The 57,671-nt window shown below is 46.0% G+C and carries 40 protein-coding genes (1 of these 40 running past the window's edge); 11 read left to right on the plus strand and 29 right to left on the minus strand.

Translation table 11 applies throughout. The features are described 5' to 3' along the window. Nucleotides 1-91 precede the first annotated feature (91 nt). From LZG74_RS11725 to LZG74_RS11800, 16 genes are all read right to left on the minus strand, one after another. Nucleotides 92-931 carry an SPFH domain-containing protein gene (locus tag LZG74_RS11725; protein WP_233796770.1) on the minus strand — a complete coding sequence of 280 codons (840 nt, stop codon included), beginning with the start codon at nt 929-931 and terminating at the stop codon, nt 92-94. After that, nucleotides 931-1,107 (minus strand): hypothetical protein, encoded by a 177-nt coding sequence (locus LZG74_RS11730; protein ID WP_169720064.1) that lies wholly within the window; start codon nt 1,105-1,107, stop codon nt 931-933. Before LZG74_RS11730 ends, LZG74_RS11725 begins: the two co-directional genes overlap by 1 nt. A gap of 163 nt (nt 1,108-1,270) precedes the next feature. Next, entirely contained in the window at nt 1,271-1,990 is a 720-nt protein-coding gene (gene pgl, locus LZG74_RS11735; protein WP_233796771.1) for a 6-phosphogluconolactonase, read from the minus strand. Nucleotides 1,991-1,993: 3 nt separating this feature from the next. Next, nucleotides 1,994-3,502, minus strand: a complete 1,509-nt coding sequence (zwf, locus tag LZG74_RS11740) for a glucose-6-phosphate dehydrogenase (RefSeq protein WP_233796772.1) — start codon at nt 3,500-3,502, stop codon at nt 1,994-1,996. A 12-nt stretch (nt 3,503-3,514) separates the two neighbouring features. Next, nucleotides 3,515-4,930: an NADP-dependent phosphogluconate dehydrogenase gene (gene gndA / locus LZG74_RS11745; protein ID WP_233796773.1), complete on the minus strand. Its 1,416-nt coding sequence runs from the start codon at nt 4,928-4,930 to the stop codon at nt 3,515-3,517. A 151-nt stretch (nt 4,931-5,081) separates the two neighbouring features. Further along, nucleotides 5,082-8,246, minus strand: a complete 3,165-nt coding sequence (locus tag LZG74_RS11750; protein WP_233796774.1) for a GH92 family glycosyl hydrolase — start codon at nt 8,244-8,246, stop codon at nt 5,082-5,084. 17 nt (nt 8,247-8,263) lie between these two features. After that, nucleotides 8,264-10,423, minus strand: coding sequence for an FN3 associated domain-containing protein (locus LZG74_RS11755; RefSeq protein WP_233796775.1), 2,160 nt, complete (start codon nt 10,421-10,423; stop codon nt 8,264-8,266). Nucleotides 10,424-10,436: 13 nt separating this feature from the next. Next, nucleotides 10,437-11,897, minus strand: coding sequence for a DUF1501 domain-containing protein (locus LZG74_RS11760; RefSeq protein WP_026632232.1), 1,461 nt, complete (start codon nt 11,895-11,897; stop codon nt 10,437-10,439). A 16-nt stretch (nt 11,898-11,913) separates the two neighbouring features. Then, a complete protein-coding gene (locus LZG74_RS11765; RefSeq protein WP_233796776.1) occupies nt 11,914-14,235 on the minus strand; it encodes a PSD1 and planctomycete cytochrome C domain-containing protein in 2,322 nt (773 codons plus the stop codon). 291 nt (nt 14,236-14,526) lie between these two features. Next, entirely contained in the window at nt 14,527-16,392 is a 1,866-nt protein-coding gene (locus LZG74_RS11770) for a RagB/SusD family nutrient uptake outer membrane protein (protein WP_233796777.1), read from the minus strand. Between the two features lie 14 nt (nt 16,393-16,406). Further along, the gene (locus LZG74_RS11775; RefSeq protein ID WP_233796778.1) at nt 16,407-19,574 is read right to left on the minus strand and encodes a TonB-dependent receptor; all 3,168 of its coding nucleotides are present in this window, start codon (nt 19,572-19,574) and stop codon (nt 16,407-16,409) included. Between the two features lie 315 nt (nt 19,575-19,889). Then, nucleotides 19,890-20,621 carry a GntR family transcriptional regulator gene (locus tag LZG74_RS11780; RefSeq protein ID WP_233796779.1) on the minus strand — a complete coding sequence of 244 codons (732 nt, stop codon included), beginning with the start codon at nt 20,619-20,621 and terminating at the stop codon, nt 19,890-19,892. Nucleotides 20,622-20,688: 67 nt separating this feature from the next. Further along, nucleotides 20,689-22,440 (minus strand): class I mannose-6-phosphate isomerase, encoded by a 1,752-nt coding sequence (locus LZG74_RS11785; protein ID WP_233796780.1) that lies wholly within the window; start codon nt 22,438-22,440, stop codon nt 20,689-20,691. Then, nucleotides 22,421-23,380, minus strand: a complete 960-nt coding sequence (locus tag LZG74_RS11790) for an ROK family protein (protein ID WP_233796781.1) — start codon at nt 23,378-23,380, stop codon at nt 22,421-22,423. Before LZG74_RS11790 ends, LZG74_RS11785 begins: the two co-directional genes overlap by 20 nt. Before the next feature lie 42 nt (nt 23,381-23,422). After that, nucleotides 23,423-24,793 (minus strand): sugar porter family MFS transporter, encoded by a 1,371-nt coding sequence (locus LZG74_RS11795; RefSeq protein ID WP_233796782.1) that lies wholly within the window; start codon nt 24,791-24,793, stop codon nt 23,423-23,425. A gap of 2 nt (nt 24,794-24,795) precedes the next feature. Further along, nucleotides 24,796-26,013: a hypothetical protein gene (locus tag LZG74_RS11800; RefSeq protein WP_233796783.1), complete on the minus strand. Its 1,218-nt coding sequence runs from the start codon at nt 26,011-26,013 to the stop codon at nt 24,796-24,798. 199 nt (nt 26,014-26,212) lie between these two features. Here LZG74_RS11800 and LZG74_RS11805 point away from each other — a divergent pair, with 199 nt between their 5' ends. Further along, nucleotides 26,213-28,579 (plus strand): GH92 family glycosyl hydrolase, encoded by a 2,367-nt coding sequence (locus LZG74_RS11805; protein WP_233796784.1) that lies wholly within the window; start codon nt 26,213-26,215, stop codon nt 28,577-28,579. Nucleotides 28,580-28,597: 18 nt separating this feature from the next. On the opposite strand, the gene LZG74_RS11810 is transcribed toward LZG74_RS11805, so the two are convergent. From LZG74_RS11810 to LZG74_RS11825, 4 genes are all read right to left on the minus strand, one after another. Then, the gene (locus LZG74_RS11810; RefSeq protein WP_233796785.1) at nt 28,598-29,626 is read right to left on the minus strand and encodes an LLM class flavin-dependent oxidoreductase; all 1,029 of its coding nucleotides are present in this window, start codon (nt 29,624-29,626) and stop codon (nt 28,598-28,600) included. A gap of 105 nt (nt 29,627-29,731) precedes the next feature. Next, on the minus strand, nt 29,732-30,190 hold the full coding sequence (locus LZG74_RS11815) for a nuclear transport factor 2 family protein (RefSeq protein WP_233796786.1): 459 nt from the start codon (nt 30,188-30,190) through the stop codon (nt 29,732-29,734). Between the two features lie 76 nt (nt 30,191-30,266). Next, nucleotides 30,267-30,956 (minus strand): hypothetical protein, encoded by a 690-nt coding sequence (locus LZG74_RS11820; protein ID WP_233796787.1) that lies wholly within the window; start codon nt 30,954-30,956, stop codon nt 30,267-30,269. Nucleotides 30,957-31,107: 151 nt separating this feature from the next. Beyond that, a complete protein-coding gene (locus LZG74_RS11825; protein WP_233796788.1) occupies nt 31,108-34,422 on the minus strand; it encodes a response regulator in 3,315 nt (1,104 codons plus the stop codon). Between the two features lie 229 nt (nt 34,423-34,651). Between LZG74_RS11825 and LZG74_RS11830 the strand changes: the two genes are divergently transcribed. Continuing rightward, nucleotides 34,652-35,107, plus strand: a complete 456-nt coding sequence (locus tag LZG74_RS11830) for a hypothetical protein (RefSeq protein WP_233796789.1) — start codon at nt 34,652-34,654, stop codon at nt 35,105-35,107. Nucleotides 35,108-35,263: 156 nt separating this feature from the next. Here the strand turns inward: LZG74_RS11830 and LZG74_RS11835 are convergent, their stop codons facing one another. The 9 genes from LZG74_RS11835 to LZG74_RS11875 form a co-directional block, all read right to left on the minus strand. Beyond that, entirely contained in the window at nt 35,264-38,683 is a 3,420-nt protein-coding gene (locus tag LZG74_RS11835) for a T9SS type A sorting domain-containing protein (protein ID WP_233796790.1), read from the minus strand. Between the two features lie 13 nt (nt 38,684-38,696). Continuing rightward, on the minus strand, nt 38,697-40,226 hold the full coding sequence (locus LZG74_RS11840) for a DUF1501 domain-containing protein (protein ID WP_233796791.1): 1,530 nt from the start codon (nt 40,224-40,226) through the stop codon (nt 38,697-38,699). A gap of 11 nt (nt 40,227-40,237) precedes the next feature. Then, entirely contained in the window at nt 40,238-41,875 is a 1,638-nt protein-coding gene (locus LZG74_RS11845) for a DUF1800 family protein (protein ID WP_233796792.1), read from the minus strand. Nucleotides 41,876-42,035: 160 nt separating this feature from the next. Next, nucleotides 42,036-42,740, minus strand: a complete 705-nt coding sequence (locus LZG74_RS11850) for a pseudouridine synthase (protein WP_233796793.1) — start codon at nt 42,738-42,740, stop codon at nt 42,036-42,038. Beyond that, nucleotides 42,741-43,472 (minus strand): class I SAM-dependent methyltransferase, encoded by a 732-nt coding sequence (locus tag LZG74_RS11855; protein WP_233796794.1) that lies wholly within the window; start codon nt 43,470-43,472, stop codon nt 42,741-42,743. Nucleotides 43,473-43,504: 32 nt separating this feature from the next. Further along, the gene (locus LZG74_RS11860; protein WP_233796795.1) at nt 43,505-44,236 is read right to left on the minus strand and encodes a DUF1361 domain-containing protein; all 732 of its coding nucleotides are present in this window, start codon (nt 44,234-44,236) and stop codon (nt 43,505-43,507) included. A gap of 161 nt (nt 44,237-44,397) precedes the next feature. Further along, on the minus strand, nt 44,398-45,672 hold the full coding sequence (locus LZG74_RS11865; RefSeq protein WP_233796796.1) for a DEAD/DEAH box helicase: 1,275 nt from the start codon (nt 45,670-45,672) through the stop codon (nt 44,398-44,400). Between the two features lie 186 nt (nt 45,673-45,858). After that, nucleotides 45,859-46,326, minus strand: a complete 468-nt coding sequence (locus LZG74_RS11870; RefSeq protein ID WP_233796797.1) for a YdeI/OmpD-associated family protein — start codon at nt 46,324-46,326, stop codon at nt 45,859-45,861. Nucleotides 46,327-46,351: 25 nt separating this feature from the next. Next, nucleotides 46,352-46,993 (minus strand): DUF1080 domain-containing protein, encoded by a 642-nt coding sequence (locus LZG74_RS11875; RefSeq protein WP_233796798.1) that lies wholly within the window; start codon nt 46,991-46,993, stop codon nt 46,352-46,354. A gap of 454 nt (nt 46,994-47,447) precedes the next feature. Here LZG74_RS11875 and LZG74_RS11880 point away from each other — a divergent pair, with 454 nt between their 5' ends. From LZG74_RS11880 to LZG74_RS11920, 9 genes are all read left to right on the plus strand, one after another. Beyond that, on the plus strand, nt 47,448-48,185 hold the full coding sequence (locus tag LZG74_RS11880) for a tyrosine-protein phosphatase (RefSeq protein WP_233796799.1): 738 nt from the start codon (nt 47,448-47,450) through the stop codon (nt 48,183-48,185). A gap of 539 nt (nt 48,186-48,724) precedes the next feature. Beyond that, nucleotides 48,725-49,666, plus strand: coding sequence for a GDP-L-fucose synthase (locus LZG74_RS11885; protein ID WP_233796800.1), 942 nt, complete (start codon nt 48,725-48,727; stop codon nt 49,664-49,666). 60 nt (nt 49,667-49,726) lie between these two features. Further along, nucleotides 49,727-50,869: a GDP-mannose 4,6-dehydratase gene (gmd, locus tag LZG74_RS11890; protein WP_233796801.1), complete on the plus strand. Its 1,143-nt coding sequence runs from the start codon at nt 49,727-49,729 to the stop codon at nt 50,867-50,869. Between the two features lie 1,186 nt (nt 50,870-52,055). After that, nucleotides 52,056-53,129 (plus strand): polysaccharide pyruvyl transferase family protein, encoded by a 1,074-nt coding sequence (locus tag LZG74_RS11895; protein ID WP_233796802.1) that lies wholly within the window; start codon nt 52,056-52,058, stop codon nt 53,127-53,129. Further along, nucleotides 53,114-54,499, plus strand: coding sequence for a hypothetical protein (locus LZG74_RS11900; RefSeq protein ID WP_233796803.1), 1,386 nt, complete (start codon nt 53,114-53,116; stop codon nt 54,497-54,499). Before LZG74_RS11895 ends, LZG74_RS11900 begins: the two co-directional genes overlap by 16 nt. Before the next feature lie 107 nt (nt 54,500-54,606). Next, nucleotides 54,607-55,704: a glycosyltransferase family 4 protein gene (locus tag LZG74_RS11905; RefSeq protein WP_233796804.1), complete on the plus strand. Its 1,098-nt coding sequence runs from the start codon at nt 54,607-54,609 to the stop codon at nt 55,702-55,704. Beyond that, complete coding sequence (locus LZG74_RS11910; RefSeq protein WP_233796805.1) at nt 55,682-56,233, plus strand: putative colanic acid biosynthesis acetyltransferase; 552 nt, start codon at nt 55,682-55,684, stop codon at nt 56,231-56,233. Before LZG74_RS11905 ends, LZG74_RS11910 begins: the two co-directional genes overlap by 23 nt. Continuing rightward, entirely contained in the window at nt 56,230-56,631 is a 402-nt protein-coding gene (locus tag LZG74_RS11915; protein WP_233796806.1) for a hypothetical protein, read from the plus strand. Before LZG74_RS11910 ends, LZG74_RS11915 begins: the two co-directional genes overlap by 4 nt. 5 nt (nt 56,632-56,636) lie before the next feature. After that, nucleotides 56,637-57,671 carry the 5' portion of a WcaI family glycosyltransferase gene (locus LZG74_RS11920; RefSeq protein WP_233796807.1) on the plus strand. Its footprint extends 228 nt past the window's final position, so 1,035 of the gene's 1,263 nt are visible here — the first part of the coding sequence; it begins with the start codon at nt 56,637-56,639; the stop codon falls past the right edge of the window.

Here is a 57,671-nt window from a genome sequence, read left to right on the forward strand (position 1 = left end):
GTTGGGTCGTGCCTGACGGCACTTGCAAGCGCGAGTGCCGTCAGGCACGACCCATTAACTGGCCCCAGATTTCAATCTGGGAAAAGAAGGATTATTTTATTCCAAGCATTAAACTGGTGCTGCCGCCGGCGTTGGTGGTGGGCAGAACGCCGTTCCATTTGGAAACCCATTCCTGCTGGATCAGTAGTGGCGTCAACGTTTTCTGGCGCAATTGGTTGGCTTCCGCTTCGGCGCGGGCTTTTATCAATGTTGCCTTCGCCTGTCCTTCCGCGCGGGCAATGATTACTTTTGCTTCCGCTTCGGCCTGTTTTGCCATATTTTCAGCTTTCAGACGAGCCTGGATCGATGTGTTTTTTTCATCGATCATTTGTCGCAGTGAGGGCGGCGGCGTGATGGCCGAAGTCAGCTGGTCATAAATAAAGCCATCTTTACCCAGTGTCTTGGTAAGCACATTCTGAACGCGGTCCTCGAATGCTTCCCGGTTTGACATAACGCTATCCGAACTGAATGAATTGGCAACGATCCGGTATGCATCGTAGATTGTATTTTTCATAAAACCCTGCTGAATTTCACCTAACGGTCGTCTGTATTGGCGGTAAATCTGAGGCACTTTTTCAGGGTTAATGTGGTAGTTCAATTTTGGATCTACCTTGAATTCAGCCGCATCTTTCGTTGTTATTACAAAAGAATCATAATCCACACTTTGAGTGAAAGTCGGGAACTCTATGATCTTGGTAGTCCAGCTGTTATACCAAACACGGCCTGTAACCAATGTGATGTTATCAACGCCTTTGTCGGTTCCATAAAGGTTTATGCGGATTCCGACATTTCCCGCGTCAATGTTTTCAAAAGTAAAAGGCTGGACAAAAAGCGCGATCACAGCCACAAAGAAACTTACCGAACCTATTATAATTTTTCTAGCCAGCGTCATTATATTTCAGAATTAAGTGAGCTTAAAAAACGATCAAGATCCCGGGCAAGCAAATAGACCGAGCTGCCAATAATGGCTAAACCGCTTAGTACAAGCACATCGGATTGTGAATTGACAAGCCGGAGTGAATAAGTGATGACGATAATGACCGCCAGGATTTTAAGTAAGTATTTCATGTGAGCGAGGTTTGTTTTAAATAAATGTAGCATGAACAAATCCGGGCACATAATATTTTTATCCAGTGGTGACTTTGGAATGTTAAACGTATCAAAAAGCCACACAAACAAAAGAGACGCACCGATCAGATGCGCCTCTCTTTGTATTGAATAAAGTTAACTCTCAGAGCATAGCAGCTGCCGCCTGATCAACAAACCAGTGCAATTGTCCCTTGGAAGGATTTATAATCTGGGATGGATAAAGATCAATATTAGGCTCACCTTTCAAAACATGCTTTAATGTTTCGGCCTTACCGGCTCCGGCTGCCAGAAATGCAACACAGGCCGCATTGTTAACGATTGGCGCTGTTAACGTAATTCTGAACATCTGTTGAGCGGGCAGATAAAATGCTTTAACCCAAGTATCTTCTTCATGAATCACCTCGGTGCCGGGAAACAGCGATAAGGTATGTCCATCATCGCCCATGCCTAAAAGAACAAAGTCGAAAGTCGTTTCGGAGTCTTTAAAATACTGTTTCAGAACCTTTTCATATTCAAGGGCAGCTTCTTGCGGTTCGATATCCGTGCGCATGATGTGAATGTGATCGGCATGAACCGGCACTTTATTGAGCAGTTCATCATAACACATTTTGGCATTATTGCGCGAATCTTCAAAAGGAACAGCGCGTTCATCTCCCCAGAAAAAATGTACTTTTTGCCAGTCAATCGCCTCTTTATAAGGTGATTCGGCAAGCAATGCATAGAGTTGCTTGGGCGTGCTGCCTCCGGATAACACGAAAGTAAAGCGGTCTTGTTTAGACAACACTTCCTTGATGTAATCACTGAGCCAGGCGGCCAGATCATGACTAAGCCGCCCCGTATCGTTTGCAATGTGAATTTCCATATGTTAAGGAGCCGGTGGAAGGTTAATCCAGGTATGACCGTCGCGTGCAAGCAGTGCGTCGGCGCCATCTGGCCCCCACGAATCGGGAGCGTAATTAGGGAAATCCTGCGGTGTTCTGCTCTCCCAGGTTTCCAGAATCGGCATGATAACTTTCCAGGCAGCATCCACCTGATCATTACGCATAAACAATGTTGCATCGCCCTCCATTACATCCAGAAGCAATGTTTCATATGCTTCCGGTGCATGCTCACCCGCCACTGCGTCGTAATCAAATGTCATATCCACAGGATCCAGCGTCATGGTCTGACCAGGACGTTTCGCCTGAAAACGAATGCTAATGTCCATATTAGGCTGAATACTGATAGTCAACCGGTTAGAACGCCATGTTTCGGCAGCCTCCGAAGGGAAGGCGTAATGTGGAGCAGGTTTGAACTGCAATGTAATGTGCGTGGCTTTTTGATTTAAAAACTTACCCGTACGCACATAAAAAGGAACGCCCTGCCAGCGCCAGTTATCAATATAGAATTTGGCAGCAGCGAAGGTATCAATGTTGGACTGAGGATTAACTCCTTCTTCCTGACGATATCCAACCACTTTTTCACCCTTTTTCCATCCGCCGGAATACTGGCCGCGGACAGCAAAATCGTGAACCTGTTCCTTGGTAATGCGACGGATCGCATTCAAAACGTCTACTTTTTTATTACGGATCTCATTGGCATCAAAGGAAACAGGCGGCTCCATGGCAATCATGCAAAGGATTTGCAGAATATGGTTTTGCACCATATCGCGCAATGCCCCAGCATGTTCAAAATAGCCTCCTCTGCCCTCCAATCCAACGCTTTCAGCAGCTGTGATCTGAATGTGATCAATGTAGTGGCGGTTCCAGAGCGGCTCAAAAAGCGCATTGGCAAAGCGCAATGCCAGAATGTTCTGAACCGTTTCTTTTCCTAAATAATGGTCGATACGGAAAATTTGCTCCTCAGCAAACATGCTCGAAAGCAGCTCATTAAGCTCATGGGCACTTTCCAGATCATGTCCGAAAGGTTTTTCAACAACAATCCTTGTCGTGCCTTTTTCCGAGCATATCTTCAACGCGCCTAATTTCTGTGCGATGGAAGGAACAAGCTGAGGGGCAACGGCCAGGTAAAATATAACATTGGGATGCACGCCCCACTCCTCTTCTTTTTGTTTGACCAGATCCGTGATCAAATGGTAGGCAGCCGCATCGTCGCCATCCATTTGCAGATAGGACACGTGCTCGGTAAACTCTGTCCAATGACCGTTTTGCTTTCCCTTACGGCGCGAAAACTTGGTAACACCGTCTAATAAATGCTCGTGGTATTTTTCATTGGAATAAGCACTGCGGCCAATGCCCGCTATGGCAAACTTCTCGGGCATCCAGTTATCTAAGAATAGATTATAGAGCGCGGGAGTAAGTTTTCTGTAATTAAGGTCCCCGCTTCCTCCGAAAATAAAGACTACTGAGGCAGGTGGACGTTTAGTGGTTTGCATAAAATTTCAAATTTATTGTTGACCCCACTCTGTATGAAAAGTACCGGGGATATCGATACGTTGATAAGTATGCGCCCCAAAATAATCACGCTGGGCCTGGATCAGGTTGGTCGGCATTTTCTTGGATTTATATGCGTCAAAATAAGCCAGTGACGACATTAACCCTCCAACCGGAATCTCCGCTTTGGCCGCAAACGCAATAAGCGAACGCGTATTATCTTCTATCGATTTAACGACTTCGGCTACCTCTTGGTTCAAGAGAATGTTGGATAATTCCGGGCTTTGCGTATATGCCTTGGTGAAGACTTCCAATAACGAGGAACGGATAATGCAGCCGCCTCTCCATACGCTCACAACTTTGGGAAGCGGAATGTCCATAGCCAGGTCTTTCGAAGCCTGAAACAACATCGCTAATCCTTGCGCGTAGGCCAGTATTGTTCCGAAATACAATGCATCATGCACCTGCTGGATCAATTCATCCGAGGGAGCCGATGAGCCGTAACCATCTTTTGCATAAATTTCAGCAGCCTGGATACGCTCGTCTTTGTATCCGGACAGTGTCCGCATAGCCACCGCCGTATCTATAACGGGCACAGCCACAGGCAGTTCCATAGAATCCTGTGAAGTCCATTTGCCGGTTCCTTTTGAACCCGCTTTATCAGAGATCACATCCACAAGATGTGCATCACTCTTATCATCTTTTTGCAGGAAAATATCCGCTGTGATCTCAACCAAAAACGATTGCAGATCGCCCTCATTCCAGGTTTCGAACACCTCATGAAGCTGCTCATTGGTAAGTCCGGCGTGTTTTAAAATGGCGTAAGACTCACTGATCAACTGCATAATGGCATATTCAATGCCATTGTGCACCATTTTAACGTAATGGCCAGCCCCTTCTTTTCCCAGGTAAGCAACGCAGGGAGTTCCGTCCACTTTGGCAGCAATCGCTTCAAGCATTGGCCTAACATGCTCATAGGCAGCCTGATCGCCTCCCGGCATGATGCTCGGGCCCGTACGCGCGCCCTGCTCTCCACCGGAAACACCAATGCCCATAAAATGTATTTCTTTCTCGCGCAGATATTTCACGCGCCTTAAAGTATCGGTATAATGCGAGTTTCCACCATCAATGATCACATCGCCCTTTTCCAGTAAAGGAAGCAAAGAAGCGATCACGTCGTCAACAGGCTGACCTGCCGGAACAAGCATCATCACCTTTCGCGGGCGCTGCAAAAGCTGGATCATTTCTGCAAGCTCGGCCACCCCTTTTACAGTGGTTCCAGGCGTTGCAGCAGATTCCAATGCTGCGTTTTTGGCTCCGTCCTTATCGAAACCGATAACAGAGAAGCCGTGATCGGCCATGTTCAGCAACAGGTTCCTACCCATTACTCCAAGCCCGATCATTCCAAAATCGAATACGTTATTTGACATAAATTAAGCGTCTTGAATAAAGAAGATGCAATAATAAAGGAATTTACGCTATGGGATTCGCTTTGTAGCTAATTTTATCTAGTTAGCATTGCTGCATAGTTAGTATTGACCATACAGACCTTTGAACCAGTTTAATTACCAGAAATCATAGTCAATCCGCGGTGGGAAGCGTTGCTGTCCCCCAATTTGTGTTTGGTGTAGGGCCCATTTCCAGTATCAACGAGCCGCCTTTCAATAAGTCCGAGGCTTTGAACCAGAAGTTGGTCAGTGGCTTGCCATTCAGCTGCGCACTTTGCACGTAGACGTTTTTTCGGGAAGTATTTTTAGCTTCAATGGTAAAATTTTTGCCCCTGCCGAACTGCCCGCCCAGGTCAATGACCGCTTTCTCAAACATTGGACTTCCGATTTCGTAGATCGGATCTACGCGCGTTCCGCCGTCCGTTTGAAAAAGACCGAGCGTGCTCATCACAAACCACGCGCTCATCTGGCCCTGGTCTTCATCGCCCAGGTAAGCATTGGAAACTTCGTGTCCGTAATAACGGTCCACAACCGAGCGGCTCCATTTCTGGGTCAGCCAGGGCTTTTTCACCCAGTTGAAAAGAAATGCAAAATGCATGGACTGCTGATTTCCCTGAACCACAGGATAATCCCAATATTGATCATTCGGACCGTTGTAGCGCCATTTGACGCTTTCATTAAAACCCCAGTCCAATCTTTTTACAAACTCGTTTTCCCCAATCGTTCTGGCCAGGCCGGCTACATCCTGGGGCACAAAAAAAGTGAGCTGCCAGGCATTCCCTTCCACATAATGATGGTTTGCCCCTGACTTGAAAGGATCAAAATCTGCCAGCCAGTTGCCTTTCGCATCTTTCATGCGCGCAAAGCCGGTTTGGGGGTCAATTACATTCTTCCACCAAGTTCCTCTTTGGGAAAACTGCTGATAATCCTGCTTTTTATTTAATGCCTTTGCAAACTGGGAGACGCTGTAATCATCGAAACTATATTCCAAGGAGTTGGAAAACCGGCCTTCGTCATAAGGCACATAATGATGTTTGAGGTAGGTCGTTAAATCCTCATTGCCGGCGCGCCCGCCTCCTACTGCCTCAGCGGTGGTTGTCTGCATTTTACGGACGGCTTCGTATGCTTTGTTGACATCGTAACCGCGGATCCCCATCTGGTATGCGCCCACAATCAGCGGAACTTCGTGCTCGGCCACCATAACCGGAATGAACTCCATGCCTGCTGGCCCTTTTGCCAGCCAACCGCTGCGATCGTACATGGCCAGCTGAGACTTCACCCATCTGTTGGACCATTCCGGTGTAACCAGATTCCAGAACTGGTTCAAATTCCAGAAAGTATTCCAAAACGCGTCGCAGCCCAATGCCACATCGTCTTTGTTTTCAAATTTGTTAACGACCTCATCCGCATCGCGCCAGCTGCCGTCCACGTCACTGAAAGCGTTCCTGCTGGCCAGTGAGCGGTACATATTGGTATAGAACCGTTCTTTTTCGCGCTTATCATTACTGGTAATGGCTACACGTCCCAGCAGCTCATTCCAGACCGCTTCCTGATTGCTTCTTACCTTATTAAAATCCCAGCCGAAGGGCTCTGAAATTTCCGTTTTCAGATTGAGCGCCGCGTTTTCGACGCTTACATACGAAATTCCGGTTCTTAGCTGAACAATGTGATTTGTTTTGGTATCAAATTCCAAAAACAGTCCCGCGTTTTTGGCGCTGTCTGCCAAAAGGTTGGCTTGCTGCTTTATCTGCTCATTAAGCCAGATGCCATAATTTTTAATAGGCTGGTCAAACTCTATAACGAAATGGACTTTATACTGCTGGTCAATGCCCCCAGACCAGACATCGGTTGATAGCTGATCACTAAATCCTTCAATGCGGTTTGCGCTGACTTTATCGACCTTGATATTTTTAAGTTTGTAACCATATTCGGTCGGAATCTGCAAGTCGACCATAATGCGGCCGGTATCACTGTTGTGATAAGTGTATTTCTGAAAGGATGCGCGTGTTGTAGCCGTCAGTTCTGCTGTGATGTTGTTGTCTGTCAGATTTACCTTGTAGTAACCCAAAGGCGCCTCTTCCGAGCGCTTATCCATGCGCGAACGGTAACCTTCGTCGGGCTTATTTTGATCGCCCATCTTGATTTGTAATGGTCCTGCGGTGGGGAAAATGCCCAGGCCCGTCATTGTCCATTCATGAATGTGGCTGAATGTGCCTATGGATTCAAATGTAGGATCGTATCCTGCCTGCCAGCCATTATTTTGGTTATCAGGACTCAGCTTCACCATGCTAAACGGCATCCACGGACCGGGCGCAATCATCCACCGCGAATGTCCGGCGCCCAGCATCGTGTTGACATAACCGGCAGGTGTTTTGAGCTTTTGCTTATCGCGCTGGACTTTGCCCGAACTAATCAGCTGCTTATCAGCATAGACCTCGAATGTGGCCGATGCAGATCGGGTGACGGCAGGCATAGGCGCTTCCAACATATAGCGATCCTTTTCGATTTTCTGATTCAAAATCGACTTTCCGTCGAGCTTGACCTCGATCACCGGCTCGCCGCTAAGCTGAGTAATGTCAACTAGCAGAGGCTGAACCTGTTTTCCGTCAACGTTTAGCTCATAACCGGCCGCGCTGACGTTTCTGAGCAGGGCTTTACCCGAAGCTGCAAGCATGGCCTGGGCGGGGCCCTCCAGCCTGAGCTGATCAAATGCAAGCCAGCCGCCTTGCAGGGTTGTCATGACAATTTCGTTGACTCCGGCTTTGATCAGCTCGGAAGGGATCTCGATTCTGGCCAGCTGCTCTTTTGAATGTGTGGTTATTCTATCTGGATCCTTCGAGCCGGATCCCTTCGCCAGCTGAAAACCCCAGGATCGGCCATTGACCATAACCTTAAAAAAAGGTGCGACCAGCGAATCCGTTTCCAGAACATCTATCAGCAGATCCCATTTACCAGAAGCAGCTTTATTTTTAATGTCAAATAATACGGTCAGAAAGTGCGAGCGGATCCCGGAAGTTCCTCCTGTTCCACCCCAACCATTAACAGGCCCGGGCAAAACGTAAGGCCAGTCTTTCTGAGCGTCGGAGTGTCCTACCAGGAAAAAATTATCTTCATAACCAAAATCCTTTTCCAGAAAACGCTTAAACTGGTCGGGCGCCAGGGCCAGGCCGCCAGGCGAATTATCAGCCTCCCCTATTTTCCAGATCGTTTTTTGCTGGCCGTAAGTCTGGTGAAGACCAAAAAGCATCAGCAACGACAATAGCTTTATAAAAGAACGGATTCCGGTCAGTTTGAACATCGCGATTTTTGATTTTACTAATTGACAAACACCTCATCGACAAACACCCACGCCTTGTTGCCTTTACCGGAATGCCATGCCGGAAGTTTAGGCAAATGCTTAGCTATCACCTTAATGCAGCTGAGTTGCTGCTGCTCAAATGGCGCTTCATAAAGAATCGTTTCCACGCCAGGAATATCTTTGACCGGCATTTGCGGCGTGATGACTTTGAGTAATTTAAGCGAGTTCTCATCGGCGCCTCCCCACACCTCTATACGTGTAGGCGGAAAAATAGAGCCGTTCAGATTTCGGAGCATGCTAAGCGTAACGCGGCTGGCCTGGACAGGCTTTTTGAAATACAGATAACCCTGAAAATCCTCATTGTAGCCCAGCCACTTTCCACTGTTCTGCTCATCTTCACTTTTCACACCGTCTATGAGTGTCGCCCCAGCTTTCCCAGCATAGCGCTGATCGGCTGGCTTGACCAATCTTACGCTGTCTATTTTCATACTGGCTTTGAAGAAACGTCTGCTGACAGGCTTGCTGCCATACCAGCCGTCTTTATAGGCTCTGGCTTTTAAAAGCTTGTTTTCAAATAGCTGAATAGGTTTTTTATAGACCAGTGACTGGGTGCTGTCGGGCTCAGAGCCGTCTAATGTATAGCGAATGGTGGTCTGGGGAATCTGGTGTTTGAGAGAGACCAATCCATCGGCTGCAAGGATCTGGCTTTCGTTGACAATGGTAGGCGGCGAGAGCGGAAGAATAACGGTATCGCTTCTAAAACCTGTTTCAAACGCTATTTTCTGGCCTTTTCTTAATGCTGCAAGCTCATTGGTAGTCAGGCCGGTGCTCCATATAAAGACCTTTTTCAAAGAAGGAAATGTTTCCAGTGACTTTACGTGCTCCATTTTCACGGCTGTTCCGCTCAGTGAAAGCTCTCTTAGCTTTTCGAGTTTTTTTAGCTCACCCAGCGTAGCGCCGGTAATGTCTGTGAAGTTCAGGATCAGCTTGCGCAGCTCGGTAAACTGTGTAAGAGATTTAAGATCAGCATCTTTCAATGGCATTTTACTTAAATCCATAGAAACAATCTGGTTCTTTAAGGGCATCAGGCCGGCTATCTCTTCACTTGTAAAATTAGCGCTGTTGTAAAAGTTCACATACAATGCAGGAGATTCGGCAGAAAGCGACTTGATGAGCCGGTAAGTGGAATTCAGTTTTTTTACCTCGTCTGCATCTGCTGCACTGAAATCGTACTGCTCCTCGGTGCGGTCGCCCCCTAATGTATTCTGGGCATAAGCATAGATGGGATCCTGGCCTGATAGTGTGCTGACCTTCTGATCAAAACGAGAACCGGCCTTCACCCAGGCTGCCAGTAAAACCACCTCTTCTTCGGTAAGCTGAACTTTCCCGCGTGGCGGCATGTGTTTTTTGTCGTCCAATGGCAAATGCAGCCTGCTGATCAGCAAACCCAGGTCTGCTTTGGTCGTATCCCATAGCGCGCCACTTTTCCCTCCTTTTACAAGCAGCGCCTGCGTTTGCATTTGCAGATTGCCTTTTGATTTTTCTTGATTGTGACAGGAAATGCATTTCTGCTCCAAAACGGGCTTTACCAGGTGCTCATACACCTCTGCCTGCTCCAATGCAACTTTGGGACGCTCCTCAGCCGAAGGGCCAAGCGGCGATATAAGAAAATCCTCCCCGTGCGTCAAGTTACCCCCCAAGTGTCCTCCTACAAATAGTACCAGCAAAAAGATGCCCGCAACTAGCTTTGATAGCAGCTTCCAGGGCATCAGATACTGCCTTAGTCCGTACCAGCCAATGCTCATCAGCGAAATGGCAACACCCAGCCATTTGTGCCACTGCAATGTATCCGACTCGTATCCATCCTCGCGCGAGAGCACAAAGCCCGAAAATGCTGCAACCGCCGCTGTAAATGCGCCAATGGCCAGCAGGGTATCGGCAATCTCGGCATTCCAGCGCGTAGAGTCCGGCCTTTCGATGGCTACGACCCAAATGCTGTACAAAATCAGCACCACCAGCGGAAAGTGCAGCACCAATGGGTGCATCCTTCCCACCGCTTGCATCCAAAACGGAACCGCAAAGCGGCTTTCGAAGATTAAAAGAAAAACGAGTAACCCATTCAGAAAAAGGGCGGTGTTGAAAATCAACCCTTTCCAATCTGATACAAATCGGCGCATTGTAAGCTTTTATTTACGCAATAATACCTTTTACCAGTTTGCCTGCCACATCCGTCAGGCGGTAACGGCGTCCCTGGTGTTTATAAACCAGTTTTTCATGATCCAGTCCCAGCTGGTTGAGTATCGTAGCGTGAAAATCGTGCACGTGCACCGGGTCTTTGGCAATGTTGTAGCCAAATTCATCCGTTTCGCCGTAAACGATGCCGGGTTTTACGCCGCCGCCTGCCATCCACACGGTGAATGCCCTCGGGTGATGGTCGCGCCCGTAATTGTCTTTGGTCAATGTTCCCTGGCAATAGTTTGTTCGGCCAAATTCCCCTCCCCAAATTACCAGCGTTTCATCCAGCAGCCCGCGTTGTTTTAAGTCTGTCACCAGCGCTGCCGAGGCCTGGTCCACATCCATGCACTGGCCTTTGATTTCATTCGGCAGTCCGCCATGGCTATCCCAGCCCTGATGATAGAGCTGCACAAAGCGTACGCCCTGCTCGGAGAGTTTTCTGGCCAGAAGACAATTGGCCGCATAAGTGCCCGGCACGAGACATTCGGGGCCGTACATTTTGACAATGGACTCGGGCTCCTTGCTCATATCAGTGATTTGCGGAACGGCTGTCTGCATCCGGAAAGCCATTTCATACTGCTGGACTTTGGCCGTAATTTCAGGATCACCGAACTCATTATACGTTCCCTGGTTGAGCTCAGAGAGCTTATCGAGCATCTTACGGCGCTGGGTCCTGTCCATGCCCTCCGGATCATTTAAATACAAAACCGGATTTTCACCACTGCTGAACTGCACGCCCTGGTGCACTGAATCCAGAAAGCCATTCGTCCACAACTTGGAATAAACGCCCTGGCCATTTCCTTTACCACGGGAAAGCAGCACGCAAAAACCCGGAAGATTCTGATTTTCACTGCCCAGCCCGTAACTCAGCCAGGAGCCGAAGCTGGGCCGGTTACCTACCTGGGCGCCCGTCTGAAAAAACGTCAGGGCCGGATCGTGGTTAATGGCCTCGGTATTTAATGTTTTAATGATGCAAAGATCGTCGACTATGCCAGACATATGTGGCAGCAGCTCGCTCATCCATGCACCCGATTTTCCGTATTGTTTAAAATTGAAAACGGAGCCTGCCAGCGGAAATTTGGCCTGATTGGCCGTCATCCCCGTTAAGCGCTGCGTCCCCCGTATGGATTCGGGCAGGTCCTGCCCGTGCATTTTATTAAGCATGGGTTTGTAATCAAACAAGTCCAGCTGCGAAGGCGCCCCGTTCTGAAAGAGGTAAATCACGCGTTTGGCTTTGGGCGCAAAATGCGGCAGACCTGCCATGATCGCATCCGAATTAACTTCCCCGCCGCTTCCCTTAAAGAGGTCAGGAATCAGCAGCGAGCCCAGAGCAGCGCCTCCAAGGCCTAAGCTCATTTTGGACAAAAAGTGTCTTCGTGTGGTATTCAGTCCGTAATCAAAAACTTGTTTCTCCATGATTTGAAGCTGTTAATCAGCCTTTTGTAATGGTTTCTTCCATGTTGTACAGGGTATTGATCACCCGCATCAGGGCGGCCGCCTGTACTTCATTTACCTTTTCATTCCTTGGGTATTCACCCACATTCAATACTTTGAAAGCATGCTTTTTATCCTTTGCAAACATGGAAGCTTCACTGTTATAATACTCGGTAAGCAGCTTGACTTCCTTATCCGTAGGCTGGCGGCAGACGATTCTCTGAAAAGATTCCTTAATGTTGGTTTCGATATTGGTTGATTTGGCTGTAAGCTTTTCTGCCAAAACCCGGGATGCTTCCAGGACCGTAGGATCATTGAGCATAACCAGGGCCTGCAAGGGTGTATTTGTCTTGGAGCGCTTGATCTCACAATGATCGCGGTTGCTGGCATCAAAAATAATCATGGATGGCGGCGGAACCGTCAGCTTGATGAATGTATACATTCCCCTACGGTATAATGCTTGCTCTTTATCCTGCTGGTAGGTTTTCAATGTGCCCCTGCCCGAGGTAGCCGCTTCCCATAATCCCTTTGGCTGGTAAGGCTTTACGCTGGGCCCTCCTATTTTGGACACCAATAACCCGCTCGTAGAAAGCACCATATCCCTGACCAGTTCGGCAGGAAGCCGGTAACGCGGCCCGCGCGACAGAAAAATGTTGTCAGGATCCGCTTTGAGCTTCTGCTCGGTAATCTTGGCCGATTGGCGGTAGGTAGCCGATGTTACGATCTGTTTAACAAGCCTTTTTATATCCCAGCCATGGTTCATAAAGTCAACTGCGAGCCAATCCAGCAGCGCAGGATTGGTAGGCAAATCACCCTGCATTCCAAAATCGCCCGTGCTTTTTACAATGCCTCGTCCGATAAATTCCTGCCATATCTGGTTTACAAAAACGCGGGCAGTAAGCGGGTTGCTCTTGCTGGTCGTCCATTTGGCCAGACCCAATCTGTTTTGAGGAAGTCCGTTGGTATCAAATTTCATGACCGCAGGCAGCGCCGAGGCCGTAACCACGCGGCCAGGCGCATCATACACACCGCGGTTTAGAATATGGGTAGGCCGGAGCGTATCGCGATCTCCCATCACTGAGACCATTAGCAGGCTCGTATCAGGCTTGTTGATAAATGTTAAAAGGGATTTGGCCTCTTCGTCGGAAATATGCAGAATAGGATTTTTGGCAGGCTTTGTGCGCGAGATATCCCCTTCAAAGCCAAGCTCTTTGGAATTATTGAAAAATGCGAAAAGACGATAATAATCTTCCTGTGAGATGGGGTCATACTTATGATCGTGGCATTGGGCGCACTCGACAGTAAGCCCCAGCACACCCGTACTGTATGTTTTGGTTTTATCAATGTTGTATTCGATCCTGTACTCCTCGGGGATTACGCCACCCTCCTCGGTGTATTTATGGTTTCGGAAAAATGCGGTTGCCAAAATCTGCTCTTTACTTGCATTAGGTAGCATATCACCGGCAATCTGCCAGGTCAGAAACTGATCATAGCGCATGTTTTTATTAAATGCATTAATCAGCCAGTCGCGCCACGGCCACTGCGTGCGCACTTCATCATCCTGATAGCCGTAAGAATCGGCATAGCGCGCCACATCCAGCCAGTAAATTGCCATTTTCTCTCCATAGGCTTTCTGGCTGAGCAGCTCATCAACGACCTTTTCATATGCATTGCCGCTTTCATCAGCTGCGAACCGATTCTGTAAATCCAGTGTCGGCGGCAGGCCCGTCAGATCCAGCGAAACCCTTTTGAGCAGGTGGCTTTTGTCAGCCTGCTCGTTGGGAGCAAGCCCGGCTCCTTCCATCTTTTGCAAAACAAAATGGTCGATCTCATTCTTGGGCCACTCTTTATCTGAAATTTCGGGCATAGCCGGCAAAACCGGCGCTGTAAATGCCCAGTGCTTTTCATACTTGGCCCCTTGCTCGATCCATTTACGAACCAGACCAATTTCAGTTTCACTCAGTAAGCCCAGGTGTGATTCCGGAGTGGGCATCTGATAGGCCGGATCCACCGAAGTGATCCTTTTGTAAACCTCTGATTGCTCGGGCTTACCCGGAAAAATCGCAACTCCTTTTCCATCTTTCAGCTTCGCATAAGCATTTTCGGCTAAATCGAGCCTGAGGCCCGCCTCGCGTTTGTTGGCATCCGGTCCGTGGCAGGCGTAGCATTTGTCGGAGAGGATCGGACGAATGTCAAAATTGTAGCTCACAAGCCCTTCACTGCCGCCTTTTTGTAAAGTATTATTTTTTTGAAAGCAGGAGACGACCACAAAAAAGGCTACGCTACTCAATGCCAGGAAAAGGAAAAGCTTTTTTTTCATATCTAAAACAGGCTCACAAAGCCTGCCGTTACATACTATGTTTGTACAAACTACTTAGCTAACGCAACTTTATCAGCACAATATTGCTTTAAGCCAAATATTTAAATACAAAGTTAAATTATTTAATGGCAATTCAATGCTAAACCATGTACTTTGTACATACAAAGTATCGCTACTTATCCGGGGATGCTTTAAAACGGAAGACCATTAAAAAAAACAATGGCAGAGCAATGCCCGGCCATTGATAAAGTACGTGAAAGGATTTATCTAACCTAACTAAAAGCTAGATGATCAGTAACCAGGGTTTTGTTTGAGCGCCCCGTTGCTTTTTCTGATCTCGGTGTTGGGGATCGGAAACAGATAGTAGTGATCCCCTTTCCATGGTTTTCTCACCTCAGCTTCGGGGATGACGCCATACGTGTAGGTAAGCTTTCCGAGCGCATCACCGGGCTTGGCCCCGGTCCAGTCCATGGTTACTTTGGTCAGTCCGCGTACGGCAATGTCCACATGTCCGGGCGCCGCCTTCCAGCGCATCAGATCAAAAAAGCGCGAATCTTCCAGATGCAGCTCGATAGCCCTTTCGTTGCGGTAATCCCTGACAAGTGCTGCTCCCGTGCTTTTGATATCGGGCATGTTCACAGAGGATCTTTTGCGGACCTTGTTGATGTACGCTCTGGCCATGGCCTCATTTCCCAAAGCCATTTGTATTTCGGCATAGTTCAGATAAAACTCGGTTAAGCGCATAAATACGATGACCTGGTTGTAATCATTATCGTAGCTTGCGCGCGGCCCTGCAAAGTCATCCGTTTTTTTGAATGTATAACCTGTCTGCACGCGCCAGTGGAACGGGGTAAGCCCTTTCACCCAATAGGTTTTCGAATCCCTGCCAAAGTCAAAAAGGTTCTGGCCATTTTTGGGATCCACCTTATTGGGGTTAATGTAGGGAGCTGCATTGTCGGGGTTGGGATTGGCATCTTCCCAATATTCATAAGTGCGCACCGTGCTTTTTGATCCGTCGATAATGTTAAGCGGACCTGCTCCCGGATAGATGACGGCGTCATAGAAACGTGGGTCGCGGTTCTTTTCGGGCTTTTGAGGATCATACCCCGAGGCTGGATTCACGGTCACGCCGTCTGCCAGATAAGGATATTCACCATTTTTGAGCTGGAACATATTGACAAAATTCTGGGTCGGAACCAGCCGCTGCTGGGCGTCAAAGCCGCTGGGCCAGTAATCATAATTGTAACCCCAGCCTGGTATCCTGGTTGCGGGCGTAAATGATTTGCCAAAGATCGTCTCGTCGGTTTTCAATGGTTTTTTAAATAGCTCGGCATACTGCGGGTGCAAGGTAAAACCCAGATCGAGGACGGCTTTGGTGGCAGCCTCGGCGGCCTTCCATTTGGCCAGGTCTTTGGTTGGGTTATTCAGCGGACTGGCCAGATATAGCAGCACCCGGGCCTTGAAGGCCAGTGCTGCGGCCTTGCTGATTTTCCCTGTATTTACCGGCAGGCCATCCAGAAAACCAATGGCGAGGTCCGTTTCACTGAGTATAAACTGGGCGCATTCCTCAAAGCTGTTTCTGGGCACATCAAAGGTTTCCGAATTTAGCTGAAAGCTGTTTGTAACAATGGGCACACCGCCAAATGTCCGCATGAGCTCAAAATACATCCAGGCACGCAGAAAATGCACTTCTCCTCTCATGGGACCCAGCTTGTCTTCGGCGATGGCAGAGCTTTCTATATTTTCAAAAAACACATTCGCCTTCCGGATGAAGCCATACTCGTAGTCCCAGAGCGGGATAGGCACGGGCTGTTCCTTGGCAACTGAAAGCAGATCATTGACATTGTCAGCCGTCAGGTTGCCTTCCAGATAATTGCGGATACCGGCTGAGCGCTCGTGGGTTTCGGGCTGATTGACAGCAATGTCGGTCAGGGCGTCGAAGCCTCCGGTACCCGGCGCCCAGGGCGGCTTGATGCCATTATAAATGTTGTAAACATAGTTTTGCAAAAACACGGCATCATTGAAAACCGCTTCGTCGGATATGGCATCAAGCGGCTTTTTGTCCAGAACATTACAGGAGGTTGCCGTGGCAATGATGCCGATAAATGAGATACTCAGCGCCCTTTTTACCAATCTATTTTTGATGAAATATTTCATAGGTCGTTCTCAGATTAAAAGGTAAGATTAACTCCGAAGCTCAGCGTTTTCATGTTGGGATAAGCGCTGCCGTTCCCGCTCAGGAATTCGGGATCACCATTACCGTATTTTTTAAGGGAATTAAATACCATAAAGATGTTGTCGCCCGAAACGTACACCCTGAATGCTGCGATCCGGACTTTTGAAAGCAGGCTTTTGGGAAGCGTGTAGCCCAGCTGAACGTTCTTCATACGCATCCACGTGGCAGTGCGGTAATAAAAGTCGCTGTCTGAACCTGCAAAACCTGTCGGAGAGATCATCGGAAGCTCCGCGTTTACATTGGATAGTGTATAGCTGTTGAGGGCCACGTACTCCAAACCATTACCACCCGCGCCCGAGTTGAATCCATTGCTCAGGCGGAACTTTGCACCGCTTTGTCCTTGCAAAAGCATGGCCAGATCAAAATTCTTGTAGTTCATCCCAATGCTCAGTCCATACTGCGTACTTGGAAAAACAGTGGTGACATCCGCGCCAGTAACCGGATCCCTTGCAGTGTTGTTGGTTGTATTGAACATATACTGGTCATTGCTGTCTATGATCTTGTCCCCATTCAGATCGGCGAAAATCAAACCGCCCAATGATGCTCCTGGATAATTAACATTGTTATCCAGGTCCTGCTGGGTGCGGTATATGCCGATGGATTTGTATACCAGCCGGGACCCGAAAGGCTCACCTTCCAGCTTTTGATACTCTTCTGCCTGGGGCGTTTCGTCGAAGTAAATGATCTTGTTTTTGTTATAAGAAAAGTTTCCATTAACCCGCACGGTCAGATCTGAGAAATTGTGCCGGTAACCTGCCTGAAGCTCGATGCCCTGACTGTTCATTTTACCGATGTTTTCATCGGGCAAAAGCAGTCCGGTATAACTCGGTATCGAGGCCTGTCTTTTTCCCAGAATGTTTGAAGTTTTGTTCTGGAAAAGGTCTAGCTCGAACGTCAGGCGGTTATTGAGGAAAGCTGCTTCCAGACCAATGTCCGTTTTCTCGCTCACTTCCCAGGTAATGTTGGGATTAGGCGTGGATTGCACGGCGATACCGCGCGCGTCTACGCCGTTGACAACCCATCCGTCGGTATATCCGTAAGCGGCAATGTATTGGAACGGATCCACCCGGTCGTTACCCAGTTTTCCCCAGGAAGCCCTTAATTTCAAAGTGCTAAGCACATTCTTTGGTATAAATGCCTCGTTACTGATCACCCAGCCTGCTGAAACCTGCGGGAAAAACCCAAAACGTTTGTCCTTTGGAAAGATAGGCGAACCGTCGTAGCGGGCGCTGAAGCCGAACAGATATTTTTGCTTAAAATCATAGCTTAACCGTCCGAAAAAATTCTGGCGGGCCGACTCTGTGGCAGATCCATCATTGTTCCAGTTCAGGCGGTTGGTAGTGCCGGCAAAAAGCTGATCGATCAGCGGGGAATCGTAACCCAGACGCTGGGCAAAGAAGGTGTTATCATCATAAGTCATCTGCTCATAAGCCACGAAAGCTGAGAGTTTGTGATCCTGAGCAAACGTCCTGTTATAATTGAGCTTCACATTTCCGGTGGTGCGCAGGCTCTGTCTGAAATCTTCGCGCAAGCCGATGTCCTCTACGGATCTGGACTGCTTTTCTACAATGTTGCCATCCGGATCCTTTTCAAAATAAGGCCAGATGTAATTAAACTGCTTATCGTATCCCACGGTTTTAACAACAGACAAATAACCATCGATGCTGAATCCTTCCAGAAAAGACATGTTGTACTTGAAGCGGACTGTTCCGCTGGCCACATCGGTTTTGTATTTGCGGTAACCCGGGCTCAGCAGGCGGGCGGCGGGGTTCAGATGCGACCATCCTTCGCCCGGATAACGGTAATCGCCTCCTATATAGGCTTCCTGCAAAGGGCTGGTGGTGGCCAGAGAACCTACTTCCCCGCCCGGGCCGCCCTGAGGTGTTTGCGTGGCTTTTTCACGGATCGACAGGTCCACGCCTACTTCCAGGTCTTTGGTTACGGTCACATCCACATTGCTTCTTACATTATATTGCCTGAGCTTGGATTTGTTGTCACCCCGAAGAATTCCCCCCTGGCTGGCCGTACCCAGAGACACAAAATAGCGCACCTTATCCGTTCCTCCGCGCATAGTCAGCGAATATCTGGTCTGCCTGACGGGCGGACCGATCAATGCCTTCCACCAGTCCTCAGGCCTTCTTGTTCCGTTCCGGAATGATTCTACCAACGCGTCGGGAAAGTCGGCCGGTGTTCCTTCCAGGGCCCTGCGGTCATTGAGGGCCTGCATATATTGGAATGCATCAGCTGATTTAACCTTCATAGTCGGCGACTGCCAGGACTGCGTTGTGGAAAAATCAAACGCGGGTTTGCCTGTCACGCCTCTCTTGGTGGTAACCAGGATCACGCCGCCCGCCGACTGCGCCCCATATATTGCCGCCGAAGCATCTTTGAGCACCGAAATAGACTCTATATCATTGGGATCAAGCCTGTTCAAACCATCGGGATCTGCATTGGCAACGCCGTCGATTACAATCAGGGCGGAGGTGTTGCGGTAAGTACTGGCGCCCCTGACCAGTATCTGGGCGTCATCAAAACCCGGGGCAGCGCTCCTTTGGGTCACATACACGCCTGCCATCCTTCCGGCCAGCGAGTTGGATAGGGATGCTGCGCTGGATTTTTTGATCTCCGCACCCGTTGTTTGCACGACTGCATTGGTGAGCTCGGATCTTTTCTGGGTTCCGTAACCCACCACCACTACATCGCTCAGCTCCTGGGAGGAAACCTCCATTTGAATGTCCAAAGCGGCCTGCGATCCTGCGGTTAACTCTTTGGTAATGTAGCCAATGTAGGAAAATACCAGCACGCTGCCAGCGCCTTTCACCTGTATCGAATACTTTCCATTGGCATCCGAAACCACCCCATTGGTAGTTCCTTTTTCCAGCACGTTTACGCCTGGTATGCCCGCATTGTTTTCGTCCGTAACCATTCCGGTAATGGTCTGTTCTGCCGCGGTGCGGGCCCCTTTGACATCTTTAATGGAGCCAGAGGCCTTGTGCAGGGGGATAGCGGCCTGCACGGCAGAGGCCAGAAAGATTCCCAGTGCCAAGCCCAGACAGGTGCTCAACGATCTCCGCCCGTTTTTTGCAAGTAGTTTTGGTTTCATAAAAGCAGTTAGTGGTTAAATGGCTTTTTTCCCACGAAGTGAGGATTTAGGATTTAATCAGTACGCAAAGCACTCTATCTCAATACATTTTACATATGTACAAACATATAAACATATTTTTGAAAAACAAGGACTCCTAATATATTTTAAAGAAATAATGACATTTTATATAGAAATGGGAAAGAGAGGTTGATAGGAAGATGATCGCGCAAGCTGCCACTACACTTAGGCCAGATACCTATATAGGCGCATCCATCGCAGACCGTAGCCTAACGCTTAACTGTAAACGCAATATGATTATATTTGAATGCTATATTATTCCCGTACGCTTTCGACGGTGTAGACAAAACTGTCGGCGCGGTAATAGCCCAGGTTGTATTCAATGGGCCTGTCGCCCTGATCAAAGACAAAACGTTTCCTAAACAAAATTGGGCTTCCTACCTCCACTTCCAGCTTTGCGGCAATAAATTTATCGGCAGCAATGGCGCCAACTTCTTCCTTGGAAAGCGTGGCGACAACCAAATGGTCTTTTTCTAGAATGTCGTAAAGCGGCCGCTTGAAATCTTCTTCACCGGTCAGGCCCACCCGGGGATGGAAATAGGAAATGAAGTAAACAAAAGGCCCTTCCACTTTACCCCTGAGCCGTTCGAGTTTCAGGATCTTTTTGGAGGGATCTATGTCAAAAAAGTTGGCTGTTTTCTCATCAGGCGTAACCCAGGTAACATGCAGCTCAAAATTTTTGACATTGATCCCCCTGGCATTCATTTCCTGGGTAAAGCTCAGCCAGTTCTTTGATTTTGAACTTATTACGGGCTCTGCTACTTTGGTGCCAATTCCTTTTTTTCTGATCAGTAATCCCTCGTAGACCAATTTGTTGAGCGCCTGACGGAGCGTAGACCTGGATATAGCCAACTGCTTGGCCAGCTCCACCTCGTTGGGAAGGAATTTACCATTTAAATGCTCGGGATCATTGATCATCGTCCGCAGCAGGTTTTCTGCCTGAATATGTAATGGAACCGGGCTTTTATGATCTATGCTAAATTTCATGGTCGACAAATTGAGTAGAGAATCACAAAAATAGCGAATTCAGATGCCTTTCAAGCAACCAGACCCGCTAAGTTCTCACGTATGCTTTCAGCGTGGCGCATTTTGTCCCCGCCGCATTGCCCGCTGGCGTAATGGTGTAAACAGCCACACTAGCTGGCACTATAAATGTTTCAGCATAATGGATCACGTAAGGCTCAAACAGATTATCCGGACTTTCCACAAGCACCTGGCTGCCTTCCACCAGATTGACCACATTCAGTGTCCCGTGGGTATAGTGCGTTACTTTTGAATCAAACCAATGCCTGCGGGTCTCAATAAACTGCGTTTCATGCAGACCGGTCGATTCCTCTGCAAGGTGCCCGTTAACCGAAATGCTGGTAACGTTATTCACCAAATGCTGCTTTACCCAATCCTCATCCCTGCTGTAATCGATCACATTTTTGCCGTGCTCAATGTTGATGGGCCGCGGCTTGCCATCCATGCCCAACCGGCCCCAATCCCACAATTTGAAAGTAAAAATGTAGGGTGTGGCCGAAATTTCCAGCACCACAGCATTTTTGCCAGAGCAGTGGATCGTTCCCGCAGGGATCAGAATGTGGTCGTGCTTTTTTACAGGCAGTTTGTTGACATATTTCTCCGCATCAAAATCAGTTAATTCCTTCTGGGCTTTTTCCAGGTCTGCAATCATGGCCGCCGCATCTACATTATTACGTGTTCCCAGATATACGCAGGCATCCTGGTCTGCTTCCAGGAAATAATAACTCTCATCCTGGGTATAGCTCATGCCGAAATGCTCCTGGATATAGGCCCGCGTGGGATGCACCTGCAAGCTCAGATTACCGCCCTGCATGGTGTCCAGAAAATCAAAGCGGATCGGAAATTCGGCCCCAAACTCGTTGTAGACTGCCTGCCCGAGCAGCTGCTGCGGCCGGGTGAGAACCAGGTTGATCGAGGGGAGCTCGAAGATATGCTCGCCAATCTTAAAAAGCAGACTGTTCTCTTCGGGAACGCAGTCAAAACCCCAGGCATAGTTAATTTCATCACGGTCCAGATCGGCGACTTCTTTCAGCCATTGTCCTCCCCACGGGCCTGGATCAAAGAAAGGCACGACCCGGAAGGGACGCCCGACGGTCTGATCCAAACCGCTGCGGTATATCTCAGCGCCCAGCATTTTGGGCTGGCCGGCAATGTTGGCATCCATGAAAAAGTCTATCTGATCGAAAAAAGCGAGCTTATGCTTGTCAAAAACCCGCCAGTCCAGAAAATATCCCTGTTTGTATTTTGCTGCAAAGCTCTCATCAAGATTATTGACGCCAAAATTGCCTACCTGTCCGCGCTTCATTCTCTTCTGGATTTCCCAGCGCGCCAAATCTGCATAAATTAAAATGTCCGCATCGGCAAACAGCGCCGCTCCTTCTCCGAAAACCACCACTGTGCCTGAGGCTACCTCTCGAATCTGGTCTTTTTGTTTTTCCAGCTTGGGTCCATCAAAAAAGTCGTGAATTTGAAGATTATTGATTCTGCCAAAAATAGCATCGTCGGTTACATACGGAAACACCATTTGCTGGATCTGAGCTGCATCTTTCAGGCACGCATTTGTTTGGATAATTGTATCTGCTGGCAGATGCGTCTTTATGGCATCCAGCATTTCTGCTGCGTCCACGCCATGATACAAGTCCATGCAGATCACGGTTTTGCTTTGGCCTTTCAGCTCAGCGAGCCGCATTATTTCATCGAAAATGTGCTGCCAGCCAGCAAAACACAGCTCCGAGGATTCACTAATTTCTACGTATGGATACTTATCGTAATTCGATTGCATTATCAGTAATTTTTTGTTTCAATAATTCATATACACCCAATATCCCCGCATGCTCAGGCTGGGCAGCCACAACCAGATCCACATCGCCAGAGCCAATCCAGCTGTGCTTATCGAGCATTTCTTTGATATAGGGCAAAATAATGTGACTGCTTTTGATGATCCCCCCGCCAAAAATAACTTTCTGGGGATCATAGGCATGGATCAGGTTAATCACGCATAACGACCAGACTTTCAGGCAGCGCTCCTGCAATGTTATGGCCAGCGCGTCGCCCTGAGCTGCCAGCTCAAACAAGTTTTTAAAATCAATGATCTGTAACTCTGCCAATCTGCTCGACGCAAATTCGGCAGACGCTTTTGCAATCTGGGTCAGCGCCCAGGTGGAGCTTTCACTTTCCACGCAGCCCACATTGCCGCAGTTGCAGATGCTGCCCTCGAAGTTGATGGTGGAATGCCCTCCTAGGTTGCCGCCTATAAAGTTCTTTCCCCGCAGCGGCGCGCCATTGACCAGGGCGCCTGTGCCTACGCCGGTTCCCAATGTTACCAGCACCAGATCGGTGCTCATCATGCCTGCGCCATGTTTCCATTCCCCTATGAGGGCGGCGCGGGCATCATTTTCAACGGCTATGGGAACGTCGAAATTCACTTTCGCCCACGCTTGCAGATCTACATTTTCAGCGCCCGGATATTTTACATATTTGGATAAAATCCTGCCTGTATAAAAATTGACAATGCCGGGAAAGGCAAAACCGATCCCTATCAGCCTGTACGCGCCTTGCGATAGCAAATGCTTCATCTCCAAAGCAATATCAGCGAGCCTTTGCTCAAAGCTCAGCTCGGAGGCCGCTTCAATGTTGGCATCGGCAATGATCTGCCCCTGAAAAACAATCCCTAATTTGATGCGGGTGCCGCCAAAATCAACTCCTATAAAAATGTCTTTCATTTCAGATTCTGCAATAGCCTTTCCCAGTTTATTCTTTGATCCCTACCAGCTTCTTTCAATTTCTTCCAGGGTCCTGTTTTTGGTTTCCGGGATTTTTTTAATTGTAAAAATCCATATAATGACTGCATTCACCATGAAAATCCAGAATGTAACCGCCCCGCCGAATGTTCCCAAAAAATAGGGCGTAAGCTGCGTGATGGCCACAACACCAATCCATAATATCAATGTAGCCACTGACATAGCAATCCCCCTGATCTTGGTGGGGAATATCTCAGACATCAGCACCCAGGGAATGGGCCCCAGCGATACGGCAAAACTGGCAATGTAGCCCAGGATAAAGATCAGCACCCAAGGGCCTTTGTCGAAATGAAAATAAAAGCAGATTCCTGTGGCAAAAAGGCAGATGATCATGCCGGCCACACCCCAGATCAGAAGACTTCGCCTGCCGGCCCGATCGATAAGCCAGATGGCCACCAATGTAAAGAGCATGTTGACTACGCCGATAATGATGGTCTGTGTAAAAGCCGATTCGGCGCCAAAACCAATGCTTTTGAATATTTCGGGTGCATAATAAATGACTGCATTGATGCCGGTAATCTGTGAAAAAAGTGCCAGCACAATACCGATCAAAAGTGGCTTACGAAGCTTTGGGTCCAATAAATCGCTTAGCCTGCCTTTTTCGTCGCGCAGACTTTCTGAGATCTCTGTAAATATTTGCTGGGCAACGGCTTTACCGTTGATCTTTTCGAGGATCTTTTTAGCGGCTTCATCTTTGGCCTGCGCTGCCAGCCACCGCGGACTTTCGGGCACAAAGAACAATAATATAAAGAACACTACGGCCGGAATCACCTCCGAGCCCAGCATATACCGCCAGCCGTATTCAATGTTCCAGGCCTGGTCACCCGCCTGGCTTATTTTCAGATTAATGACGTATATAATGTTAATTCCCAGCACGATGGCAAGCTGATAGAGCGTCACCAGGCGGCCCCGCAGGCGCGAAGGGGCAATCTCTGAAATGTACATCGGGCACAGCATGGAAGCTGCCCCTACCCCAATGCCCCCAAGCAGCCGCATGATTATGAAGCTCGTCAGATCATTGACAACCGCTGAGCCGTAGGCGGGCAGCGCAAAAAGAACCGCTGTGGCAATCAGAACGGCCTTGCGGCCATAGCGGTCGCTGAGATAACCTGCCGACATGGCTCCCAGGACACAACCCCATATGGCACTGCTGGCAGCCCAGCCCACCATCAGCGGAGACAAATTAAATTTGACTTGCAGATAACCAATCGCCCCGGCGATCACGGCCGTATCATAGCCAAAAAGAAAGCCTCCGAATGCAGCAACGCTGGTAATGAGCATGATGTAGGGCAGCCGGTTTTTAGCTGGTAATGTATCGGTCTCTTCGCTTATCATACTCAGTGGTTTGTTTGGGAAGATTGTTGGCTGAACTTAACCTTTACAAACCGCGGGCGATACAGGTTAGGTTTTTTTGTGATAATCTCAAAAAATTTAAAACTATTCACATTATAGGAAATCAGCAGCTCGCCCGGCGCTGACAATGCCGGGTGCGCTTTGGCATTATAAGTAAACAAATCCGGGTCCTGGATATCATTTGTGGTTTTATAAAGCACAATCCTGGGGCCGAACGGGCCTACGGGCGTGGGGCCGAGCTGCATGCAAATCTGAGGAAAAATACTGCCCAGCTGATAAACCAATGCGTATTTGCCTTTTGCCAGCCGGCTTACGCTCATTTCATTGGAGACTGAATCGCTCAATGCTTTCACGGACTTGACATCCTTAGACCAGCCCCGGCCATTCCAAAACTCCCATTCGCCGAAGGAATCAATCCGTCCGGGCTTAACGCGGGCCGAGACGAGCTGCTTGCTTTTGCCTTTTATCCCATAAACATAAGCAAAACCATCCGGCTCGGCCTCTCCCGCAGACGCACTGTTGTTAAAAATGCCTGCTCCAAAAGATATGGTCTCCCCTTCACCTTTGTAATCATTGAATGGAAGGGGTTTTTGCTGCTGGTCGACATAAGGAAAAGGACTTCCGGCTGGCACGCGGATCAATACATTACCCGTTTCTTTGAATGGAAAAGGCGATTTATCGTGCGTATTGGTGATTTGATAAGCAAAAATAAAAAGGTCTTTACCTGCATCGGGATTAACAAACCCGTCGCCCAGCCAAAAGTAGGTGTCTTTGTCCGGCTTGTTTGATTTAGGGCTGAAAATGGCTTTATAGGTCCCGTTTTGGCTGGCTATTTTGAATGCCATCTTGGAGGAATCAGCCGTTTTATCTTTTAGTAGCGACACGGAGTTATTGACCATAACAAAGCCCGGCTGCAGGGAATCTCCCTGAATTTCTCCCACCATTGTATCACTGAACAAAAACAGCAGACTGTCATTTTTCTCATTATCGCGGCCCGAAAACGGAATAGCAAAGATCCCGTCACCGCCAAACCATCCTGATTTTCTAAGGAACATGTTGGTCCACTCCGAATCAGCTTCTGCCGTAAATTCCTTTTCATTGATATGGACCTCATCTGCCTCTTGCTTCTTTTGCCCGCCACAGGAGGATAGTGCCGTCAGCAGAGTCAGCATGCTATAAATAAAGAAGGGTTGCAGTTTCATTCGTTTGCGATAAATGTCAGCGCTAAACAATATGTTCGTATGTATGAACATTTAAATGTATAGAAATTATGGTGAAACAAAAATAGTTTAGGTAAATTTTGCCTGAATCTGTGATCGGCATGTTGACACATTGAAAAATACAAACAAAAGATCATAAGTTTATAAACAAGATCCAAAAGCGATTACTAAATCTACCTTTATGAAAGCCAAATTCCGTGTTGTTATTGCCTGGCTGTTGTTTCTATTAGCATATCATCATGCTAAGGCGCAAAGTTTTCTTAAATATGTCGATCCAAACATTGGTACTGCACATAGCCGCTGGTTTTTTTATACACCTGCTGCGGTTCCTTACGGCATGGCTAAGCTTGCTCCCTCTACAAACGGGCATTATGGCAATCCGTCGGGATGGGAAGCCGTTGGCTATGATACGCGCCAAAATTCGATAGAAGGTTTTGTTCATTTTCATGAGTGGCAGGTAGGTGGTGTAAGCTATATGCCGGCGACCGGACCGCTTAAAACCAAGCCGGGTGATCTGGATTCTGCCCATGCAGGTTATCGTTCCGGCTTTGACCGAAAAAGCCAGGTGGCGCAGCCCGGTTACTACAAGGTTTTACTGGAAGATTATAACATTACCGCTGAGCTTACGGCCACCAAAAGGGTTGGTTTCCAGCGCTATACTTTCCCAGAGCACAAGCAATCTAACATTATCCTTGATATTGGAAACAAGCAGGGCGAAAGCGACATTGTAACTGATGCCCGCATTAAAATGATTGATGATACGCACTTTGAAGGCTACGTGATCACCTATCCCAAATATGTGAATATATATGATCCCAAGGGAAAAATTGCCATGTTCTTCTATGGTGAGCTCAGCAAAAAGCCAGCCTCCGTTACAGCTTTCACTGCTGATAAGGTAACAGCAAACCAGCGTAGCTCGGCAGGCAAGGGTGCGGGCCTGGCGCTTCATTACCAGACAAAAAATAAGGAAATCATTGAAGTTAAAACCGGCCTGTCTTACACCTCCGTTCAGAATGCAAAACAAAATTTTCTTGCTGAGGCAAAGGGCTTGTCCTTTGAGAAGGCCAAAGCGCAGGCCCAGGCCATCTGGCAGCAGCAGTTGGGGAAAATTGCAGTTGAAGACGGCGATGAGCAAAACAAAATCAAATTCTACACCGGTCTGTATCACGCCTTACTGGGAAGGGGCATTGCCAGCGATGTCAACGGCGCCTACCCCATGCACGGCGGAAAGACGGGGCAACTTCCGGTACAAAACAGTAAGAACCTGCCCTACGAATTCATCAACACAGATGCTATATGGGGCGCCTTTTGGAACATTACCCAGCTGTGGGCCCTGTCCTACCCCGAGTGGTATGGCAGTTTTGTTAATACACATTTGCAGATTTTCAAGGATAAGGGCTGGTTTGGTGATGGCATTGCCAACAGTGAATTTGTATCAGGCGTAGGGACCAACTTTGTGGGGCTGGCCATCGCTGGCGCCTATAATGCAGGTATCCGCAATTACGATGTGGAATTTGCCTATAATGCGATCAAGGCAAACGAGCTAAGTTATAAAAATCGACCCATCGGCGCTGGCAAGCTGGACACCAAAGCCTTTGCAGCGCATGGCTACGTGCCTTTTTTAGAGCGGACAGGACAGGATTTTATCACCGATTCCAACGGGTCTAATTTTTCAGGATCACATACTCTGGAATACAGTTTCAGCGCATTTGCCGCCGCGCAGATGGCCAAAGCATTGGGTAAAACCCAGGATTATAGTCAGCTCATTAAACTATCAAACGGCTGGCGGCATATTTTCAATCCGCAAAACAAGCTGATGCAGCCCAAGAAGATAGATGGCACTTTTATAGGTAAGTTTGATCCTTATCAGCCATGGCGTGGCTTTCAGGAAGGAAACTCGGTACAATATACATTCTACGTCCCGCATAACCCGGCCGGCCTCATCGATGCCATTGGTAAAGACAACTTCAATAGCAGGCTAGACAGCATCTTCACCGTTTCTGAAAAACTAGGTTTTGGCGGCGGTAAAACCATTGATGCATTTGCCGGTGTTAATTCCATTTATAACCACGGAAACCAGCCAAATCTGCATACCAGCTGGTTATTTAATTTTTCAGGAAAGCCGTGGTTGACCCAGAAATGGACCCGGGCCATCGGGCGCGAATTTTACGGAACCGAGCCCATACATGGCTATGGTTACGGACAGGATGAGGACCAGGGACAGCTCGGATCCTGGTATGTAATGAATGCACTGGGACTCTTTGATGTAAAAGGCTTTACTGATCAAAGGCCGGTGATAGAACTGGGCAGCCCCTTATTTGATAAGGTTACCATCACTTTGGGCAATGGTAAAACGCTTGTGATACAAACAAAAAATAACGGCATGGATCATGTATATGTCCAATCGGCAACATTCAACGGAGCTGCTCTGGATAACTGCTGGCTGTATCGTGATGAGCTAATGAAAGGCGGCACCCTCAGCTTTGTCATGGGCGATAAGCCCAACGAGCAATGGGGAACAAAGACGCCGCCTCCATCAGAACAGTAGATTACCCGGCAGTTATCATCATGCTGAATGCGCTGCTAATACCTGATTCTGCACGCCTTTCAGGATCTCATAGCTGTGGATACGCGCATCAGGATCATAGATGTGGCTGGTAACCATTAGCTCGTCAAGCTGCGTATGCCGCTGGAAATAAGCCAGATCGGCGCCGATCTTCTTCTGATCACCGATAAAAGTGTATTTCATCATTTGTCTGACGGCCGCTTCTTCGTAATCGCCCCAAAGTCCGTCCATGCTTTCCACGGGTGGCTGCAAAGGCCGGCGTTTGCCTGTAATAATGCCGGTAGCCAGCTGAAAGAAAGAGGTAGCAATCCGCTCTGCTTCCTGATTGGTGTCTGCTGCAATCACATTTACGCATGCCATTACATATGGCTGGGCAAGATACTGAGAGGGCCTGAAATTGCGGCGGTAAAGCTCAATAGCAGTCAGGAAATGAGTCGGTGCAAAATGGCTCGCGAATGCATAGGGTAATCCCAGGTGGGCGGCCAGCTGCGCACTGTCGGTACTCGAGCCCAGTATCCAGATGGGTATGTCTGCTCCTTCACCGGGAATAGCGCGCACTTTGGCGTTTTTATTGTCCGGCGAAAAATAGTTTTGCAATGCAATCACATCATCGGGAAAATCCTGAGCAGATTCCATGTAATTGCGCCTGAGCGCGCGGGCAGTAACCTGGTCGGTTCCGGGCGCGCGTCCGAGTCCCAGATCTATACGCCCCGGGTAAAGCGAGGCAAGCGTGCCAAACTGCTCGGCCACAACCAGCGGGGCGTGATTGGGCAACATAATGCCTCCGCTGCCCACACGGATTTTCTTTGTGCCACCGGCAATGTAGCCGATCAAAACCGAGGTTGCCGAGCTGGCAACACTTTCCATATTATGATGCTCGGCAAGCCAGTACCGGTTATAGCCCAGCTCTTCGACACGCTGTGCGAGCCGGAGGCTGTTTTTAAATGTTATGGATGCATTATTCCCTTCGGTGATCGGTGCAAGATCAAGAATGGAAAAAGGTATATCTTCAATAAGTTTGTCTGCCATATCTGTTTTTACTAACAATAAGAATACTGTTAGTAAAAAACATTTAGCTGGCCCCAGAGTTCCCTCTTAGCGATCATTGCGCAAATAAACAGGCGGGCTTCTGAGCTACTCGGTAAAATTGTCGTAGTAGGTAAAATCCTGTGTAATCTTGCCGTCTACTATTGTAAAAATGGTGCAGATGGGCATGGTAAATTTTGACTTGTCAGGTGCGGTGCCCGTCGAGATGAACTCGACGATCATGTGCTTATCGCCGGAAGGATACATGTTGACAAGACTGTCGCGAACATCCGGGATCATTTGCTGCAACTCGCCATACTTCTTGATGATCTGCTCGTGGGACTGTTTGACAATACCCTGCCCCAGCGATGGATCTTTAAATTCTGCCGTATCTGCATACATGGCTGCCATCTCCTTCCAATTGTGCTGATTAAACTTCTCAAAGTAATCTTTGAGAAGTTTTTCATTGTCAGAACTGGCGATTACCGGGCTATCCTGATCCGTTTTCTTGGACTGGCAGGACGCAAATATTAACAGGCTTGCAACTAAAATGGGGAGGGTTTTCATTCGTTTCCAAAGCGTATCGATCAGTTAAAAATCAAATTTAGGTTTTTTTTGAAACGCACTAAGTATTTTAAGCGCCCTACCGACCTTCATCATCATCAACATCGTCCGCATGCGTTTCGGCCTCATAGCTATCAGCATATTTGATTTCGTCGAGCCAGTATGATGAACTGACGATTTCATAGGTAACCGATGTCTCACTTTGGGAAACCTGCTTTAATTGCCAGATGATATCCTTGGCTTCTTCAAATTGGCTACTTTCAATCTGGTCAGAGAACAGACGATGGATCAGGCTCCTGTCGGACATGCCGGCAGCAAGTATACGGACGATCGGTGCCTCGGGATTTTCATTGAAAATACTGATGTCTCCGCTTATTTGAATCGTAAACTGGACTGCTTCTACGCGTGGGAACTTGCCGTTAAAAGCCTCGTATAGCAGCTGCGTAGAGCGGTAAAGATCCGGATGCAAGGCTAGCTCCGGGTATTCTTCCCAAAGTTTTTCAGTTAAGATCTCATGGGATAGATTTTGGATCTGGCCCTCGGTCAGGCGTCCGGCGATGGTGTAATCCAAAACAATTTTTGCCGCCTCTTCCGGCTCAAAATCAGTCAGCGACATCATGCACATTTCCTTCAACTCAGCTTCTTTGATCTCGTTGGGATTTTGGTAATCCATTGCCTCCAAGAGGTTCACCAAATCATTTTTTTCCCAGGATCCAGGCAATTCCTGAATGTGCTCAAAAGACAAAACTTCTATTTTAAATTTACTCATCCTGATATTTAGATTAATACGAAAGCACTACTGTTACGCTATATTCGATATTAGCGATATAGACGCCACTATCATATATACTAAACTCGGGCCAATGCCATGAGATTCCTTAAATATTGGTCAGTGAAGCAGTATTGAGAATGCATTCATTCTATTTGGAATGATCGTTCAAATCTAAAAACCGCTCAAATACTTGCCAGATTGCATTTTGCACAAATGGTTTGGCCACGAAATCGTCCATACCGGCTTCAAGACATCTTTCTTTTTCTCCCATCACATTTCCGGCAGTCAAGGCGACAATGGGCACTTTATCGGCACCCGGCAGCTTCCTGATCTGCGAAGTTGCCTCATGACCATTCATCAGCGGCATTTGAATGTCCATAAAAATCAAGTCCGGTAACTGCTTCTGACACAGCGCCAGTGCTTCCAGGCCGTTGGCCGCTTCCCATATCGTTGCATTCACTGCAAGCTTTTTGATAACGGTTTTGGCAAGGATCATATTAATAAGATGATCCTCGGCAACAAGAATAGTAAGCGCTTTGGAAGTAAAACCCTGTTCCTCACCCGCGGCGGGAGTTTGCTGCTGGGGTTCATCAGGCGACAAATTGGCAAGTGAAAGCGCTATATCCCCCAGTTTGATGGGTTTCATCAACCGCGACTTGATATGCAGCTCCTGGGATGCGCGAAGAACGAATGCGTCATCTGCCGAGCTGTTAAGTAAAATGATTGGAAGCTGAGCGGCCGAAAATGTCTGCCGGATCTGGCGAACTGTTTCCAGGCCATCCATATGAAGCATGTGGTAATCTATTAACGCAACATTATAAGCTGTGTCAGCAGAAAGTATATCCAAGGCCTGCGCCCCATTCTCAGCCTGATCTGATTTGATTCCCAGCTGGTCCAGCATTCGTTCTATCAGCTGGCGGCTTTTCGTATTATCGTCAACGATCAGCACCCGGTCAATGTTGGTGATGGCCTGGTTTGGAATGGAATCTCCGCGCTCTGACTTCATGGTTAGATCAAAGTATAGCGTGCTGCCAACCCCAACGGCACTATCCAGATGAAGGCTGCTGCCCATAAGAGCCAGAAGCTGATTAGAGATCGTTAGCCCTAACCCGGTTCCTCCATACCGCTTCGTTGTGGAACCGTCTTCCTGTAAAAAGGCTTCAAATATTTTGGCTTTCTTTTCTTTACGGATGCCGATGCCTGTATCACGCACAATAAAGCGGCACGTAATCTTATCGTCATTTTCCGGGCGGTAGTCCAGAATCTCAATTTTAAGCTCAATTTCTCCGCACTCGGTAAATTTGGCTGCATTACTTAATAAGTTTATTAACACCTGTTTCAGTCTGATATCATCCACCCACACATACTGCGGCAGACAAGCCGGAATATCCAGTAGCATTTCAAGTCCTTTATTTTGTACCTGAAACGAAATAATGTCTGCCGTTTGCGCTGCTATTTCATAGATATCATATTTGTCAATATCCAGTTCGAGCTTACCCGCTTCAATTTTAGAAAAATCCAGAATATCATTGATAATGCTCAGCAATGTGTTGGCAGACTGGTGAACAAAGCTCAGATATTGCTTCTGCGTATCGCTCATATGCGTTTTAAGAACCAGGTCCGTAAAGCCGATTACGCCATTCAGAGGCGTGCGTATCTCATGGCTCATGTTGGCCAAAAACTCTGACTTGGCCATATTGGCCTGTTCAGCGAGATGGCGGGCCGTTTTCAGTTCCTGCCGGTGCAGCTCCATTTCCGTTACATCCTGAATTAGGGTTATAATGCCCCCAATGGCGCCATCAAACTGAAACCAGGGCCAGACTTCCCAGGTCAGATACCGGTCATGGCTCCATCCATCCGGTCGGGATACTTGTTCTCCACGCAGCATGCGTTTGCCTGCAAGGGCCTGTCGGTGTATATCTTTCCACTCCTGCTTCGTATCGGTAAAGACATCGTAATGGCTTATGCCGATAATATCTTGGCTACGCAATCCATATTCCTGTTCCCACTTACGACTTACGGCCAGATACCGGATATCATTGTCGAGCATGGCCACAACGGCAGGAATGTGCTCAACAAATGCCAGCAGGCGCGCCTGCTGCATGCTAAGCTGCTCTTTGGTATGCTCAACCTGTAATGCTGTTTTTTTCTTCTCATCAATGTCCTGAACCGTCCCGTAAAGCTTTTTACATTTCCCTTGTCGGAACTCGGCATTGACAACGAGCCTCACCCATCGCTCTTCGTGTTTACCGGTTACAATCTGAACTTCTATGTCCTGAGCCGTGCCATGATTGGTGGCATCAGCTATGGCCTTTATCACCTTTTCCCTGCTCTCCCCTGCTTTATAAAGGTTCAATACATTATCAATATTGAGCTTCAAATCAGGATCCTGCTGGTAGATCTTGCTAGCCAGATCAGACCAGTAAAGTTCTTTTTCATTCAAATTGTATTCCCATCCTCCTATCCCTGCTATCAGGCTGGTCTGCATCAGCATTTGCTGTGTTCGGAGCAGTTCCTTGGCCTGATTATGCATTTGGGTGATGTCTATGCAGTTGCCCACAACATAACCATGTCCATTTCCGTCCATAACCAGTGCATTTCGATAACTCCAAATGACCTGACGCCCGTCCTTATGCACGGTTGTCATCAAACCGCTGGATTTGCCTGAATTCGTGATCTGCTGGAAGTAATCTCGTAAGCCTTGCCGGTGTTTTTGAGGGGTCACATCCAGTAAATTCATTTTCAAAAATTCCTCTACGGTATACCCCAAAAGATCCGCCCCAACAGAGTTAACGGCAGTAAAGTTGCCATCCAGATCATGGGTGCACATAAGCCCCTGTGAGCTCTCAAAAAATGATTTAAGTTTTTCTTCGCTGCTCGTTTTTTCTTTAATGAAGGCGTTATCATTGCCCTGCCGCTGTATGCCAGCCTGCATGCGCTCTTTGTGATATGTGACCAGGGCCATCACCTGGGAAGCAATCAGTTGCAGCGACTTGCTTTGAACCTCGGTAAGTTTTCGGACTTTATTATCCAGCACACAGATCGCGCCCAGCGGGTAGCCCGCGGGATCCGTAAGTGGGTAGCCTGCGTAAAAACGAAGGTCCGGTTGTTCATTCAGTAAATCATTGCCCCGGAAGCGATCATCCAGGCTGACATCCTCGATTTCAAAAACCGACCCTTGCAGGATCGTATACTGACAAAAAGAGGTTCTGCGATCGATTTCGCTTAGCTGGGTTCCGCGGCTGGACTTAATCCAAAGCCTTTTTTGATCAATAAATGTGATGATGCACACTGGCGCGTCGCACGCCAGGCAAGCCAGATCTGCAAGACCATCAAACTCTTGCTGCCCTGCCGTATCCAGAATTGAATAGCCTAGCAGTGTCTTCAATCTTCTCTGTTCCCAAACAGAAAGCGGAACGGCGTCGCTTTTTTCGACGTCAACATCATGTACCTCTTCATTCATCTATAAAAATACAATTAGTTTCAGTTTGAATACAATTATTTTGATTCAACTATTGATAACTGATCGTAGAAATGTTGCAAGCAAGTTGTATGCTTACAGCACCAAGCATACTGATGGGGTGCTTCCCGGGATATTAACTGCAAAAAATTAGTGTAATGCTGTGATTTATTTACTGGTGTTGCGAATAATTGTCTGAACCGACCTGATATGGATCGCTTTCCTAAGCTCTGTGCTGTATCAAACCTACGCCTACGCCAGCCCGTTTTTCTGGTTTTCGATCGCTACGCATGTGGTGCTTTTGACAATTGTGATCGCAATCTATATTTACCAGCTTACATTGATCTATCAAACAGACCTGGGCGAACCACTACTAACAACACAGTTCCGATTGGCGAAGTTAAAAAGCTCTACGCTATGGATATACAAGCTGATGTTTCTGCATGCACCTGTCTGGACGACTTTCAGCATCCAGCAAAAAATGTTTAATAATCAAGCCTGGTTAACCGCCCAGGTGATTGTAACATTAATCTTTTTGGTGGCGGCCCTATGGCTTTTCTTCAACATTAAGTATGAAAACCGGGATAAGAAGTGGTTTAAACTGCTTTTCAGGGGTAAGGATTGGGATCCTATAATTAGGTCTTTAAAAATGCTTAGAGAGATTCAGGATTTCAATGTTGCCAAGTAAAGCCCGTAGGCACCTCTGTAAATGCAGGCCCGAAGAAGACTATACTTGCTTACAATTGGCTTAAAGCATTTCCTTTACGGAAAACCGGATGACTGGTTTGGACGCTAAACACGTGTTCTCTGAGCTATCGGGAGCTAATTTATCTGGCTACCAGCTTTACTTAGTTAACACGATTCTTTCTATTTCCAAAATATCATCACCTTCTAATCTAACGATATAAACGCCATCTGAATTTGAGCTAATATCAATGAATTCGTCAAAATATTCCCCTTTGTTAACCGACTGAACCCACACAATACGACCAGAAATATCAATGATGGAAATTTTGATTGGACGCAGGCTGGCCGCAGCAGAAGTGACACGGATTTTGCCGCTCGTCGGATTTGGAAAGACGCTTAGGTTAGACTTGAACATATCAGGCTGAATACTTTCGCCTTCACGGTTTATGCTCAGACCTTCGCTAGCGGCCATTCGGGCTGTTGATGCACAGGTTACGGTCTTAGGGGAATTGTTCAGCAATACGGTGCTGCCTTGCACTCGGATGCTGAGCTGATGGGCTTTCCCGTCTTTCAGGGCAGCAGGTAACGGAATGCTGAAACCATATTTGCCCGTGCCGTGACCAGCAGTTTTAATGTATTCTTTGTATATGTTTGCCGTGGCTGTCGCATAAACCGTCCCGTTTTCCAGCAGCTCAACAACAACTGCTGCATTGATATCATTTTTATCCCAAGCCCAGCCGGCCACGGTATTGCAATCCGCAGCTTCAAAATACCCAGCATAGTCCTTGGCAGAACAACTTATCGTTTTCGGTGAGCCGGATAAAAGTGTCGTACTGCCCTTTAACCGGATTCCAAGCTGATGGGCCTGCCCATCCTTCAAGGATGCTGGCAATGCTATCTTAAATCCATAATTACCCGTGCCGTAGCCAAGCGTCTTTAAATATTCTTTATATATGCTCGCTGTTCCGGTCGCAAGTACAGTATTGCCTTCCACAAGCTCAACAGTCTGTACTACACTCGGATTGTTTTTGTCCCACGCCCAGCCCTCAACGGTGTTGCAATTGGCCGCCTCAAAAGTTCCTTGATAAAGGGAGGTTGCACAGGTTACGGTCTTAGGGGAATTGTTCAGCAATACGGTGCTGCCTTGCACTCGGATGCTGAGCTGATGGGCTTTCCCGTCTTTCAGGGCAGCAGGTAACGGAATGCTGAAACCATATTTGCCCGTGCCGTGACCAGCAGTTTTAATGTATTCTTTGTATATGTTTGCCGTGGCTGTCGCATAAACCGTCCCGTTTTCCAGCAGCTCAACAACAACTGCTGCATTGATATCATTTTTATCCCAAGCCCAGCCGGCCACGGTATTGCAATCCGCAGCTTCAAAATACCCAGCATAGTCCTTGGCAGAACAACTTATCGTTTTCGGTGAGCCGGATAAAAGTGTCGTACTGCCCTTTAACCGGATTCCAAGCTGATGGGCCTGCCCATCCTTCAAGGATGCTGGCAATGCTATCTTAAATCCATAATTACCCGTGCCGTAGCCAAGCGTCTTTAAATATTCTTTATATATGCTCGCTGTTCCGGTCGCAAGTACAGTATTGCCTTCCACAAGCTCAACAGTCTGTACTACACTCGGATTGTTTTTGTCCCACGCCCAGCCCTCAACGGTGTTGCAATTGGCCGCCTCAAAAGTTCCTTGATAAAGGGAGGTTGCACAGGTTACGGTCTTAGGGGAATTGTTCAGCAATACGGTGCTGCCTTGCACTCGGATGCTGAGCTGATGGGCTTTCCCGTCTTTCAGGGCAGCAGGTAACGGAATGCTGAAACCATATTTGCCCGTGCCGTGACCAGCAGTTTTAATGTATTCTTTGTATATGTTTGCCGTGGCTGTCGCATAAACCGTCCCGTTTTCCAGCAGCTCAACAACAACTGCTGCATTGATATCATTTTTATCCCAAGCCCAGCCGGCCACGGTATTGCAATCCGCAGCTTCAAAATACCCAGCATAGTCCTTGGCAGAACAACTTATCGTTTTCGGTGAGCCGGATAAAAGTGTCGTACTGCCCTTTAACCGGATTCCAAGCTGATGGGCCTGCCCATCCTTCAAGGATGCTGGCAATGCTATCTTAAATCCATAATTACCCGTGCCGTAGCCAAGCGTCTTTAAATATTCTTTATATATGCTCGCTGTTCCGGTCGCAAGTACAGTATTGCCTTCCACAAGCTCAACAGTCTGTATAGTATTTGGATAGTTTTTATCCCAAATCCATCCCTCAACTGTATTGCAATTAGCCGCTTCGAAACTGCCTTGATAAAAGGAAAGTGCGCAGGTTACTGATCTTGGAGAGTTAGACAGTTGATAAGTGGTATTTTTTATGCGAATGCTCACCTGATGAGCTTTGCCATCGCGAAGAATGTTTGGCATATTAAGGGTAAATCCATAAAAGCCTGTTCCTACGCCGCTAACTTTTAATTCATCTCTGTAAACATTGGCAACCGCCGATGCAATTAGCGTGTTACCCTCTAAAATTTCAACCGTAACTGCTGTGTCAGGTCTATTCATATCCCAGGCCCAACCTTTTATTGTATAACAGTCTGTTGCTTCAAAATTCCCGGAATATGCACAGCTCAATGATTTGGGTGATCCGCCGAGTACGAAACTGGTGCCTCGTAACCTAACACTAAACTGATGTGTTTTTCCGTCATCCATCAGGCTCGCAGGGGGCGCTATTGTAAAGCCGTAGTTGCCGGTTCCTGTGCCGTTGTTTTTTAAATCCTCTCTATAGATATTAGCTTTTGTCGTTGCGTAAACAACACTTCCCTCGTAAAGCTCAATGGTGAGGTCCGCATCAGGATAGTTCTGATCCCAAACCCATCCTCTAATCTCGGAGCAACTCACTACCTCAACGGTGCCTTTATAATTTGACGGAAGGGAGGCCGATGCAAGAGACGCTAATGTATAAATGCTGTAAGTGTCAGGAGTTATCGCCTGAACCGTTGTTACCGACCCTGTAGTTAGGGTGCTGCCCCCCCCTGTAATTGACGCTTCATCAACTGATGATGCAATCTTTTCCCATTTACCTGTTGCTGTATTCCAACCCGCAACAGTTACTAGCGAAAGTACATTCTCAGTCAAGCCAGGCATATCGCTGGCAGCATCCCAGCTTAATGTGATTCTGGTCGGATTAACACCATTAATGTCCCAGAATTCTTTGCTGCTTACATTTTTGAGCAGAGGATCTTTGTTGGCTACATTAAATGGTGCTCCAGCAGGGAGTGACGCTGAGCTTGGATTTTCAAGAAAATATGCGCCCAGCGTTCCAGCAGATTCGGCTGCGAAAGGGCGATAAAAACCTTTATGACCTACCGGGAAAGAAAATATGGTGCTTCCGTATTTCTTCACATATCCGTCAACATGTTTTTCATTACTAAATCCGCTTGCACTTTGTGTGCTGGCAAAGCTTACGACACCGAACGGAGCATTTCTTGAAGACTTTACAACGCCTCCCTGACCGTAAGCGACAAGAGACACGATGCAAACCAGTGTCGCTGAAAGGATGTATTTGTACAATTTTCCCATGCGATAATGTCGCTTAGCCAGTTATATTTACATTATAATTCCCTAAGAACTTCAATTCACCTCCCGCTTCCACAGTCAGGTTTTTCACAAAGATGTTTTGAGCGACATCTACGGTGTGGCCAGCGTTAACCTTGACAATGTCACGAGTCATCGGCCCTCGACCATTAGACCATATTTCAGGATTTGGCCAGGCCCCTGATGCAATAGTTTGTACTGTATCAGAAAAAAGTGATGTTGTTTTGAAATTTTTAAATAACAATTGATCCGTTTTTGAACTAGCCGTTCCAAACCAATCAGTAAGCACATCGGAATAAACCCTCCGAAAATCGATCTGCATTTTAATGTCACGATTGCTGACGCCCGCTGCAGGAGCAATTGGTAAAAGTCCGTTGACGAGATCGGGATTAGTCCCGACGACCTGCCGCTTAATACCGGTTCCAAATACAAACATAGGTGCGCCTATTCCGTGATCGGTGCCTTTGGAAGCATTCGAAGTTGCCCTTCTTCCGAAGTCCGAGAAAGTCATCCCAAGGACCTTATTTTCAGTTCCCTGCAACCTCAGATCATTTTGAAACGCAGCTATTCCGTCCGATAATTTCTTTAACAATTGTGCATGAACTCCTTCCGTGACGCTGGTTCCAACCTGATCTGCGTGCGTATCAAATCCACCCAATTCCACATAGTAAATTTTGGACTTGAGCCCGCCATGAATAAGCCTTGCTACAATTTTTAACTGCTCCGCGAGCTCGTTCTTCTGGGATAAATCCGGATACACAGATAGATTTCTTCCAGCGTCAGCCGCCGCCTTAATTTCAGAAGCGTAACCTACTGCCAGGGCCTGCTTCTGCCTGATGTAAGCAATGAGGTCACCTGCATCACAGCATGGCAAACTAAATTGCGAAGCAATATCCGGCTCGCCGATCAGCTGGTAAAAAGTGTTCGGATCTTGTAAAGTCACACTCATGGATTGCTGGGGACCAAGCAGCGTGGTTGTACTAATCTGCCCAATTTGGACAGCTAGCGGATCCTCCATGTCACTATTCGGGTATCCGTTGGGATAGCCCGGAAAGTTATCATTCAAATATCTGCCTGCCCAACCCGAAGTCGCAGATTGATTGGAATCTACCCCAGTCATCCAAATATCCGTCGAGCGGAAATGGGATAAGTCTGGATTAGGATATGACACGGAGTTCACAATGGCTAACTTTCCATCATCATACAATTGTCTCATTCCGGTCATGGCCGGATGAAACCCTGTTTCAGCATTACCAGAAAGTCGTAAAACACTGCTTTCGGGAATGGCAATATTTGTTCGCAGGCTGTTATATGCGGAATAATATTCAAGCGGAATTACTGTATTCAATCCATCATTTCCACCAGCGAGGTAAATAATAACCAGGATGCGGTCATTATTCATTGCTGCCGTTTGTTTAAGCGACTGAACAAGTGCTGAACTCTTCGCAAAAGATTTGATCCCAAATCCATCCAACATGACTGGCAACATTAGAGACGACGCTGCAGCCATAAATTCTCTTCTCTTCATCGCGCCATTGATTAAAACACTTGATATTCAGCCATTCTTAACATATATTTCAGAAGTGCACGGCACCGCCATAAAATCACATTTTGTTTAGACACGTCATTAGGAGCTGCCCTATATGCGTCCCATTCACGAATCCATGTCGTTCTGGGACTGCTCTTCATCATCATAATGGAGTCTATTAAAAAATCTTTTTGAGGCTGCGAGATTTCAGTGGCGAACAGATTTTTGGAAAACCGCTCCAATACTCTTTCACATGTTATTGCAGCCGCTCCACTAACGTCCGCAAAGTTTGGCTGAATGTCCCTAAGTATTTTCAGGACATCAATACCCAGTTTTTGAGTGGTTGTCAGTTCGACCCAAGGATACGCAAATGCATCTGTTCCAGAGCCTCTTAAACCTAGTGTAGTTTCATTGATCCAGTTTCGGGAATATCCCATTTGATAATATGGCAGGGAGCCAAATACAGAAGGCTGATTCAGAAAATTCAATTGCTGACGAATCATACCATTACTCAGAAAAGTCATAAGCTTCCGAAACGGTGCATATTCTGACGTTATGTCCGGGACTTTTTGATCAAAGATTCGCAATGTTCCCAGCATTAATTCAGCAGGGGATTTGACAATAGCACCTACATTTCTGACATCGAAAAACACTTCGCTAGTCAGTAATTTTTTTAAGAGTGGTGCAATTTCATAGTTGTTCGAGCTACTTGCGAAGAAACTGCCAAGCGGAACTATCACTTGGTTTTCAATCTCCTGGCTCACGTTCGGATTCACATACCACCTGTAAAGTTTCCGGCAAATGAATTTAGAAGTTTCAGGATGGCTGAGCAGCATGTTAACTAAGTCACTAATCTCTGAATCACCGGCACCCGTGCCACTTCTCCCCGTGACCATGGTTCCGTTATATTTTGAAGAAAACTCTTTATTACTGGTGTCGTGCCGATCAGGGTTGAACGATGATCCAAACGTCGTGGATCCCTGTTTTGCTCTATTGCTAACCTGCCATCCCGTAAGCACGCGGGCAGCAGCTTTTACGTCCTGCTCCGTATAATTGGGATTTCCTGCAAAGTCCTTCGATCCGACCGTAAACAGTTCCTGAAGTTCACGCGCATAATTCTCGTTCGGCTGTTCTTTTGTATTTTCATTACCGTTCTGGTAAATCAACATGGCCGGATCTTTTGTAATACTTATTGTAAGATTTGCGAAATTAGTAAGTGCTTTTGATCGCAAGAGTCGTAAATACTGATTCGTCAACCGAAAATCCTCAACCGGCGTGGACGCGACCACAAAGTGATTTTGCCAAAATGCCGTAAGTTTTTCTAGGACTGATGGTCGGCCGAGCTGCTCGCCCATAAGTCCAATCCACCAATATTGAACATATGAGGTGTACGCGTAATTTCGGTTATTATCATATGCCTTGTTCAAGAAAGGCTGCCCGGCATCGGCCCTGGTCTCATCCATCTCCACCGGAGGCGGCGGCGTTGCGCGATACGAAGCGTTGCTGATGAGGATATCGACGGCTTCTGGGGCAGACTTACCAACAAAATCGGCGATTTCCTGGTGCGTTGGACCAAATGTAGCTCTTCTTAAAAGGTGTGCGGCGGTTGACGCAGTTAATGGTGTTGCGTACGTGTCTAAAAGGGCCATTTACAAAATTACACTTTAAGCAATGTATTGTAATTACTTCTACAAATATGTTACAAAAATAGTTTATTAATAGATAAATATTTCTACAAATTTGATTGTAGCGTGGAGAAGTGGCCTTGCGGGTTTAGAAACTTGGAGTTGTAACACCCTTTATTAGAAGTTACGGCTTAAAGCCCAGCAAATCCAATGTTCTCTTGAAACTTAAAAGGTAGGGAGCTGAGATGGAAAGTTTGCGATCCGGGATAGGGTTAGAGAACTGAATGTTAACCGCATGCAGCATCATCTCCTCCACCTCAAGCACCTCCTTAAAATACCGGTTCTGCTTGTTACATCCATGCGGCCTGTCGCCGATAATGGGGTGGAAAATGTGGGCCATGTGTTTGCGCAGCTGGTGCATGCGGCCGGTGGTGGGTTTCAGCTCGACCAGTGAGTAGCGGGAAGTCGGGTACTTTCCGATGGCGAAGTTCACTTCTGTTCTTTCCAGGGTGCGTAATGAGGTGAAGGCTTCCTGGATGGTGCCATCTTCTTTTTTTAATGGGTAATCAATGTCAAGCTGATCGGGCGTGTAGCCTCTGACAATGGCGTGATAGGTTTTTTCGACTTTGCCTTCCTGAAACTGTTGCTGCATCAGGCTGTTCATTTCTTCGTTCAATGCAAAGAGCAGTACGCCGGAAGTTTTTCGGTCGAGACGGTGAACGGGATATACTTTTTGGCCGAGCTGGTCCCTGAGTATCTGGACAGCGAAAACGTCTGCATCTGCTGCAATGGGTGAGCGGTGGACGAGCAGTCCGTTTGGTTTATTGATTGCTACGAGATCCGCGTCCTGATAAAGGATCTGAAGGGATGAATGTGTCGGCTCTGTCACTTAGAATATGGAGAGATCCTTCTCTGTTTTCTCTGTCAGCACCGCATAAGCATTTGGCTTGATGCCCATCAGATATGGAAAGAGCCGCAAAACGAAATGCTTGATTTTTGTTAGATAAAAACCTGAGGGATTGTTTTTAAAAAGCGGCTTGATCACTTCGTCATCATAAAGATGGCAAATGTCCTTTTTGATCTGAAAGTTCTCAGACATCAGCAGGAACCGGAGTAATGCAGGCGTGTAAATGTTAATGTGCCCGTAGGAGAGGAAATGCTTGACTTTTTTATCTACATAAAAAGAAAAATCAATGGGCACTTCGAAAATCTGATATTTAGAAACGCGTTTAATTTCTCTCAAAAGGACGCGCTCATGTTCAACGTGCTCCAAGACGTGCGAACAAATGACCAGATCGAAATGATTGTCAGGATAGGGAATTTCGTATCCGTCAAAAAGCAGGACGTCCTTCAGGTGCTTGATTTGCTTTGACTTGATTAAGCCGATACCGCTTTCGGAAATTTCAACGCAGTTCAGATCCTGACAAAAATCCCACTGGGAAAGCCAGTTCAGGATGCTCCCCTCCCCTGCGCCTACTTCGAGCACATTTTTGAAATTGATGTGTCTGGAAAGTGCTACAATGTTACGCGCCTTGTATTTGGCCCCGGTGTTGCGCCAGAAAACGGAGTCATCATTATATTGTGACGAATAAGAGTCCTTAACGTTATCGGATATTTGCATATCAAAGTGACATTGATTTCATGACTAAATCCCTACTCCGCTGCCTGATTTTTCTTGCTATACCTGATCCTGAAACGAACGATAACCCACAGCACCAGATATAAAATCCCCAGCAACATGCCAATTTCCATACTGAAAACCCAAGCGGTGCGGTCCATTGCGCTTTCTATCAGGTTGTTCAGAATTGCCCTTGGATCATGGATAATATCCCAGCTGTTCATGCGCCTCACCCTTCCCAGGTAAACGCCGAAACCAGCCAGCGGAAGGCTTAGTAAAAGGAATGTAATGCTGACACGCCTGGAAAAAACGCGGCGCCACGAACGGTGAATCCAGTATAGCGACAACAAACCATTGAAAAGGCTGACTTCTGCGTAAAAGAAGAGCATTATCACATCATGCCAGGTCAGATCTCGATGGTAATCAACGGTTAGGTGAGCCAGATCCGTGATCATATAAGGCGCATTCGGAAAAAATGCGAGCCAGAGCGTGGTTAAAATGATCAGCGTTAATGGAATGCTGCCGAAACGTTTTGTGAAATTATCGGCCAGGAAAGCAGTAATCAGCGGAATCCAGCTTAAAAATAAATTCCAGTCCATTGAAAAGTCAACGGGGGAATTAAAGAAAATACGAATAAGGTGAAAAAATACAGCAACCAGGCTCAACAGCAAAAGCAACAGCAGTGAGAACAAACCTTCCATTGATACAATGGGCGGATCTGTGACGCTGAACCTATGGTTCCTTATCCAATCTATCAAACGGTCCAATAGTACGGTATTTTAGTTTAATCATGACGACTTAAAAATTAAGCAAATGAAAAGCAAAAAAGGCATAACACATTTATATCATTCTTATCCTTAAAATAAAAATTGATATAGTTATATCCTTTGTCGCTTTTGCTGCGTCATTTTCGACAAACGCTGACAGGCTACGCCTGAGTAGGATTTTTGGTTTCTTTATTAGGTTTACGTCTTTTAGGTCTTCCCGAAGGTTTATGAGCGGGCTTGCTGCCTGGTCCCGGCTTGCGACCACCCGAGGGCCTTGCCCGCCGTGGCTCAAATACAGGCGCATCTCCAAGGCCCAAATCCTGGGTTATGGATTGCTTTTCAAGTTCCTTTTCGAAAAGCCTTTCAATCTTCAATACGTATTTTTGATCTTGCTCATTGATAAACGTGATCGCCGTGCCCTTCGTTTCTGCACGGGCTGTCCGGCCAATTCGGTGAACGTAATCTTCCGGATCGCGGGGCACATCGTAATTAACAACATGGCTCAGGTTATCGATATCAATCCCGCGTGAAAGCACGTCCGTTGCTACAAGCACCGGAAATTGTCTGTTCTTGAAATCTCTTAATACGATTTCACGGTCTGCCTGCTCGGAATCAGATGAGATCCCTCTTGCTGCCAGCCCGAGCTTTCGCAACGCCCGTACGATCGGCTCAACCGTAGATTTGCGCGAAGTAAACAGCACCATACTCGTATTTTCAACCTGACTAAGCAAGTGCAATAATAACGGCAGTTTCTGTTCGTCCTTTGCCATATAGAATTGCTGATCGATCCGGTCAACGGGACGAGAAACGGCAAGCCTTATTTCCTCAGGGTTTTGCAAGATCCGCTTTGCCAGGTCACCGATTTTTGGCGGCATCGTTGCTGAGAACATGAGCGTTTGTCTTTTGGCTGGCAAAAAGCTCATAATCTTCAAGATATCACTCAGAAAACCCATGTCCAACATCCTGTCTGCTTCGTCCAGCACCAGGTGTTTTACATTTCCAAAGGTCACATATCCTAACTGCAAATGTGCGATAAGCCTTCCCGGAGTTGCAATAATGATATCTGCTCCCTGCGTTAATGCTTTTTTCTGCTGGTCCCATTCCGGCCCCTTGTTACCGCCATAAACCGCAATACTGGTTGCGCCAACGAAATAACCCAGTCCCTGGATCTGCTGATCGATCTGCACAGCGAGCTCGCGCGTCGGCACGAGGATCAATGCGCCGGTGTTCCCGTTATTTTCGTGGGCAACCTTATCAAGGATCGGGATCAGATATGCGGCCGTTTTACCTGTACCCGTCTGGGCGCAGGCGAGCAGGTCTTTGCCGCCAAGAATGTAAGGGATCGCTTGTTCCTGAATAGGTGTTGCCTGCTGGTAGTTCATGGAATCCACGGCGTTGAGCACGTCTTCGTGGAGTTCAAATTCATTGAAATTCAAAATTCAGCTTGTAAAGTCCATAGGTTTAAGTGGCTACGGACGCGTTAAAAAAAGAGCTGACTTCAATATTTCCCAGTCAGCAAACCGCTTGATTTGAACAAATATAAAAAATATCCGGCTGAAAATGAAAACATGGTGTGAGATAGGGGTTGCTATCGCAACATCAGTTGCAAACAAATGAAGAAGCTACTTAACTTTTAACCGGTTGATCATCATTATCGCCCGGTCGATACGCACCTGAACCGATTTCGCGCCTGCAACATAATAAATGATGGCGCGCTGATGGCTGGGCAGGGACTCGTCAAAGAGCCGTTTCCCCTCCTCGTCCATTTCCAGCAGCTCCTGCAATTCTTCCGGAACATCCCGGCCAAATTCACTGTCATCCGGCCTGACTTCCGCATGCAACTTCTGTCCCAACACCAATTTCCCTTGTTGCCTGAGCGGCGTTCCTATATTAATGTAGAAACCTCCCCCACCCTTCGGCCGGATCGCACATTGAAAATCGACATGACCATTCAATAAGCACCTGACCCGGGCAGGCTTGCGCCCCTGTACAAACAGCACAGCCACTTCATCAGGTACGACCATATAAAATTCGCCTCCCTTTCGAGGGAGGCGATCCAATATTGATTCAAAACGGACAACATTTTCCATGTTGCAATGTGGAATTTTACAGGATTTATTCTGTCAATGGACGCACCATTATGTCCTTATAAAGCACAACACTTTTAGGATCATGCGCCTGCAAAGCAAATGTTCCGGCTTTAAGGAATTTGTTTTTCATATCCCCCTCTCTCTTATCGACATCAGTTTCCTCGTAATCCACAACCACCTTATCATTGATCTTAATGGTAATATGCTTGCCCTCCACCTTGATGTACTCCGTATACCATTCACCATCCTTCACATATGTTTCCTTCACATCGACCACATTATACAAACTGCCTGTACGCTTATAATCTGTATGCGACTGGTTCACCTGCACTTCATAACCCTGAGCAGGCCAGCCATCTTCCTGGTAAGCAGTATGAATAAAAATCCCAGAATTCGCACCCGGTTTAGTCATCACCGTGGCTTTGAATTCAAAATTCTTGAACATGTGATTTTTTACGGGTCCATCGTAGAACAGGTGAGCTCTCGGGCCGGCTACTTGGATGTTTCCATCTACGATGGTAAAGGAGGAAGCGTTAGCGCCGATTTTCCAGCCGTCGAAGTTTTTGCCGTTGAAAAGGGAGATCCAGCCGTCCTGGGCGGAGGCGGATAGTTGGAGGCCGAGGCATAGGGCTAGAGTTAGGAGTAATGGGCTTAGTGTTTTTTTCATAGAAGGCGAGACGCGTTTTTTGGGTTTCAATGATAGGAACTCTTTAATTAAATCAAAATAAAGCGAAAACTACTCTTTGCGCGAACTAACAATACGTGTGTAGACACATTGCTGTGCCCGAACGTTGCTGATTTACGGGCTCTGATAAATACAATAAAAGATCTCAACATTTGTCCCTGCAATCACCTATCATGGAGTGCGGCAATACACGGAATGCATGAACTAAAAGACCAAAGTGCATACAGCACCTTTGAACTCTGCGCATATATAAGGGAATGGTTCAAAAGAATAGTACAATTTTACATTTTCGCAGGCGATCAAAAATTTCACCTTATTATTCTCCATAGTCTCATATTTTTTATCTTAAATTTGTCCTACTTTTAATAAACCCAAATTCCGATCGACAGACTTGGTTGATCTTTAAAAGTTTCAGCAGTTTAAGGTCGAAGTGCATATGCTCAGCTGGTTATTTGATAAGAAAAAAAATAAAGAAGTTAGTCTGAACCATATAGGGATTGACATACATTCTCATATTATTCCTGGGATAGATGATGGAGTTGAGACGGTTGAGGAGGCTGTCGCAATGGCAACCAAAATGCAATCACTCGGTTATTCCAGAATAGTAACAAGTCCGCACGTCATGTGGGACTGCTATCGCAATACGCCTGAAATTATTCTATCAGGCCTTGAAGATGTTCGGGCGGCCGCCAAACAGGCAGGGCTGACCATTCAAATCGATGCTGCCGCGGAATATTTTATTGATGAACACTTCAATGAAATGGTTTCATCCGGGGAGCAACTTCTGACCCTACCTGGTAACCGTCTGCTGGTGGAACTGCCCTACTCCACTCCACTCATGAATACTTCAGAAAACCTTTTTTCACTTATCTCCAAAGGATACCAACCCGTCCTAGCCCATCCTGAACGATATACCTACTTTTTTTCAGACCCTTCGGTTTATAAAAAACTGGCTGATGGCGGATGTGAGTTACAGGTAAACATATTATCGCTAACTGGTTACTACGGCGAGAATATTAGCAAGATGGCTGAATGGCTTCTCAAAAATAATCTGATCGCCTTTTTGGGTACTGATGCCCACAAAATCCAGCATTTGGAGATGATTAGTAGGAGTAATAAGCACAATTGGATTACGAAGTACCCCTTTCAGAATGAAAAACTTATAAATATTTGATGACGATAATTGAATTTATTCTATATTTGTAATATTTATTATAACTGGCACGTATTGAACATTTCCAACCAGTGGTTACAAGTTTAGTGCGGATATTTTAGATAGGCTTATATGATTTTTCACCTTATTAAGCATTAGTTGTAATTAATCAACTATTTGAAAGCTTTGTTGCCAGTTTGAGATTAATTGCATTATTTTTAGACATCCTGATTCGAAGTGTCTAGTCAGGAATATTACAACTCAACGTGATCTTATATGAAAAAGAATTGCTTAACTTCTCAAAAGCACGGTAAGCTTTTGAAGCACACCAGGTCTCTCCGCCGACAGATCTTTACCGATTTCCCTTTCCCGTGCAACTGGAATCTGGTTCCAGCCAACAATTCTTACAATTCCCTTTAATTATCGACAATTCAACCTTTCCAGAGCTCCAAGTGCTATTTTAAACACAATTGCACAAACACTATCCAGCGTGTTTGAATAGCAAGGAAGTTATTGTGCACGGTTAATGGTAAACTTAAAGACATACATCTGATTACAGAATGGAAAACAACGCAAAAATTTATATTGCAGGCCATCGCGGTATGGTTGGATCCGCAATTCACAGGGCGCTTACGAAAAAGGGCTATACAAATATCGTTACCCGCACATCTTCCGAGCTGGACCTGAGAAATCAGCAAGCTGTTGCTGACTTTTTTGAAGAAGAAAAACCGGATTACGTATTTCTGGCCGCTGCCAAAGTAGGCGGAATCGTTGCAAATAACACTTATAGGGCTGATTTTATCTACGAAAACCTGATGATCGAGTCAAATGTGATCCATCAGGCACATGTTCAGAGTGTGAAGAAACTGATGTTCCTAGGTTCGTCCTGCATTTACCCAAAATTAGCCCCGCAGCCTCTTCGTGAGGATTATCTGCTTACAGGTTTGCTGGAAGAAACCAATGAGCCTTATGCAATTGCTAAGATCGCGGGTATCAAGCTTTGCGAAGCGTATCGGGATCAGTATGGAAGCAATTTTATCAGCGCCATGCCAACTAATCTTTACGGATACGGCGATAATTACGATTTGAAAAATTCCCACGTTTTACCCGCATTGATCCGCAAATTCCATGAGGCCATGCAGCAAAACAGACCTTCGGTTGAAGCATGGGGAACGGGTTCGCCAAAGCGTGAATTCCTTTTTGCCGACGACCTGGCTGAAGCCTGCCTTTATCTGATGGAGAATTACAATGGCCGCGAGCTTGTCAACATCGGAACTGGAAAAGACCTCTCTATTAAAGAATTGACCGAACTTGTTGCAAAAACGGTTGGTTTCGAGGGCGAGATCAAATGGGATACTACCAAACCGGACGGAACGCCGAGAAAATTGATGGACGTTTCCAAACTTCACGCAGAAGGCTGGAAACACACGATTGAACTTCCGGAAGGAGTTGCGCTGGCTTACCAGGACTTTTTACAAAATCAGGAAATCTACGCTGTATAATTTATAACGAAAGCCAATAGCCTTAAAGTGAGGCAATAAACAATCAAACTCAACACAATCATGTCAAAAGTAGCATTAATTACGGGGGTGACTGGACAGGACGGAGCATACCTGACAGAACTGCTCTTAGAAAAGGGATACACGGTTCACGGTGTAAAACGCAGAAGCTCGCTGTTTAATACGGATCGGATCGATCACCTTTATCAAGATCCGCACGTAGCCAACCCAAAATTTGTGCTCCATTACGGAGATTTGACGGATTCAATGAATCTTACCCGCTTGATTCAAGACGTGCAACCGGATGAAATTTATAACCTGGCTGCGATGAGCCACGTTCAGGTGAGTTTTGAAATGCCAGAATATACAGCCAATGCGGATGGAATCGGCACATTGCGTATCCTGGAAGCGGTTAGATTGCTGGGTTTAACAAAAAAGACCAAGATTTATCAGGCATCTACGTCGGAACTTTACGGGCTTGTTCAAGCCGTTCCACAATCTGAAACGACGCCTTTCTACCCACGTTCTCCTTACGCAGTTGCAAAACTTTATGCTTACTGGATTACAGTAAATTATCGTGAGGCTTACGGCATGTTTGCTTCGAACGGCATTCTTTTCAATCACGAATCGCCGCTACGCGGAGAGACATTCGTAACCAGGAAAATCACACGTGCTGCTGCCAAAATTGTTTTGGGCCTGCAAGATTGCCTGTATATGGGTAACATTGATGCGCAACGCGACTGGGGACACGCTAAGGATTACGTGGAAGCCATGTATCTGATCCTTCAACAGGAAGTTTCGGAAGACTTCGTTATCGCAACAGGTGTTACAACCCGCGTTCGTGAATTCATTCGCAGAACATTCGCATTCCTTGGTGTTGAAGTGGCATTTGAAGGGACAGAGGAGAACGAAGTAGGAACGATCGCATCAATCAACTCTTCGCGCCTTGCTGAACTGGGAATAGCGGAAGGCGACCACTTGAAAATTGGAACACCAGTCCTCAAAATTGACCCAAGATATTACCGCCCAACAGAAGTCGAATTGCTTATCGGCGACCCGACCAAGTCCAACGAAAAACTAGGCTGGAAACCAAAGCATACACTCGACACATTGATCGAAGACATGGCCACATCAGACCTGCGTCTGTTCCAGAAAGATCAGTTGTTGTTGAAAGAGGGATTTGGGGTTTTGAATTATTTTGAATAAGGTTAATTATAAAAATTGGTTGAGCTTACGGCTCAACACTATTAGCCTGTCTGTTTACTATTGACTCCCGAAAATCGTTGGTTCAACATTAGTTGATACTTCCAACACTGTTCGGTAAATTAAGCATTACTTTTAATAGTTGATATTAACTTATGAATGCATTTGCAAATCTAGAGCTTAGTAAATATTCAAAGTTTCGTGAAATATCTAGTCTTATAACAAATACACTCAAAGTTGCCTGGTATCCCGTAGCAAACTTTATAAGTGTATTAATCCTGACAGATAATAATGCCTTCGAGTCCAATATGACTGCAAATATTGTTTTCCTGTTTGTTCAAGGTTTGCTTAACTTGGTAATAATCCAACCTACAATCACTCAGCAGCCAGACATTGACATAAATTGGAAAAGCCTTTCTATTGTTCGATACATTTTGGGTATTCTGATTATTGTCTTCAATTCATATTACGCCCTTTTCGTATGTTCCGTTATTCTTATAGATACGTATTCGAAGATTAGTTTGAAATACAAAATTTGGATATATGTGCCCGGCGTGGTCCTTCTTACGGGTCTTTTTTTTATAAATGACTTGTCCAAATTTGAATACTGGTATCTCGCATCTGCTATCTTTTTTGTTGGTAAAGCATCGACTAATTACATGCTTACATACATAAGGAAATACTATAAAAACTCACTTTCAGTGTTCTTCCAATGGTTTTATACTGTTGGATATTTGATTGCCCTGTCGCAAATTTCAAATGACTCAAACCTAAGTGAGGTCAGGGCCATCCAGGTTTTCTTTGGCCTTTCCACTATGGTCGTTGCGCTTCTAGAATTTAATGCATTAAAAAACAAGCTACCTAAAACTACAGCACTAAGATTTTTAGTCCCGATAGGGATTGCACTTTTCTCATTATGGCTGAAAAATGACATTATCATCGTCTTATCATTCTGTATTTCTTCGATCATTTACATGCTCAGCATGGATATAGCGATCAGGGTAAAATCACTTGGAAACTTTTGGGCCATCAACCTATCACATAGGTACGCCTTCATTTTCCAATTGTTGATGCTTAGCTCTGTTTTCGCCCTACAATACTATTTCAAGTTCGACTCCTATCTGACTACTTTCATTATTATCATGATAGTCGGACCAAACATTATCTTTTATCAAAAAGCAAAGTCTATATGCAAATCTTATTAATCAACGGTTATTCTACAAAAAACAGAGGTGACTTTGGAATCGTACTCACAACTATTGAAAGGCTAAAGAGCAAATACGCAAATTGTCAAGTTTTCGTAGAAAAGAACTATGAGGATATGATAGAATATGAGCAATATGGCGTGACAGTCGTAGAGCCACTCGTTAAAAATGATAAGACTGGATGGAGAAAATACGTTTCAATATTATCTGCATTTTCAAAGACGCCGAAAAAATATGATTTAGTTATTTCAGTTGGTGGTGGTTATCTTTATTCATCTAAATGGGGTATTGGCGGATTCGGATTAATGAGGGTTGCTGCGAGTATTTATTTGCACTCGGAAGTGAGCAAGACAGTAATGTATCCTCAAAGCGCGGGACCACTTCGCAAAATTGATTCAATGATAGTGTCACGGCTTTTATCTAAGCTCGATACTTTCTATGCTAGGGACAGAAAATCATATGACTGGTGTGTGAAGAACGGGATATCATCAATACTTACAAATGACACGGTTTTTTTGAATGCAAGAAAACGTGAAATGGATTGCAAAGTATCCCTAAAAACCGCTGGCATAACGCTGATCGATCATTCGTTTACTAATAGTTCAGCCATTATTGAAAAAGAAAAGATTAATTATCTGAGCGTTCTTGCGAATTACATTAATATAAACTTTGAAGAATGTAATATCTACATACAGGTGGACCATTCTGAGGTCGACACCGACAAGTACATTTCTGAAGAATTCCAAAAAATGATTTCGGTTAAAACCAAGTTAACAAATGTAAGCACGATGAATACGGAAGATATCATCTCTCTGTATCAGCAGAATGATATTTTCATCGCATCTAGAATGCATTCTGCAATTTTCGCATTGTGCTCCGGAGTCGAGACGATAGGTATTGCATACCAGCCGAAGACCATAGGAATGTACAAACTTCTTGGAATTCCGGAATATAGCATCTCTTTAGCAGACCTAAACGAAAACTTCTTAACTAAAATACATCGTGATAATCGGGGGAAAAAACTTAATCTAGATATAAATATATGGGAAGTTTTATAATCTTATACAACTTTATTGTCCTATCGATTCTTCTTTACATTGCGATAGAAAAGTCAATTATATCGGTTTTTAGTCCCGCAGCTATTTCTGCGTTTGGTCTAATCGTAATGTATGTTTTACGCCCGATTTATATACTGCAAACGGGCTTGTGGGGAGGTGCTCCTATGCTGTTAAAGAGCTTATCAGGGCAAATTGGGCTTTTCAATGAAGCGATGTTAGTTTCTGCATTTTTTGTTAGTGCCTTTTCATTTCCTTTGATAATATTTTTATTAAATCATAAAGGTGTAAAACAAAACATTTCAGCGAGTAAAAAATTTATAAGAGCTACTGAAAAGATTAATAAGAGCCTATTTTTTATATCTTTTTTGATTTTAGCAATTCCATTTTTGCGAGGTTATACTATAGATGGATATCTGGCTTTACTCTCTACCAGAAGTATAATGTTTAAAACCTTTTTTGGAGGTTTTGGATCATTTGTAGAAGTCTTTTTTTTCCTATATACGTCCACGGCGGTAATCAAGATTATTAATGATATGGTTGAAAATAAGTCAATCATTGTATCGACTGTTCTTGTAGTCCTGGTTCTAATGCTGCTTGGAGGAAGATCCAATATTCTATTTTTTCTTATTAGTATTGGAGGAGCCAAAGTGTATCTATCTAAAAAATTTAATAAAAGCTACTTAATTTATTTCGGATTCGCAGTTTTTTTGTTCGGTATCTCCTACCGAGTACTCACCCGAGATTTGTACTTTCAAAATAACAAAGGCAAGGACGCTAGTGAAGTATTGCTAGAAACGCTTTCCAGGCCACACGAATTCTTAGTAGGAGGTTTTGATTTTGTCCAGATAGATGCGTTAATGACTGTTGTTTCTGATTCCAGATTGCAAAAGAACTATTTATTTGGATCAACAATTTTAGCTTGTATAACCTCTCCAATCCCAAGGGTAGTCTGGCCTGAGAAACCCAAGGGCGCGATGACATATTTTACCAAGTTATATTACCCTGGTCATTTTGAACACACAGAAGGCGGAGAACTTGTTGCTTCATGGCTTGTCGAAGCAATTCTCAACTTTGGATCGTTTGGGATTCTATTCGGGGGGTTAACAATGTTTTACTTCGTATACTTAATTGAAAAAGGTTTAGGGAAATGTGGTAGCACATTAGACTTAGCGATCCTATGTATTGTCACACCAAGACCATTTAACATATTGAAATCGGATCTATTTAACAACTTCATGGCCATTGTAAAGGTATTGTTCATTCCATTTGTTTTAAAAATGATGTTCAAATCAAAAAGAACGGCATCTCATCGTCCACACGCTTCTGTGACATGGCAGCATTCAAGCAATAAGACCAACATATCTATATAATAATGAAACTATATGGTTTAACTTACGACGTAATCTAAAAGAATAGTTTCCGATTTCAAATTCAAGGTCAGAAGCATAGTTCTGCTCAACGTAAAAAATAAAAGATAATGAAAGTACTATTCATCGGTCCACTACCAGATCCTATTAATGGATGTTCTCTTGCTAATCAGGTGTTACTAAATCGGCTGAACCAGGAGGAAAATTTATACACCACTGTGATTAACACAGGAACATCAGATATGTCCTCGAAGAATGTGGGCTTCTTTTCATTTAAGAAAGTGTTTCATTTCTTAAAATCCTATCGGAGTGTTTTATCCGTTTTAAGCCATGATGTGATTTACTCTACGCCTGGACAAACGTTTTTTGGCATTGCTAAATATGCACCGTTTTATCTTCTAAGTATCATTTCAGGGAAGCCATACACCATTCACATTCATGGAAATCATTTAGGCAATGAATACAAGATTCTGTCTGGGATAAAGAAGTCTCTTTTTAAACTTTTAATATCGAAGGCACAGGCGGGAATTGTTTTATCAACTTCTCTGAAGAAGAATTTTGACGGTTTGCTGGCAAAAGAGAAAATATTTATTGTCGAAAATTTCACTGAGGATGGTCTTCTTCATGGAAATGTTGTAAAAAAGGACTCTTCACAACTACGGTTACTATTCCTGAGCAACCTGATGCGGGAAAAAGGAATTATCGAATTTCTGGATGCGCTACTCATCCTTCAAAATCTTGGAATTGACTTTCATGTGGATGTCGCTGGGAAAATGGAGGTCGAATTGGAAGATGTAATAAGAGAAAAGTTCGAGCTTCTGAAAGGCCGGTTGGTCTACCACAATGTTGTCACTGGCCAGGCAAAAAGAACACTTCTTTACAACAGCAATGTTTTTGTGTTACCGACATTCTATCGAATGGAAGGTCAGCCTATCTCACTTATTGAGGCTATGGCAACTGGAAATGTGGTGGTAACTACCAAATTTTCTGGTATTCCCGATATTGTTTCTAATAAAAATGGTTTTTTTGTTGAGAAGGAAAATTCAAAATCTCTGGCAGATACGCTCATTCATTTAAGTGATAACTTGCATAGATATGTAACTGAGATGGGCTCCTATAACACGGAGTATGTTAAGAGCAATTTTACCGAGAAGATATTCTCCGAAAAAATATTGAAAGTTATATATGCAACTTCAAAATCTAAATGAATTCAAAATGCCTCCGGCTTTCAGAGGCCGTCCCGGATGGTATGTGCAACTTTGGTGGATTGTGGAAGCGATTTTCTTTAACACCTCGCCACAGTTTATGTACGGATGGAGACGATTTTTGATGCGTTCGTTTGGCGCAAAGATTGGCAAGGGCGTAATTCTTCGGCCTTCAATGCACACGCAATTTCCCTGGAAAGTGAGCATCGGCGATTATAGTTGGATTGGGGACGACGTTGTCTTGTATAGCTTAGGACCGATCACCATTGGTGCCAATGCTGTGATTTCCCAGCGAAGCTATCTTTGCACTGGTTCGCACGATTACCTGCGAGCTGATTTTCCGATATTTTTTCAGCCTGTCGTTATCGAAGACCAATGTTGGTTGGCAACAGATGTGTATGTTGGACCTGGCGTTATCATTGGGGAAGGAACCGTTGTCGGTGCACGATCGTCGGTATTTAAGTCGTTACCTGGAAATAAAATTTGTGTGGGTTCGCCTGCAAAAATCTTGAAAGACAGAGTCACAGCATGAAAAATGCGCTGCTAATCACCGCAAGTGTCTTCGGGATTTTTCTTGTCTTTTATTTCAGCTGGCTGCCCGACCCAGACATTGGCTATAAGGCGTATTTCCCTGCCTGGCTGGGAAAATGGACTAATGCCAATGCCAACTTGAGAACCGCAGTGCCTTTTTTATTCCTGGGAATCATTGCGGAGATTTGGTTTAACGACGGCCAGCATGTGCTTAGGAAAAGAACGATTATCTTTCTGGCAGCAAGCCTGGTTGTAACGGCTGCCGAGGTCGGTCAGCTCTTTCTTCCTCACAGGACTTTCGACCTGAGAGATATCGGATGGGGAATGACCGGTACCGCCGTTGGAATGTTCATCGGTGCAGCTTTTCTTTTTATATATCAACGTTTTAGAGCATCGTAAAATTTATGCGAATACTCATTTATGGGATCAACTATGCGCCTGAACTCACAGGGATTGGAAAATATACCGGTGAAATGGGTGCGTGGCTGGCCAAAAACGGCCATGAGGTCTCTGTTGTAACCGCTCTCCCCTATTATCCCGAATGGGAGATACACCCGCAATACAAAGGAAAAGGCTGGGAAACAGAATATCTGCAGAAAGTTGAGGTTATCAGGGCTCCTTTGTATGTGCCCGCAAAAGTAACGTCGGTCAAACGCATTATTCACGAATTTTCTTTCCTGGCAGGCATTATTCCTATTTGGTTTAAACTGTTATTCCGGAAAAAGTATGATGTGGTGATATGCATTTCGCCTCCCTTCCACCTGGGCATTTTGCCGCTTTTGTATTCCAAAATACGGGGCGCAATGTTTGTTACGCATATTCAGGATTTGCAGGTTGATGCTGCCAAAGATCTGGGCATGATAAAGAACAACACAGCGCTTAATGTTATGTTCAAGTTGGAAAAATTCCTTTTTGATCAAAGCGCGGCTGTTTCCACGATCAGCCCGGGCATGAAAAGAAAAATTGCCAACAAAGGGATTCCTGCTTCCAAAATATTTCTATTTCCGAACTGGGTCGATGAAGAAGTTATTCGACCACTTTCAAAAGCACAATCATTGCGGGCCGAGTTTAGCCTGGCCGAAGACGCGAAGGTTGTTTTATATTCTGGGAACCTGGGTGAGAAGCAGGGACTGGAGATTATTGTGGAGGTTGCCAAGTCATTTAAGGATCGTAAAGATATTGTCTTTATCATTGTCGGTTCTGGCGGTGGAAAAGACAACCTGATCAGCCTTGTGCAGGAAGCGGGCCTTAGTAATGTTTGGTTCTTCCCCTTGCAGCCTTATGAGAAGCTTTCTGCATTGCTGGCAACAGCGGACGTGCATTTGGTTTTACAAAAAAAATCGGCGTCTGATTTGGTAATGCCCAGTAAACTGACCGCCATCTTAGCGGCCGGCGGATGCTCGATTGTAACGGCTTTGCCCGGAACTTCTTTATATGAT

Origin of the sequence: Dyadobacter sp. CY327, from assembly GCF_021390415.1 — a bacterium.
Lineage (GTDB): Bacteria > Bacteroidota > Bacteroidia > Cytophagales > Spirosomataceae > Dyadobacter > Dyadobacter chenhuakuii.

Bases quoted from the DNA above. Each gene is read 5' to 3' on its own strand.
- LZG74_RS11875 (WP_233796798.1), bottom strand. From the start codon at position 46,993: ATGAAAAAAACACTAAGCCCATTACTCCTAACTCTAGCCCTATGCCTC.
- LZG74_RS11785 (WP_233796780.1), bottom strand. From the start codon at position 22,440: ATGCAATCGAATTACGATAAGTATCCATACGTAGAAATTAGTGAATCC.
- LZG74_RS11800 (WP_233796783.1), bottom strand. From the start codon at position 26,013: ATGAAACTGCAACCCTTCTTTATTTATAGCATGCTGACTCTGCTGACG.
- LZG74_RS11730 (WP_169720064.1), bottom strand. From the start codon at position 1,107: ATGAAATACTTACTTAAAATCCTGGCGGTCATTATCGTCATCACTTAT.
- pgl (WP_233796771.1), bottom strand. From the start codon at position 1,990: ATGGAAATTCACATTGCAAACGATACGGGGCGGCTTAGTCATGATCTG.
- LZG74_RS11795 (WP_233796782.1), bottom strand. From the start codon at position 24,793: ATGATAAGCGAAGAGACCGATACATTACCAGCTAAAAACCGGCTGCCC.
- LZG74_RS11835 (WP_233796790.1), bottom strand. From the start codon at position 38,683: ATGGGAAAATTGTACAAATACATCCTTTCAGCGACACTGGTTTGCATC.
- LZG74_RS11750 (WP_233796774.1), bottom strand. From the start codon at position 8,246: ATGTTCAAACTGACCGGAATCCGTTCTTTTATAAAGCTATTGTCGTTG.
- LZG74_RS11805 (WP_233796784.1), top strand. From the start codon at position 26,213: ATGAAAGCCAAATTCCGTGTTGTTATTGCCTGGCTGTTGTTTCTATTA.
- gndA (WP_233796773.1), bottom strand. From the start codon at position 4,930: ATGTCAAATAACGTATTCGATTTTGGAATGATCGGGCTTGGAGTAATG.
- LZG74_RS11825 (WP_233796788.1), bottom strand. From the start codon at position 34,422: ATGAATGAAGAGGTACATGATGTTGACGTCGAAAAAAGCGACGCCGTT.
- LZG74_RS11820 (WP_233796787.1), bottom strand. From the start codon at position 30,956: ATGAGTAAATTTAAAATAGAAGTTTTGTCTTTTGAGCACATTCAGGAA.
- LZG74_RS11840 (WP_233796791.1), bottom strand. From the start codon at position 40,226: ATGAAGAGAAGAGAATTTATGGCTGCAGCGTCGTCTCTAATGTTGCCA.
- LZG74_RS11765 (WP_233796776.1), bottom strand. From the start codon at position 14,235: ATGAAAAAAAAGCTTTTCCTTTTCCTGGCATTGAGTAGCGTAGCCTTT.
- LZG74_RS11780 (WP_233796779.1), bottom strand. From the start codon at position 20,621: ATGAAATTTAGCATAGATCATAAAAGCCCGGTTCCATTACATATTCAG.
- LZG74_RS11910 (WP_233796805.1), top strand. From the start codon at position 55,682: ATGCAACTTCAAAATCTAAATGAATTCAAAATGCCTCCGGCTTTCAGA.
- zwf (WP_233796772.1), bottom strand. From the start codon at position 3,502: ATGCAAACCACTAAACGTCCACCTGCCTCAGTAGTCTTTATTTTCGGA.
- LZG74_RS11900 (WP_233796803.1), top strand. From the start codon at position 53,114: ATGGGAAGTTTTATAATCTTATACAACTTTATTGTCCTATCGATTCTT.
- LZG74_RS11885 (WP_233796800.1), top strand. From the start codon at position 48,725: ATGGAAAACAACGCAAAAATTTATATTGCAGGCCATCGCGGTATGGTT.
- LZG74_RS11760 (WP_026632232.1), bottom strand. From the start codon at position 11,897: ATGGAGAAACAAGTTTTTGATTACGGACTGAATACCACACGAAGACAC.
- LZG74_RS11855 (WP_233796794.1), bottom strand. From the start codon at position 43,472: ATGCAAATATCCGATAACGTTAAGGACTCTTATTCGTCACAATATAAT.
- gmd (WP_233796801.1), top strand. From the start codon at position 49,727: ATGTCAAAAGTAGCATTAATTACGGGGGTGACTGGACAGGACGGAGCA.
- LZG74_RS11775 (WP_233796778.1), bottom strand. From the start codon at position 19,574: ATGAAACCAAAACTACTTGCAAAAAACGGGCGGAGATCGTTGAGCACC.
- LZG74_RS11895 (WP_233796802.1), top strand. From the start codon at position 52,056: ATGCAAATCTTATTAATCAACGGTTATTCTACAAAAAACAGAGGTGAC.
- LZG74_RS11870 (WP_233796797.1), bottom strand. From the start codon at position 46,326: ATGGAAAATGTTGTCCGTTTTGAATCAATATTGGATCGCCTCCCTCGA.
- LZG74_RS11810 (WP_233796785.1), bottom strand. From the start codon at position 29,626: ATGGCAGACAAACTTATTGAAGATATACCTTTTTCCATTCTTGATCTT.
- LZG74_RS11770 (WP_233796777.1), bottom strand. From the start codon at position 16,392: ATGAAATATTTCATCAAAAATAGATTGGTAAAAAGGGCGCTGAGTATC.
- LZG74_RS11725 (WP_233796770.1), bottom strand. From the start codon at position 931: ATGACGCTGGCTAGAAAAATTATAATAGGTTCGGTAAGTTTCTTTGTG.
- LZG74_RS11755 (WP_233796775.1), bottom strand. From the start codon at position 10,423: ATGCGCCGATTTGTATCAGATTGGAAAGGGTTGATTTTCAACACCGCC.
- LZG74_RS11905 (WP_233796804.1), top strand. From the start codon at position 54,607: ATGAAAGTACTATTCATCGGTCCACTACCAGATCCTATTAATGGATGT.
- LZG74_RS11880 (WP_233796799.1), top strand. From the start codon at position 47,448: ATGCTCAGCTGGTTATTTGATAAGAAAAAAAATAAAGAAGTTAGTCTG.
- LZG74_RS11915 (WP_233796806.1), top strand. From the start codon at position 56,230: ATGAAAAATGCGCTGCTAATCACCGCAAGTGTCTTCGGGATTTTTCTT.
- LZG74_RS11790 (WP_233796781.1), bottom strand. From the start codon at position 23,380: ATGAAAGACATTTTTATAGGAGTTGATTTTGGCGGCACCCGCATCAAA.
- LZG74_RS11815 (WP_233796786.1), bottom strand. From the start codon at position 30,190: ATGAAAACCCTCCCCATTTTAGTTGCAAGCCTGTTAATATTTGCGTCC.
- LZG74_RS11845 (WP_233796792.1), bottom strand. From the start codon at position 41,875: ATGGCCCTTTTAGACACGTACGCAACACCATTAACTGCGTCAACCGCC.